We start from the raw sequence: 54,957 nt of genomic DNA on the forward strand, positions 1-54,957 counted from the left end.
GCGGTCTATTCGTTTGGGGTCAAGATCGGAAGACGAAGCGCCAATCTGGTGCTGATGGATTTCGTCGGCACGATCCGCCATGAGGTGCGTCGGACCTATCCTTATCCGATGCCCGGCCTCTTGCTGGATTTCATCGTCGGCGGCATTTCCGATATTGAGGGCAGGCTTTCCGTCGCGGAGCGGGCCCGAATTGCCGGTGTGGGTATCGCAGCCCCGTTCGAACTGTGGAGCTGGGCGGAAGAGACCGGCGCGCCATCAGAGGAAATGGATGTCTGGCGCGATACCGATCTGAAAGCCGATGTCGCGGCCCGGATTGGTTATCCGGTCTTCATCCAGAACGATGCGACCAGCGCCTGTGCTGCCGAACTGGTGTTCGGGGTCGGGCCGCACTATCCGGATTTCGTCTATTTCTTCCTCGGCTCCTTCGTGGGCGGCGGCATCGTGCTGAATTCCTCGCTGTTTTCCGGGCGCACCGGCACAGCTGGCGCGGTTGGGCCGTTGCCGGTGCAAAGGCGCGATGGCAAAACCGTTCAGCTTTTGAAGATCGCGTCGATTTTCGTGTTGGAAAACCTGTTGCGCGACTATGGACAGGACAGCCAGTCCCTGTGGTATTCGCCGAGCGACTGGGTGGACTATGGCGAGCCGCTGGAAATCTGGATCCGCGATACCGCCGCAGCGCTGGCCCAGGCGATTGTGGCGGCGGCATCGATCATCGACTTTTCCGCCGCCGTCATCGATGGCGGTTTTCCGCAATGGGTGCGCCAGCGTCTGGTCGTGGCCATCCAGGAGGCAGCGCGTGATCTCGACCTCCAGGGCGTATTGATGCCCGAGATCGTCGAAGGCGCTGTGGGCCACCAGGCACGGTCGGTTGGCGGTGCCAGCCTGCCGCTGTTTTCCCGTTATCTTTTGGATCAGAATGTGTTGTTCAAGGAGTTACTGTAAATGCTGAAGGGCCTCAACCCCATCCTTAGTCCCGAATTGTTGGCCACCCTGCGGGCCATGGGTCATGGCGATGAAATCGCCATTGTCGATGGCAATTATCCGGGTCTCGAACATGCAAAGCGGTTGGTGCGGCTGGATGGGCTCGGGCTTATTCCTGTGCTGGATGCCATTCTCTCGGTTCTGCCCATCGATGATTTCGTGCCGGAAGCGATTTTCCGCTCCACCGTCGGCAAGGATCGCGATGCACTTGACCCGGTCCATGCCGAAATCATCGCCTGCTGCGCCGCCCATGAGCCAAAACAGCCGGTCGTCCCGCTGCTGGGACCGGATTTCTATCCCCGCGTCAAGGCGGCCCATACAGTTGTGCAAACTGGCGAACCCCGCCTTTATGCCAATGTCATTCTTAAGAAAGGCGTGATATACCCACAATAACCTCTGATTGTGTTAGCCGCACTGGCGGACCTGCGGCTGCAAAGGGTGAAATGCCCTGGATGAGGTTTTGAGGTAGATGAGGCCGTGCGGGGCGTCCTGCACGGCCTTTTTCGTTTCGTGTTTTTTACAGAGACGGTTTCAGCTCACGGCTTCGACAGCCTTGCCCGGGTTGAGCGCGGCGTCGAGAGAATGAGGCTGGTTTCGCTATTGGTAATGCCGGGAACCAGTCGCACACGTCGCAAGACACTGTCGAAATCCGTTAGGGTTGCCGCGCCCAGCTCGACGATCAGGTCCCAGCGCCCATTGGTCGAATGTACGGCGGAAATCTCGGGAAAACCGCTCAGAGCGCGGATCACCTTGTCAGTGACATGACCCTGGATTTCGATCATCATGATGCCGCGCACGCCAAGATCGACCGTATCGGCCCGCAGGATCACGGTATAGCCAAGAATGGTACCGTCACGCTCCAGCCGTTCCAGCCGCGCCCGCACCGTGGCGCGCGAGGTGCCGGTTTCCAGCGCCAGATCGGAAATGCTGCGCCGGCCGTTATGGCGCAAAAGCGTGACCAGCTTTTCATCGAGATCGTCCACGGTCTTCTCGCTTTGAGCAATAAAACTGCCATAACGATAAGCCATATGCACATTATTGCCAATCTATATCGTTCAAATCGCCAGTTTCAAATGGTTGAATAGTGACAACAACAGGAGGTGCGTATGGAGTGCAGATTGATCGGAGTTCCCTTGCAGATCGGCGCGGGCCGTCTGGGCTGTGAAATGGGACCGAGTGCGCTGCGCATTGCCGGGCTCGGTCCGATGCTGGAAGAGCTTGGCCATCGTGTTACCGATCTCGGCAATGTCGCGCCTGCCGCCTTCAAAACCCTCAGTCATCCCAATCCGGCTGTGCATCACCTGCCCGAAACCGTTGCCTGGATCGAGACCTTGTCCGAGGTCGCTTACCGCGAAAGTGCGGATGCCATGCCGATTTTTCTGGGTGGTGACCACGCGCTTTCGGCAGGTACGGTGCCGGGGCTGGCGCGCCGGGCGGCGGAACAAGGCCGACCGCTTTTCGTGCTCTGGCTGGATGCCCATACCGATTTCCATACGCTGGAGACCACGGAAAGCGGCAATCTGCATGGTACCCCGGTCGCTTATTTCACCGGTCAGTCCGGTTTTACCGGCTATTTTCCTGAACTCGCCGAAGCGGTTGATCCGGCTCATGTGGCAATGATCGGCATTCGTAGCGTCGATCCAGCCGAACGGGCCGCTTTGCGCCGGACCGGCATCACCGTGCATGACATGCGTATGATCGATGAGCATGGCGTTGCCGTGCTGTTGCGGGCTTTTCTGGACAAGGTTCGGGCCGCGAATGGCTTGCTGCATGTCAGTTTCGATGTGGATTTTCTCGATCCGATGATTGCGCCCGCCGTGGGCACCACGGTGCCTGGTGGCGCGACGTTCCGCGAGGCGCATCTGGTGATGGAAATGCTGCATGACAGCGGCCTGGTCTCCAGCCTTGATCTGGTCGAACTCAACCCTTTCCTGGACGAGCGGGGCCGCACCGCAATCCTGATGGCGGATCTGACCGCCAGCCTGATGGGACGGCAGGTCATGGACCGTCCGACACGCGATTATGCCGGGAGCGTTTGATGAGTGCTATTGCCAATCTGAATATCGTCCCCTTCGTCAGCGTCGATCATATGATGAAACTGGTGCTGCGGATCGGGGTCGAGACCTTCCTGACTGAACTCGCCGAGGTGATCGAGGAGGACTTCCGTCGCTGGGAGATCTTCGACAAGACGCCGCGCATCGCCTCCCATTCCAGCGATGGGGTGATCGAATTGATGCCGACCAGTGATGGCACGCTCTACGGCTTCAAATATGTCAACGGCCATCCAAAGAACATGCGGCAAGGCCGCCAGACGGTGACGGCCTTCGGCGTATTGTCGGATGTCGGCAATGGCTATCCGATGCTGCTGTCCGAAATGACCATTCTGACGGCCTTGCGCACAGCGGCGACCTCGGCTGTCGCGGCCAAATACCTCGCCCGGCCCGATGCCCGCTGCATGGCGGTGATCGGCAATGGCGCGCAAGCCGAGTTTCAGGCGCTGGCCTTCAAGGCAATCTGTGGCATCACGCATCTTCGGCTCTATGATATCGATCGCAGCGCCAGCGACAAATGCCTGCGCAATCTTGAGGCAAGCGGATTGGCGATAACGCTGTGCCATTCCTCGCAGGAGGCGGTCGAGGGCGCGGATATCATCACCACCGTCACCGCCGACAAGCAATGCGCCACCATTCTCACCGACAACATGGTCGGCCCCGGTGTTCATATCAACGCCGTGGGTGGGGATTGCCCCGGCAAAACCGAATTGCACCGCGATATCCTCCATCGCGCCGATATTTTCGTCGAATATCCTCCTCAGACCCGGATCGAGGGGGAGATCCAGCAAATGGCTCCCGATCATCCCGTCACAGAACTGTGGCAGGTCATGACCGGCACGGCCAAGGGACGTAGCGATTCGCGCCAGATCACCTTGTTCGATTCGGTCGGCTTTGCCATCGAGGATTTTTCGGCCCTGCGCTATGTGCGCAGCAAGCTGGCCGAAACCGGGCTTTTCACCGAATTGGACTTGCTGGCCGACCCCGATGAGCCCCGCGATCTCTATGGCATGGTGCTGCGCAGCAAGGCTTCCGTCGATTGATGACTAAAATTTCATGATCGACGGTATGGATCCTTTTGCCTTGATCCCCATTTCTGCATGGAGTCAAGTTTTACAAAGGATCTATCATGGACGTCGTTCGCATTCTGTTTGCCATTCTTCTGCCCCCGGTCGGCGTTTTTCTCCAGGTCGGTATCGGTCTGCAATTCTGGTTGAATATTCTTCTGACATTGTGCGGCTATATCCCCGGCATCATCCATGCCATCTGGGTGATTCTGCGCAGGTAGCATCCTGAAGTGACGCATTGACGGTTACCGGCTGGCGACATGGCGATTGACAATGGGGCCAAGCCGGATGACCTTGGCGCCCGAGGCAACGGTTGGAGGACCGAAGCCTGTATCGCTTGGGAGGCCTGCCGTATGAATGTCGATCTGGTCGAGTATTTCGACGCCTATGCTCGTGATTATCAGCCTTATAAGGGCGGTAGCTGGTGCTATGAGGACGGTTGTCTCTATGCCGGGCTGATCGCCCTTCACGAGGCGACCGGTGATACGAGATGGTCGGCGCATCTGAAGCGGCTGGTCGATGGCCAGTTGGATGATCAGGGCCAGATGCGTGATTACGTGCTGACCGAGTATAATATCGACAATATCCTGCCGGGTCGGGCGCTGATTTTCCTGCTGAAAACGACCGGTGACAATCGTTACCGGGTTGCGGCAGACCGGCTTGCCCGGCAATTGCAAAGCCATCCGCGTCTTGGCGCCGGACCTTATTGGCACAAGCTGCGCTATCCCCATCAAGTCTGGTTGGATGGGCTCTATATGGGCCTCGCCTTCAAGGCCGAATACGGAAAGTTGGCTGGCGAAGAGTCTATGGTCCGCGATGCGCTCGAGGAATTGCTGGTGACGCTCGAGCTGACCTCGGATTGTGTGAGCGGGCTTTATCGCCACGGCTACGACGAGGAACGGCTGCAAGCCTGGGCCGATCCGCACACCGGCCTTTCGCCCGCCCATTGGGCACGGGCGATCGGCTGGCTGGCGATGGCCATGGTCGATCTCTATGGCCTGGTGCCAGAGGGCGCGGATAAGTCGATCCTGGCCGAAAAGCTTGGTGAACTTCTCACCCGGCTTTCACACTTGCGCACCGCGGATGGCCGCTGGTTGCAGGTTATCGATCAACCCGATCTTACCGGCAATTATCCTGAAAGCTCTGCTACGGCGATGTTCGCCTATGCCTCTCTGAAGGCAGCCCGGCTCGGGATCGCGGCGGCAAAGGCGGAGATTGGCGCGGAGGCATTGGAGAGCCTTCGCCGTCATGCGTTTGGTCCCAACGTCTCTGGCCGGATGGTAATGAAGCAGATTTGCTGTGTGGCCGGACTGGGCGGGTTTGGCGGCGTCTACCGGGATGGAACGCCTGCCTATTACCTATCCGAAGCGTTGAACGACGACGACATCAAGGGTGTCGGTCCATTGATGATGGCTGAAGCGGAGCGTCTGCGTTGCGCGACACACTCCGCATCTCCCGCACTGGTCTGACGGGAAGTGCCTTTTTCCGGTTGTTATTTGAGATTGAAGCGAAACGGTACCGTAATCGTCTTGCTGACACCTGGCGGAGGTGCTGGCACCGGCGACGAACGTTTTATGGCATCGACCGTTGCCTGATCCAGATTCGGAAACCCTGAAGAACGGGAAATCGACACCGAGAGAACATTGCCGCTGTCATCGATCTGGAAGCGGGCATAGGCAGTGCCTTCCTCCTTGTTGGCGCGGGCTTCGCTTGGATAGCGCTTGCGTCGCTCAAGATAGGCCGCCAACCGTGCCTGCCATTTTTGTGGGCTGACGCTCGATGAAAACAGGCCAGAACTGGTGGTGGAGGCTGCCGTCCTGTCCGATTGCGTCACCTCTGCCTGGGCCTCGCGCTGGGCTTTCTGGGCCTGTGGCTGCGGGGCGGCTTTCGGTTGCTTCTTTTTAACCGGCGTCGTGTCTGCGGTCTCCACCGGCTTTTGCACTGGGCGAGTTACGGGCAGCGGGACTTCCACATTTTCCAGTTCCTTGGTTACCTGTTCCTCGACCGTCGGTTCTTCCACCGGTTTTGGCTCGGGTTCCGGTGGTGGTTCGGGCTGTACTTCCGCGACTTCGGGTGGCGGTGGTGGTGTCTCCTCGACTTTTTCAGGCGGTGTCGGTTCCGGTGGCTGCACCTCGGGCGGCTGTGGCACGGGTGGCGGTTCGACCGGCTGGGGCGGCTTCTGCACCGCTTCGGATTTTACCTCTTCCGCATCCTGTTGATCGGGCGTGATCTGGTTTTCCTCGACCTTGGAAGCGACCGGTTCGGGAGCCAGCTCAATCATGATCGCAGCGGGCGGAGCACCGTCGGCCAACGGCTCTTCCGGCTGTTGCAGCATCAGCGCCACGGCACCGGCATGGGCGGCAAACACCAGGGTTCCGGCTGTACACCAGAGCAGCCAATCGAGGGCGGAACTGCGCCGCCCTGTCGGGTCCGCTTGCCTGCTCATTGGCCGTTGGTATCCTCTGCGGGCGGCGTAATGCTGGTCGCCTGCGGCAATGTTTCCACCCCAACCAGGGCGATCTTCAGATAGCCTGCGTCGCGCAGCAGGTTCATCACCGTCATGAATTCGCCGTAGCCGACATTCTTATCGGCGCGCAGGAAAATCCGCGTGTCTTTATTGCCCTTGGAGACCTGTTCCAGCACGGTCGGCAGCCTGTCGCGGCTGACCGTGTCATTGCCAAGCGCCAGGCTGAGATCCTGTTTCAGGGTGAGATAGACCGGTTCATCCGGCCGTTTCGCCGGTGCGGCGCTGGACGCGGGGAGATCGACATTGACATCGACCGTCGCCAGCGGCGCCGCCACCATGAAGATGATCAGCAGAACCAGCATGACATCGATGAAGGGCGTGACATTGATCTCGTGGTTTTCAACCAGATCGTCGCTCGAATTTTCGCGGATACCTCCAGCCATCGGATTACTCCGTCACCACCTTGAGGCGGGCGGCGCGCACATCGGCCGGCACCTTGCGGAAATCGAGATCCCGGCTGACCAGCCGCTCCACCGCTGTTGCCGCATCCAGCAATTGCTGGCGATAGCCGGTCACCGCGCGGGCAAACACGTTATAGATCACCACGGCGGGAATGGCGGCAACCAAGCCGATGGCCGTGGCCAGCAGCGCTTCGGCGATACCAGGCGCGACGACGGCAAGATTGGTGGTCTGCGACTGCGAAATGCCAATGAAGGAATTCATGATGCCCCAGACGGTGCCGAACAGACCGACAAAGGGACCGATCGAGCCGATGGTGGCAAGAATGCCGGTTCCGGCGGTCATCCGGCGTCCGGCGCGCGATTCGATCCGCGACAGAGCCGAGCTCACTCGTTCCTTGACGCCGTCATTGCCAGCATAATCGAGCGCTGGCTCTGATAGTTTCAACTCGCGTGCAGCGATCAGCAGCATGTCCGGCACGGTGCCGCGCCGCTTCTGCAATGCGCCTGCCGCTTGCGAGAGGGATCGCGCCTCTTGCAACACAGCCAGACCGCGCCGCAGCCTCGCCTTTGAGCCGGAGAGTTGAAGGGTTTTGACAAGCAGGATGGTCCAGGTTGCAACGGAGGCAAGGCCAAGGGCAATCATCACTGACTTCACGACCCAATCGGCGGCCATGAACATGCCAACAGGAGAAAGATCGTGGGGAATGTCGGAGCGCTGCACTGCGGCGGGAGCCTCCACTGCGACGCCTTCCGTGGGGGAGGGTGCCGGATCTGGCGTGCCGTTTTCCGCTGGTGGGGCTGTTAAATTGGTGGGTGCCGCAGGCGCCTCTTGTACCGGCGTTTGCGCAGGCATGGCTGGGGCTGGTTCGCTTGTGGTTTGGGCGGGTGCCGTCCCTTGCTGGGCCAAGGCGGCGGACGAACTCATCAGCGTGCCGGTTATCAGCAGACCCGAGCCAATAACCACGGTCATGCTCACGCGAGCGAGCGAAGAGGAGCGACGATACGCCATCAAACAACCTTCCGATCAAAATCCATTGCCAGCATGTCTCGCGCATGGCGGGGCCGTGCCTTTAATTGTTTGTCGATATTAAAGTTGAGTGATGTTTTCAAGTATAATCTTGCCAAGGATGCATTTTCCCTGAGCTTGCCAGGGAAAAGTGGCTCCCGGTTTTCCCGATCAGCGGGCATGGAGCATGGCGGATTGTTGCCTGCGAAGACCGTGGAAAATTGCCTTGCCCGGTGTCGCCCATTGCCAATGAAGGAACATTTTCAGTTGCTTGCCGTTCTCCTGCCGATAATTCTTTCAAGGAGCCTGTCATGCTGCACTGGATTTTGATTTTTCTGCTGATTGCTGCCGTTGCCAGCCTTCTGGGCTTTCGGGGCGTGGCGGGCGCCTCTGCCGGTATTGCGAAAATCCTGATCTTTATCGTGTTGGTAATCTTCATCATCGCCTTGGTCAGCGGCATTGTCATCGTCGCATAAAATACAGGTATTACAATAGACTTGCCTTATCCTGCGTCCTTCGGCGTGGGAGAAGATGCCCGTTCCTTGCCCCCCAAGGCGGGCGAAGCCGAAGTCCGCCGGATCTCCAGCTGACGGACTTCGGTTTCTTTATGAGAAACGGCAGATAGTGTATCGATTGATCTCAACAAAAATGCCGCTCATATAAATGGACGGCGCATGACGCCATCGGGCGTCCAGTTTGCGGCAGCCTGAAGACCGGCGCTGTCGAGGATCTCGCACCCACGGTCCAGCCAGCGGATCAGGCCACGGGCGGTCAGCTTTTTCAATGTCTTGTTGGTGTGAACGATCGAAAGGCCGAGCGTGTCGGCAACATGGACCTGGGTGATTGGCAAATAGGGTTTCTCCGCGTCGATGAGCCCAGCCACCCGGCCGCGATCATCCAGGAAAGCCAGCAGATAGGCAGCGCGTTCCAGTGCGGTGCGCCGGCCAATGCTGATCAGATGATCGTCCAGCATGCTTTCTTCGCGTGACGCAATCCAGGTCAGGTCGTAGCCAAGGCCTGGATGTTTTTCGAAAAGAGAAAAAAGCCGCTCTCGCTCAAAGACGCAGAGCCGCATGGGTGTCAGCGCTTCGACGGAATGGGCCATTTCATCAAAAACCGCGCCCTGCAAACCGATCATATCACCCGGAACCACGTAATTCAGAATCTGCCTGCGACCATCCTCGAGGATTTTATAGCGAAATCCCCAGCCGGTCAGGGTTGTGTAAAGATGGGCGCTATGGCTGCCTTCAACAAGGATTGTCGTCCCCGCGTCAGCATGAAATTCACCCTTTCGGAACGCGCGAACGAACTCAAGTTCGCCGGGTGTAAACTCCCGGAAATGATCGTTGAGGCGGATGGGGCAGACCAGACAGGCCGTGTGAATTCCGTTCTTGAGCCGTTCTCCATGTCTTGCCGGTTCCTCTGGCATTCCGCCTCCTTATTTGCTTTTATTTTCAGTAAAGTATCAGGTGGAGCAAATGTTCCTGATTGAGGAGGGGTGACATGTCTTTTTTAAATGACCCGAAGCGATGAAGCACCGATAAGGGCTTTTAAGCAAAAAGGTTAATCAATGACTGAAAAACCGCTGCATGTACTCGTTGCTGAAAAGCAGGCCTTGATCGCGATCGAGATCGAGGTCGTGCTCACGGAAGTGGCAGGCGGCAAAATCACCGTTTGCCTCCCTCGCGATATGCCATTGAGATTGAGCGAAGCCCGCTATGATGTGGTGCTGATCGATGCGACCATCATGCCGGAGCAGAACCGTACGCGGTTCGATCTTATTCGAAGTCATAATGCCGGAGTGGTGTTTCTGACCTCCTTCGACGAGGTGCCTGGGTTTAGCCAGCCAGAACCTGGCTTTGCGCTCCTGACAAAGCCGTTTGACGAGCAACGGTTGCTGGCTGCGGTATTCGAAGCAGCAGCCAATCGAGATCCTATGGGTGCTGGTTTAGAGACAAAGATCGAGGGGAATGGCGCCGATCAGGGGCCAAGTACATGACAAGCAAATCTTCCGGTCGGCGCGACCCGCACGCTGACCGGAAGATGTCATTATACCGCGAATGCGCGTTTCGTTACCGCAGCGTCATGGGCGTCGGGTCCGAAATCACCTTCTCCGCTCACACCAAGAATCTCCTGCAGGCGGTTTCGCGCCCGGTTGATCCGGCTCTTGATGGTGCCGACGGCGCAACCGCAAATTTCCGCCGCTTCCTCATAGGCGAAACCGGAGGCACCCACCAGAATAATGGCTTCGCGCTGGTCGCTCGGCAGTTGATCGAGCGCCTTTTTGAAGTCCTGAAGGTCGAGCGAACCGTATTGCTGAGGATGAACAGCCAGCTGTGAGGTGAAAATGCCGTCAGGGTCCGAGACCTCGCGGCCGCGCTTGCGCATTTGCGAATAGAATTCGTTGCGCAGAATGGTGAACAACCAGGCTTTCATATTGGTGCCCGGTTCGAAATGATCCTGCTTTGCCCAGGCTTTCATGATCGTATCCTGGACAAGATCGTCCGCAACGTGGTGCCGCCCGGCCAGCGACACGGCAAACGCACGTAGATTGGGCAGGGCAGCCAGCATATCTCTCTTGAAGCCGCGATCATCCGATTGCTTTTCAAGGGTCATCGAGCAGTGTCCTTCCTGTCGCACTGTTTCCCCGCATTTTGTTCGGCGGCATCCAGACGCTCAAGCAAGTCCATGAAACGGTCCGGAATTCCCTCCTCCTGGACGGAATCATAGAATTGCCGGAGCTTGCTGCTGATCGTGCCGTGTGCCTCAGCCGGGATTCCCCCGGTTCCGTCCTCTCCTGCGTCACGATGATTATGCTGGTTGTTCATGATGTCTCTGACGGTTGATTTTAATGTCAGGCTTAACGGACCATATCTGAGAAGGTTCCGCTTCTCCCCGCATATTTTTTCTCCGGGTTCGTCTCTAGCGTCAGACATGAGGCAAGGAGGAAATTATGCTGAAAATATAACGTGTTAAATTGAAATGTCGCATATCGAGAACAAGATGTCGAGTGACAGCATTTCATCAAATTAAGGTGAAATGATAACGGTCCTCAATTGCCGGCTGTCGACGACAGCGATCTATGCACCCAGCTCGGTGTGCTGCGCTTTGGGCGGGCAAGACATTATCGAGAAGATCCAGACTGTCGCTAACCGGTTTGCGACAAAAAGTAACGTCTTGACGAGGTGGATGGAACTTTGGCCCCAGATTTTCGTTTCTAAATCAGTTGATAACGGAGTTCAAATCCATGCTGTATTATTCTCTCGTCTTTCTCGTCGTCGCTCTTATCGCCGCCGCATTGGGTTTTGGTGGTATTGCTGGCGCTTCGGCCGGTATTGCAAAGATCCTGTTCTTTGTCTTCATCGTGCTCTTCCTGATTTCGCTGGTGAGCCGTCTGTTCAGGCGCGCCTGATCCCTGCAAACTGGTAACAACGATAGGGCCCGGCAAATTGCCGGGCCCTATCGCGTTTTATCACCGGCCGGACGCACAGTGAGTGTGAAAAAGCTCACAATGCCCTCGGGTGTCCAGGGGCTTATGGATATCTGGAAGACTTTAGAAGCGGTTATTGTCCAAGGCCACAGCCTGCACTTGTCTTTGAGAACCGCCCTGGCTTTTCAACGCTTGCAGTTCGCGCGCCCCCATGATGGAGCGAATGCCGGTTTTTCCTGCAAGCAGGCTGGGTGCGACGGGAACACAATCCCCATACATCTTCAGGGCATAACCTTCCAGACGACGCAATTTCTCCGGCAGATCTGCCCGGCACAGGTTTGCATCGGCATAGTCGATCACGGCGACAGGCCGGTCTATGCAATCCGTTCGTTCGGGATGACAAGCAACAATCACCATTATTGCCGCAAAGCTCATCATGGCCAATCTCCTTACCCTCAAAAGGGTAACGGCCTTGCTATTCGCTTGTTCCTGATGGGGCTGGCGGGAGAAGGGCAACATGGGCATGCTGTCGCCAAAATATCACAGTGATCAGCTGCGCATACCCGGGGAACCCGATGGTTCCCCGGTGCAGGTCGATTTCAGAAGCCGGCGTTATGCGTGGCCCCATGAATGAGGTCGTGGATATATTGAAGTTTCACCAAGACGGGTTCCGACAGCACGAAGGGATAGAGATCCGGCTGGCCCATGCTGCGGTTGATACTGTTGACGGCGACAGTCAGCGGGACCCATGCATCGATCAGGGCTCTGACGCCATCCACTCTATAGGGGTCGAAATCGACTTTCACGGTGAGGTTTTGTTCATCGATGATCGGACGGGTGCGCAGGCCGAACGCGTAGGCCGTTTCCAGGGCATCGACAATATGGATGTAGTGAGCCCAGGTTTCGGCGAAATCTTCCCAGGGGTGGCTGGCGGCATAGGCGCTGATGAAGCTGCCCTCCCAACCCGGAACCGGTCCATTGGCATAATGCCGTTGCAGGGCTTCGCCATAATCTTCTTCGTCATTGCCGAAAATTACCCGGCATTGCTCGAGTTGGTTGCCGTCGCGCACCAGGACATTCCAGTAGTAATGACCCACTTCGTGGCGGAAATGGCCGATCAGGGTTCGAAACGGTTCGCCCAGCGCGACACGCCTTGCTTCGCGCTCCGCATCGGAACCCTCGGCGATATTCAGGGTGATCAGGCCGGAATCATGGCCGGTCATGACGGGCTGGCCGCCGGTGCGGGCTGAATCGTCTTCCAGGAACTCGAAGGCCAGTCCGTCCGGGGTCGCTTCGGTGCGCGTGACCAAAGGCAGGCCGAAGCGCTGGAGCGAATAAAACAGCACGTGTTTGGCATTTTCGATTTTGCGCCAGTTTTCGAGATTGTCGTTGCTGGAGAGATCAGGAATAACCAGATTATGGCGGCAGGCGAGGCAAAATTCCTCACCGTCCTCGACCAGCCAGTTGCAAGCGTCATGGCGCGCATTGGCGCAGAGCCGGATAAAGCCCTGCTGCGGCACGCCATCGATCAGCGCGGCATTGCTGGAATCAATGGCGATAAACCCGTTATCGGATGGGCGAAAACCCAACAGGGAATGGCATGACAAGCATTGGGTGTTATCGAAGAACACCATGTTTCTGCAATTGGAACAATTAAAGAGGCGCATCAGGGCTCCATGGCTCGCTCCTGCACAGTCGCTCGCAAACCGGAATAGTGTTGCGACAGGATTATGCAGCAGGTTTGAATTGTCTCGCAAGTGGACTTGCATCGTTTCCGACGCACCGTATTGCGGCGGGGTGCAGTGTCGCGGCGTGTAAACGCATTCGCATACACAAAGTCCGCACTCACGAAAGCCCGCACCCACAAAAGATTGGCGAGAGGAATAGGTTCCCTGCTCAGGGATTGTAGCGTGAAATACAGTTATTCATGCAGTTCGACTGGAAATGTCAGCTCATAATAGACGCTTTCCTTATCGAACCGGTGGACGACATGGCCGTTGACGGAAGCGGGCACAACACGTTCGAGCACCGTGCTGCCAAATCGTCCCCTGGCGCGTTCCAGATCCTCGCCAGACAGTGTTTCAATCGGCTCGTTCCAGGTCACCCGGATTTCCTCGCCATTGCGTGTCCATTGCTGATGACAGGCGACCTCGATTTTCTTGCGTTGGCTGATGAAATCGCCGTGGCTGACCGCGTTGACGATCAGCTCATGAAGGGCAAGCCCGATATGCAGGGAAGCATTGGGCGACAGCAGAACATTGTCACCGGACACCTGAACGAGATTTGCCGTTTCCGGCACGTATTTTTCCAATTGCTGGCGGACCAGATCCTGAAAATAAGCGCCGCGCCAACTGGAATCGGTAATCAGGTCCTGCGACATCGACAGTGCATGCAGCCTGCCGCGAAACTTGCCCAGAAACTGGTCTAGCGTCCCGGAATAACGGGCTGTCTGAAAAGCGATGCTTTGAATGATCGCCAGCAGGTTTTTCGAACGGTGGCTGACCTCACGCAAAAGCGCGCGTAATAGGCGTTCGCGGCGCTTTTCTTCGGTCCGGTCCACCAGGATCGTCATCATGCAGACCTCTTCCGGGCTGATGCGGATCATCCGGCAGCGAAATTCAAACACTGTATCGTCGCCCGGTTCGACATTCAGTTCCGCACCCTGGTCCGCCTCCACCAGCCCGGCTTTCAATTCCCGCAACTGGGCGCCAATTTCGGGTCCGAAAATCGAATCGTCACTGGGTTCTTCGCCATGGGCAAGCGGCCAACGCTGGGGCAGGGATGTAATGCAGATATAGCGCCCGTCCATGTCCTGAAGGGTCAGGCTTGCGCCAATATCCAGCAGGGCCGTGATAAAGAACTCACGCAAGGGCCTGTCAGCACGCTGCGGTTCGAACCATGTCAACCGATTTACCAAGTGCTTCTCTCCAGCGGCGGTAGCCCTCTTTCAAGGGCGCGCGGCATCCATGCGCCTGCATAGTTTCACCAACATCGCAATGACGATCCGTTTTATCCGGCGCCTCGTGCTTCGACGCTATCTCTTCATTGACTGCGATGCCAAACCGAACCGGTCCACAATCGCATGGTCCAGCCGTCAGGCATCCTGTTTGGCATGTTCGTTGAAGAACAGTGCCTGGCTGATCAGTGCCTTGACCATATCGGGATTGAACGGCTTGGTGACGAGAAACGCAGGTTCCGGCCGCTCGCCGGTCAGCAAACGTTCCGGGAAGGCGGTAATGAAGATCACCGGTACGGTATCCACCTTCAGGATATCATTGATGGCGTCGATGCCGGAGCTTCCATCGGCTAGCTGGATGTCGGCAAGTACCATTTTCGGGTTGGTCCGGCCGTAAAGCTCAACGGCTTCCTTGTGGGTCCGGGCAATGCCGGTGACGCGATGACCGAGATCTTCCACCATCTGCTCAATATCGAGCGCGATCAGCGGTTCGTCTTCGATGATCATGATATCGGTTGCCACCTGGCGGGAGATTTCCACGGCGGCCTGGTTGAACAGACCCCGGAAGTCGCTGTCGCTGACGCCGAGCACTTCCGCAGCTTCCTCATAGGTAAAGCCTTCGACTGAGATCAGCAGGAAGGCGTGGCGCTCACGCGGAGGAACGGCCAACAGATTAGACGCGGCCCGTTTTTCCCAGGCAAAAGGCGAGGTCATTGGCCGGATTTCGACATGGGTCGAGCCAAAAATCGTGACAAACAGTTTATAAAGCGAAACCCGATCACTGCTGGCTTCGGGATAGACCGAAAGATCGGCGATCAGAGCCTCCAGAACAGCGGCGACATAGGCGTCGCCCGATGTCTGCGAGCCCGTGACAGCTCGGGCATATCGCCTCAAATAAGGAATATGAGCAGCGACGCGGGTGGTAAGGGACATTCAGCTTCTCCAGTTTGCACGAATGCAGCATAAACTCGCTAGCAAACGCGGGGATCCAAAAAAAGTTCCAAATTTCGTCCGGCTATTTGCCCGATCCGTGCGGGGTGCCGGTCGATATCGATCCATTCTATCCGCTTCATGCCCTGCACTTATATTATCGTGCAAAGAGACCGATGTGTCCCCGTCTCCAAGAGATCGCAATATATCAAATCTGTCAAAGGCTTGAGATATTTGCAAAGGGTATGACGAGCGATCTTCGATGATTTTCGTCTTTATGGGCAAGGCAAACCACTGTCGCGAGACTGGGAAAAGAATGGGCAGGCGTTAAAATCAGATGATGCTCACGAGCTTATGCCAGTGGACCGGTGAAGTTCAAGACGCAAATCCTGCGGCAATCCTTTCCTGCCAAAATCATTGAAGGCTTTTCGGTCACTAGGGATAAAAGGGTTTTGATTCGACCAACAACCCCTGGATTTCTAGAATTGCTATAGATATCCACAGTGGTTTAAACAAGCAGCGATATTCATTCTGATGTTCAGGGTCAATGCATCGGATGCAGTTGATTTATATGTTCGAATGTTCGGATCTCTATTTGACAAAGATCAAGAAAGTCATACCCGGCATTGTGCTATTATCTTGTTTGTAACCGTCTTGGATACAAAAAACCAGGATTGCTCTTGCTGCGATCTATTTCTTGATAGAATGCATATCATATAACAAGCTCCCTCTCCAGGCCGCAGGCATTGACATCATGTCCGAAAAAAAGTCCTCGAAATCCGTCAAAGCTCCGGCAAAGCAGAGCCAGGCCAATGCCATGATCGCGGCGCGTTTGAAAACCTATTACGATGAGCTTGTCGAGGAGGGGACCCCGGATCACTTTCTGGACCTGCTGGAGAGGCTCGATGCTGCCGAGCAGGCGGCGAAGTCCAAGTCGGATAAAGCCTGAAACCGGTGTTTACGACACACGAGGTGACGGGAAATATAGAAAAAGCGTCATGTGTTTTGCAAATCACATGACGCTTTTGTTGTTCAAACCGGTCTTTTCGGTGAAACTGGCTCCGGCATTTTTCTGAAAATGCTCTTATGAAGCGATAATCGCCCGCAGCATCCACAATGCTTTTTCGTGGAAGGTCAGTCGCGCTGTCAGCATGTCTGATGTAACCAGATCGCCAGCTTCGTCGGCAGCCTCGCCGACCTCGCGCATCTGGCGCACGGCAGCCTCGTGGTCTGCGATCAGATCTTTGACCATGTCGATGGCGGCGTGATGCTGGGTCTCGCCAGTCTTTGGCGCGAAATTGCTGCTGCTTTGCAGGTTGACTGGGGCAAGATGCCCGAGGGCACGAATACGCTCGGCAATAATGTCGACGGCGGCAAACAGCGTGTTGTAATGCTCTTCCGTCAGTTCGTGGATCGGCTTGAACAGCGGACCAACCACATTCCAGTGATAGACCTGGGTCTTGATTGTCAGCGCATAAGTGGCTGCCAGGATTTTGGAGAGATCCTTGGACGCCTGCTCGCGGTATTTGTCTTCGAGACCGATGCTGATTTTTTCGTCGCGGGCTCTGGGCTTCAATACTTCTGCAACTTTGGCCATGGATTTGGTCCTTTCGGTTAAAAACAAGGCGACAAAGAACACCGCCGAAACAGGGCTCCGTCGTCGGTTGAGGTTATGACTGCACTTAACAACTGTTATTGGATTTGCCGTTACTTACGGCCGATCCCTTGGCTGCGCGCAAACAGATAGGCCAGCATGCCGACCGCCGCGACCCCGACGATCGGGTTGACCTTCAGCATTCCGGGCAAGCGTCCCATCAGGCCCATGGTCAGTGGATCGGTCGCTGCCAGCGTCGCGGTTTGAAGAAATGCCCGCCTGCGCGCCTCACGGCGATTGATGATGGAGACGACCGCTAGCGTGATCAGACCGATCAACACCGCGACGCCTGCAATCACCAGCCCGGCCGGACCTGCACCGATTTCAGCTGCCAGGAAGATCCAGCCGGACACGATGGCTGCGACGATGGCAATCAGAAAACAAAATCCGGCGATAGCGCCAGCGATGGCGTTGCGCCGAGCCTTGTCGATCCTGGGTTTCACGCCTTCTGCGGCCACCAGTGTCAGACGTGTGAGCAAACCGAACATTGATTAGCGCCGCGACAGCAGAGCGAAAATGAAGCCCAGACCAGCGGCAACCGCGACCGACTGCAAAGGCTTTGCCCGAATTTTATCTTCCAGATCCTGTTCAAGCGCGGAAACGCTGCTGCGTGCGGAGCTGATCGCATCCGATGCCTTGTCGCCGACCTGATGCAAGGTTGCACTGCCGAGGGAGGCGAGCGTGCTCGTCAGCGAGGCAACGTCCTGCTTGAGCTGCTCGATCTGTGCTTCGAGTTCCTTGGACCGTGCTTCTGCTTCCACATCGTTGACGGCTTCATTGATATCGACCATGGACGAACTCCTTCTGGATTTTAAGGCTGCGCAAACCGTTATCCCGTCTGCGGCGCGAACTCTATCAACAAACGTTGCTCAGGCCCAAGGGTTCCATTTTTCAACTATTTTCGGATCGCCTATCTTGCATGGGATGATTGTGTTGACCCCTGTGCAGCCGCGCCCGATCACCATAATTGGAACCTTCCAGATTGCATGGCGTTAATCTCATGCTACCATGCTCGCACCGCTGATATTTGATGGCGGCACGGGCTTCTTGAAATCGCCAATCGGAAGAGGAGACCGCGATGAACTGGAACCGTGTTGAAGGCAATTGGGAACAATTCAAAGGCAAGGCCCAGGCGCAATGGGGCAAGCTGACCGGCGATGACCTGGATGTTATTGCTGGTAATCGCAAACAATTGAGCGGCAAATTGCAGGAACTCTATGGAAAAGGCCAGGATGAGGCCGACCGAGAGATCGACGATTGGGTCAAACGCCACTAATATACCCTAACCGCAGTCTGGCGACATGATGTCGTCTTGCGGGTGCGGCGCTGGAAACCATGATGGTTCTGGCGCCGCTTTTTTATGACGTTATGGTCATGCTGGCAGCATATGCAGCAGCGTTTCCAGGCGGTCAGCATGACGCGGAAGTTTGTCGCTCCGTAACCGCGAAATCCGGGGAAAGCGCATGGCGACGCCGGATTTGTGCCGGGTGGACCGGTTCAGCCCTTCAAACGCCACCTCCACCACGAAGCCATGATCCGGCTCGGCGCGGATCGAGCGGACTGGTCCGAACCGGTCGATGGTGTTGTTGCGCACATATTTATCGAGAATCTCCAGCTCCTGATCGGTAAAGCCGAAATAGGCCTTACCCACCGGCACCAGCTGGTCGCCACCATCAGGCATCTGCATCCAGACCCCGAAGGTAAAATCGGAATAATAGCTGGAGCGCTTGCCATGGCCGCGCTGCGCATACATCAGCACCGCATCCACATTCAGCGGCTGCTTTTTCCACTTGAACCACGGCCCTTTGGCGCGTCCCGCCTGGTAGATGCTGTCGCGGCGCTTGATCATCACCCCTTCGATGACCGGATCGGGCGGGGCGTGTCGCAGCGCGTCCAGCTCGTCCCAGCTGGAAAAAGCAATCAGCGGCGAGAGATCGAAGCGCGTGGCCGGGGCTTTTTCGACAATCTCTGCAAGCAACCCCCGGCGTGCCTCATAGCCGAGGTTTCGCACATCCTGATCGCCGGTAAACAACAGATCATAGGCACGGATAAAGGCCGGGTAATCGCTGAGCATTTTCGTCGTGACGCTCTTGCGGTTCAACCGTTGCTGAAGATCGGAAAAGCTGCGGGTCGACTGGTTGGAGCGGGCGGTGCCGCCGACCAGCAATTCGCCATCAATCACCCCATCGAAATTCGCTGCGGCAACAATATCGGGAAAAGCTCCCGAAATATCGTCGCCGGAGCGGGAATAGAGCCGACAGGTGTCCCCATGGCGCGAAAGCTGCACCCGGATACCGTCCCATTTCCACTCGGCGGCATAATCGGCGGGATCGAGACCATCCAGATCACCATTGCCGACCGGATTGGACAGCATGACCGAATGAAAGATTGCCGGTGTCGCCAGCACAGGCTTGTCGGCTCCGTCCTGGAGCCAGGCAAACAGGCTCTCATAGGGTGGCTCCAGCCCATGCCAGAGCGTCTCGATCTCCCCGACATCCTTGCCCGACATGTCGGAAAGCGCCTGTTTGGCAAGCCTTGCCGAAACCCCGATCCGCAAGCCGCCGGTCGCAAGTTTGAGAAAGGCGAACCGGCCTGACGTGTCGAGTTGGTCGAGCAGATCGCGCACGGCGCCTCGCACCTGGGTACGACTGAGCGATTGCATGAGGGCCACGACCTCGCCAAGGCTCGGTTCGGCAATCTCGGCCTTTTCGCCGCGGTCCTGGTCCCAGACCAGCGAAATGGTTTCGGCGAGGTCGCCGACATAATCATAGGAATAACCGAAGAGAACCGGGTCCATCCGCTCCAGCACCAGGTCTTTCAGGAGGGCTGGCTTGACTGTTTTCAGATCAAGCGTTCCGGCCAGAACGCCCAGCGCATAGCCCCGGTCCGGGTCCGGCACGCTTGAAAAATAATCGGCCAGTAGCTTGAGCTTGCCATTGCGGCTCGGGGTCAGGACGAGGCGGTCGAGAAGGGTGGCAAAGGCACGCATCAATCGCCCTCGTCTTCATAGCCAACCAGATGCAGCGGCTTGGCGGCAATACCGTTCAACTCGCACCAGCGCACCAGCGCCTCTTCGCGCCCATGCGTGACCCAGACGGCACCGGGTTGCAATTCGCTAATCGTCTCGATCAGTTCCGGCCAGTCGCAATGGTCGGATATGACCAGCGGCAATTCGACTCCGCGCTGCTTGGCCCTTTGGCGCACCATCATCCAGCCAGAAGCGAAAATCGGCAATGGGTCGTGAAAACGCCGCGCCCAGCGATCGGCAAAAGCTGAAGGCGGTCCAATGACGATGGCACCCTCGAAATGGCTGGAACCACCGTTTTCCACCGTTGCGGGGCGCAATTCGCCCAGCTCTATGCCCTGGCTCTGGTAATAGTCGCAGAGCTTGGCGAGCGCACCATGAATATAGATCGGTTTGTCATAGCCCGCCTGGCGGATCAGCGAGATCACCCTCTGCGCCTTGCCCAGCGCATAGGCTCCGACCAGATGGCTGCGCTGCGGAAACTGTTCCAGCGACCGTAAAAGCTTGCCGATTTCCAGCGCCGGATCGGGATGGTGAAAGACCGGCAGCGCAAAGGTTGCCTCAGTGATGAACACATCGCAAGGCACCGGCACGAAGGCCGCACAGGTGGCATCTGGCCGGCGTTTGTAGTCGCCGGAAACAACGATACGTGTTCCCCCGCACTCAATAGAAATCTGCGCCGAACCCAGAACATGACCTGCCGGATGAAAGCCGACGGCAACGCCGTCCAGCGTGACGGTTTCCCCAAAATCGACCGCCTGCGAAGATCCGGCAAAGTCCGCGCCGTAGCGCAACGCCATGATGTCAAGCGTTTGCCGTGTGGCCAATACTTTATCATGACCGGCACGAGCATGGTCGGAATGGCCATGGGTGATCAGCGCCCGCGCCACCGGCCTTACCGGATCGACATAGAAATCGCCGATCGGGCAATAGAGACCGGCAGGAGTGGGATAAAGCAGGGCCTCGGGCTTGATCATGATGCTAAAATAGGGCGGGAGGTGCAAGAAGTGTAGGGGATTGCAGGATGACACCCCACTTGCATTTGCGGTATCGAATAGAAAAAGTGTAGGCACTACCTGCGCGGCCTACAGATCTTTTGACCACTATATCAGGACCAATTTCCATGAAACCGATTTTCGTTCAGCTGCAATGTGTTCCCGGCAAGACCTATGAGGTGGCCGATGCGATCTATAAGGCGGAGATCGTCTCAGAACTTTATTCCACCTCGGGCGAATATGATCTGCTGATGAAGGTCTATATCGAGGATGGGCAGGACGTTGGCAAATTCGTCAACGAACAGATTTCGGCCGTACCCGGCGTGGTCCGTTCGCTGACGACAATGACGTTTACCGCTTTCTAAGCGTCATCAGGCGAAGCCTGTGCTACCAACCTTCGGTCAGGACCTTGTCCAGCATGGCGACGAAGAAGCTGGCGCTTTCATAGGTCAGGCAGAGCGGCGGCTTGATCTTCAGGACGTTGAGATGGTCGCCGGTCGGCTGCATGATGATGCCGAGGTCGAGCAGTCGTTCGCAGATCGCGGCGGTCTCTTGGGCTGCTGGTTCCAGCGTCTGGCGGTCGCGGACCAGTTCGAGGCCAAGATAAAGCCCCATGCCGTGTACGGCACCGGCCAGGGGATGGACGGCAACCAGATCCTCCAGTTTTTCACGCAGGAAATCGCCGACATCGCGGGCATTGTCCTGCAAGTTTTCGTCGCGCATGATGTCCAGCACCGTCATGCCGATCACTGAACTGACCGGGCTTCCACCGGAGGACGAGAAAAAGTAGCCGTCCTGCTCAAAGGCATCGGCAATCGCCTTTGTGGTGATAACGGCACCGAGCGGCTGACCATTGCCCATGCCCTTGGCGATGGTGATGATATCAGGGATGACGCCCTGCTGCTCGAAACCCCAGAAATGATGGCCGAGACGGCCATAGCCGACCTGAACTTCATCGGCGATGCACAGCCCGCCGCGCGCCCGGATCAAGGGGTAGACGCCCTGGAGATAGCCGGGCGGCAAGGCGATGCCTCCCGCATTGCCAAACAGGCTTTCGGCGATGAAACCGGCGAGGCCTGTACCTGCGGCATCGATGTCCTCCAGCGTTTTTTCCACCTCGGCGACATAGGCGGCAGCGCTATCCGGTCCTCTGTGCGGGCCGCGATAGCTGTTGGGGGCGGTGACGGGCCACACCCAGTCCGGGCGGGTTTCCAGCGCACGCGGATTATCGGCAATCGAGGTGGAGACCGCGTCGCTCGCCATGGTCCAGCCGTGATAGGCTTCCTTCAGGCTGACCAAGTTGCGTTTGCCGCTGGCTGCCCAGGCAAGCCGGATGGCGAGGTCCACGGCTTCCGAGCCGCTATTGACCAGAAAAACCGTGTCCAATCCTTCCGGCGCAAGGCGCGCCAACCGCTCAGAAAATTCGGCGACGGCGCGGTAATGAAAGCGGGAATTGGTGTTGAGACGCGACCACTGCGCCCAGGCGGCATGGGCAAGGCGCGGATGGCCATGGCCGACGGTGGCGACATTGTTGACCATATCCAGATAGGCGCGGCCCGCCATGTCGAACAGATGTTCGCCAAAACCACGCTCGATCTGTGGCGGATGAGCGTAATAGTGCTTTTGCGGGCTGGCAAAATGCTGGCTGCGGGTCGCAAGCAGGGCTTCGCTGCCTGGCAATGGCGCATCCAGATCGACGCCGAACAGGGCAGCCGGCGACAGGCAGACACGTCGCCAAGCATAGGCGTGATCGGGTCTGGCAAACAGCGGCGGCACGAGGTCAGGATCGCGGCAAAGCTGCAATCGCAGCCCGCCCACGGACCCTTCCGCGCCGGCAATCCGGCCAAGGGGCGTTCCTGCCTGCAATTCCGTGCCGTCTTCAAACTGGCATTCCAGCCCATGGATATGCAGGGCCAGATCCTGTGCCATCAAAATGAAGTGTTGGCTGGTGCGCTTTAGCACGCAATCGAAGGGAACCACGGCCTCGGTTCCGGCTGGCAGGCAAGCATCGACATGCAGCGCAAAGGTTGCTGGCATGCGCGGTGATAAAAGCCTTGTATAGGACAGGCGGCATTCACCGTAGCGGGTCGCGGCAACGCCGGTATCGGCGGCGGCCTTGGCCAGCAGCTTCCAGTCGATCTGGGCATCGGCCCAATCGTCCTCGATCAGCGCGGGGCTGAGAGTGGACAGGTCGGTCAGATGCACGCTGAGCGGATCGATACCGGGCAAAAGTCGGCCAAGCACCGGGCGCTCTTCAGGTGGTTCCTGGCCAAGCGTGGCAAAGATCGCTGCTTCCATGACCGAGAAGGGCAGTGAGGTGGCGAGGGTGAAAATTTCCCGTTCATGTTCCAGATTGCCGGAGACATAATCATTGTCGGGATCGATCGACAATTGTTGTTCGCTGCTGGCCACCAGCACGGCGGCGCGCGCGACGATAAGGGGCCAAAGGGCTTTGATCTCGGCTTCATTCAACGGATAAAGCGCGTGAAAAGCCTGGATAACCGGCAGCACGCCGAAGGGATCACCATCGGCCTGGTGCAAGAGTGCCGCACACGTCACGGCAAGGTCACCCACCAGCCAGCCTGTCACCAGATCACCGAAATCGATCACGGCTTGCGGCAGAAGCCGACCGGCGGCATCGGGCGCGCCCATGATGTTGTCGCCGGTCAAATCGTGATGCACAGCCTGAAGGCGCAGCTCGCCCAGCAACGGATTGATATGACGCATGGTGACGATCATCGCCTTGGCAACATCGTCACGGCGTTTTGGCTCGCTGACGGAGGCCAGCAGATGCAAGGTGACCGGTCCGGCCCGCCGCAGATCCCATTGCAGGTCACGGTCCAGGCCGGGATGGTCGAAATCGGCCAGCGCCAACGCCATGCGGGCGCAAAAGCTGCCGATGGCGCTCATGGTCGCAGGTGCAAGATAGCTTCGCTGGCTCAGGGATTCGCCGTCGATATAGGTCAGCAGGCGGGCGTAATAGCTTTCCTCACTGAGGGTGACGGCCACGATCTCTTCTCCGCTGAGCGAGGATACCGGTTCCGGGGCTATCGGGGCATCGGGGATTTGTGCCAGATGCCTCAAGGCCGCATTCTGGGCTTCCAGTTCGACGCTCGCATACTCCTGGCGGCAGATTTTCAGGACGAAGCGGCGGTCGCCGGTATCCACGCGGAAATTGCGGTCCTGTTGGGAACCCAGCTCCTTGACGGTGCCTTCAAGGCCATACTGCTCTTTCAGCAGGGTCACTGCCGCCTCAAGCGTCACGTGAGGCCGCGCAAGCCCGGTGCGCTGAAAGAGAAGGGTGTTTGGCATGGACTGCCTCCTGCAGAATCAATCGGCTGAGAGCTGGGCCTTTCCGGTCTGAACTCCGGTCCGACCTGCATCATGCAAGCTCATGTCTGTCTTCTTTTGGTTTCTCGCGTTGGAAAGCCGATAACCATGTTTCCTGACAAACTCTAGCAGAGAGAATCCGCGCGTCTATCGCCCATCTATAAAATAACATGGGGAACAAACGTTTGAGGTGTGGAAAGAGCCGGTTTCGCTTGTGAAGCGATCCTGCTCGATCCTTGATGGCTGGCCTTGATGCCTGACTATCCCATGCGTTCCGATGCATAGGAGCCGGGGCTGGCCGGAAAAACCACGCTCTTGTTGCCGTTGATGAAGGTGCGATGATGGATATGGGCATGGATGGCGCGGGCGAGAACCTGGCTTTCCACATCGCGGCCGATCGACACGTAATCCTCGGCGTTCTGGGCATGGGTGACGCGCGCGACATCCTGCTCGATGATCGGGCCTTCGTCGAGATCGGCGGTGACATAATGGGCGGTTGCCCCGATCAGCTTCACGCCGCGCTCAAAGGCCTGCTTGTAGGGATTGGCACCCTTGAAGCTCGGCAGGAAGGAATGGTGGATGTTGATGATCTTGCCCGACATCTTCTGGCACATCGCGTCGGAGAGGACCTGCATATAACGGGCCAGCACGATCAGTTCGGTACCGGTCTGCTGCACAAGCTCCATCAGCTGGGCTTCGGCCTGCGGCTTGTTGTCCTTCGTCACCTTGATGTGATGGAAGGGAATATCGTGATTGACCACGACCTTCTGGTAGTCGAAATGGTTGGAGACCACGCCGACGATATCGATCGGCAGGGCGCCGATTTTCCAGCGATACAGCAGGTCGTTCAGGCAATGGCCGAAGCGTGACACCATCAGCAGAACCTTGACCCGCTCTGTCGAATCGTAAAGCCCGATCTCCATCTGGAAATTATCGACAATGGATGCAAGGCCTGCCTCGATCTTTTCGCGGCTTGCCCCCTGTTCGGAAATAAAGCTGACGCGCATGAAAAAACGGTCGGTATCGAGATCGTCGAATTGCGAGCTGTCGACGATATTGCATCCCATTTCCGCCAGATACCCGGAAAGGGCCGCGACAATGCCGCGCTTGGATGGACACGATACCGTCAGAACATAACTCGTCATCTCGTCTTCCTCTGATGTGGCCGGTTTGTACGGCCTCTTTCCGTTAAAGCGTCTTCCGCCTGAAGAAGCGGGTTGTTAGCCTTCTGATTTATGATGCATAATCCATTGTCAATCCCGATCAATTCAGGGGGCTTGGCTCCGACCTAGTAAACTATTTTTCTTTTAAGGAAAAGTGTTGAAGAGCCATGAGAATGAAACTGCCGGGTTTGCGGGGCAAAAGGTGGTCCGATTGCGTCTTCATGCGCCGCATTGTGTCGCAACATTATGGTAGGACGCCGAATGACAGCGCAAATAAGTCCAGTCGCTGTTTGCCAGCACAATAGCTGCCTGCGTGACAGAACGAAAAACGAGGATAAGCAAATGGCAGTGATGACGACAGACAGATGTGAGAGCGTGTTGAAAAGGACCATAACCATGTCTGTGGCTCTCACGCTTTCGGTGGCACCGGTCATCAGCGGACAAGCGTGGGCCGGTCAGGCCTGCATGCGAGGGGTCAATCTTTCTGGAGCGGAATTCGGTGAGATTGGCGGCGCCCCGGACAGGGCCTATACCTATCCCAGTGCCAAGACCATTGGCTATTTTGCCGAGAAAGGCTTCAATTCTGTAAGGCTTCCCTTCAAGTGGGAACGCCTGCAACCCAAACTCAAGAGTGCTTTCGACGCTGACGAGCTGAAACGACTGGATACAGCCGTTGCACAGCTGAAGGAGGCGCATCTGCGGGTGGTGCTCGATCCGCATAATTTCGCGGTCTATCATCAAAAACAGATTAATGGCCCGGACGTGCCTGTCGATGCCTTCGCGGATTTGTGGATGCGGCTGGCCGCTCACTATGCCAATGACCAGACCATCGTTTTCGGCTTGATGAATGAGCCGTATGACATGCCCGCCAGCCAGTGGCTTCCGGCAGCCAATGCTGCCATTGCCGCCATTCGTCAAGTTGGGGCGAAAAACCTTATTCTCGTGCCTGGCGTGTCCTGGACAGGCGCCCATAGCTGGCAAAGCGACGGCTATGGCGGCGCCAATGGCGAGGTGATGCTGGGGGTGAAGGACCCCGGCAACAATTATGCCTATGAGGTCCACCAGTATTTCGACGCGGATTTTTCCGGCACCAAGGATGAATGCAGCCGGGCAGGCGACGCGGTGGCCGCCATAGAGACCTTCACGGATTGGCTGCGCAAGAATGACAAGCGTGGCTATCTCGGCGAATTCGGCGCGCCGGGCGGTGAGCCCTGCGTTAAGGGCATCAAGGACATGGTTGAAGTGGTGGAGAAGAACCCGGATCGCTGGGTCGGTTGGGCCTATTGGGTGGCCGGTGACTGGTGGCCGGAAACCGAAATGCTCAACATCCAGCCCGGCAAGTCCGGTGACAGGCCGCAACTGGCTGGTCTGACCCCTTATCTGCGCGATTTCTCTGCTGCGTCTGCGGATTGCCCATCCTTGCGGTCCCGGTAGGCCAGAATTTTACTCCAGTCCACCGCATCGGCAGTGCCGATCAGAAACCACATCAGGGCGGCGGTCTTGATCGAATAGAAGGAATTGCTGATCAACATCAGCAAGAGAAGATAGATCACAATCATGCCCCGGAAGGCCCAGGCTTTGGGGTCTTTCATCGGTGAGAGCACGAAAGCTGCCCAGAGCCCGACAAAGCCGAACAGGCCGAAATTGGTCAGCGTGTAGGAAATACCGGAATCGGCGGTAAAGGCATCGGTGGTCTTTGCGCCGAGCACCACCTGGAAATCCAGGCTGTTGAGAATGCCTGCCGTCACTTTCAACCGGCCTGACAGATCATTGGCACCGCCTTCGGCCCCGACGATCAACCCATAGGCGGCAATCACCGCCAGCAGCAGGAACGGGGCGACCAGCCAGACAGTTTTCGGAATGAACCTGTACAGCGGCCAAAGCAGGGTGATGGCAACGCAGGTGAAGAAGCCGAAGCGTGCATCGGCCAGAACAATGCTGGTCATGGCCAGTGCCATGACAATGAACCGCCACGGCATGGCGGGTCGAAACAGCGCCCAGGCATAGAGGATGACACCAAAATTGCCGGCCGAGACCGGTTCCAGAAATACCGAGGACACCCGATGCTGGCCAAGAAAGGGTAGGAGGGTGCGCGGCTCCGGTCGCAGCCCGGAAATGAACAGGCCCCGTGTCTGGCCGAAGCTTTCCTGAAGCGTCACGGTGCCGCGGGCGATGTAATAGCCGAGCACATTGAAATAATCGAGATAGCTTTCAAGCGCCAGATATTCGTAAAGCGCCACGGTGAGCACGATCAGGCCACAGGCGATCACTAGCCGGTCCGCCAGCCCGGCATGAGCAACCCTGCGGCCCATGAAATAGAACCCGACCGGGATGAAGATGTCACGCAGTGCTTTCAGGTCCAGCGCGCCGCGCAAGGCAAAGATCATCAGCATGTAGCTGACAAACAGCAGCAGGGTGAGGTAGAGGCCAGGCCGCCGGTCAACCGCCAATAGGAAGGCAGCGCCCAGCATGGTCATTTCCCCCAGCATGACATGGGTGTCACTGACAGGCATGATCCGGGTGTTGACGAAGCAGAGAAACAGATTGAGCACCAGCCCGCCGATGACAGCGAAGGAGGCAATCGCCGAGATCAGCCATTCGGGAAGAAACGCCTGATGTTGCGTCTCATCCTCCGTTAGGGACCGGTCGCCGGTGCCGGTCGGCCCGGTTTGTGCCGTCACCGTCATCCCGCGGTCTCGAGCACGATACGACCCACGACCCGTTCTGCGTCTTCGCCCAGCCGCGTCAGCAGTTCATCCAGGGCGGCGGCCTCGTCTTGCGCCGTGGTTAAAACCAGAATGACATCGGCCTCGGCGGCAAGGGCAGTAAGATGCTGCTCGCCACCAACACCGCTGGCGTTGGTTCCTGTGCTGTTGGCATTGACCCCGGCGCCGCAGGCATTGATCAAGGTGAAATCGGTTTCCGCCTGAAGGCTTTGCTCGACAAATCGCGAATAGGTAGGGCGGACGGAGGCGGCTGATGCTCCCGCTGCTGGCCGGGCTGGCTGGTTATGGGGCAGGGCAATACGCTCGTAGCGCAGGATATGCGAAAGAGGTGCGTCTTCAAGATCGGGCTGCTGCAATGCCTGGGCAAGGCTTGGTCGGGCATTGGTTTTTCTCTGTGAGCGGATCGCCACGCGATGGTCGCGTATGGCACCATTGGCCAGCAGCACGCCGCGATCCCGATCAACCAGCTTCTGCGCCACATCGCCAATAAAGGCGCTGGCCATCGGCCTGCCGGCTGCGACGAAGAGAACGGTCAGATCAGCATAGCCTTCCCCGCATTCGATCAGAAAACCGGCTGTGTTGGCAACCGCATGGGACCACGCACCGCCCGCAGCCGGTTGTTGTGTGTTTGCCGGGTTGGATGCTGGAACAAGAGGCGAGACCAGCCGACGGCCAAAGGCGGCGATAAAGCTGAACGGATTGCGGGACTTCTGTTTTTCAGGTTCCGTAGCGTCGGCAATCAGAGCGATATGTCTTGCTGACGCAATGGGCGGTGCTGGGGGTGGTTCGCCTTTGCCAGGAGGCGATGAGGTCGCCGTGGCAGGCGCGGCGATGCCTGCTTGCGGCGCGACATCCTTGCGCGACAGGAGTTCCAGCACCACCGCCAGCGTGCTGCCGAAGGCCAGACCAAACAGGATGGCGGCGGCAAGGATCATCACTTTGAGGGTCGTGACCGATTTCGCTGTCGCCACTGCCTCGGTGATAACGCGGGAATTGTTGATGGAGATCGTCTGTTCCTGGCTCAGCTCCTCGGCGCGGTTGAGGAAGGCCTTGTAAATGGTGCGGATGGCTTCAGCTTCGCTTTCCAGTTGGCGCAGGGTGATCTGGCGCGCGCCGCTGTCGAAACTGGTTTTTGTCAGGCTTTGCAGCTGGGTTTCCAGCGCCTTGCGGTTGGCAACCGCCCGGTCATAGCTGAGCTTCATCGACTGGCGTACGCGGTCCAACTCCTGCTGGATCGCCTGGCGCATGCTGGCCACCTGCGAATTGATCGCCTTCAACTGCGGGTGATTGCCGCCGAGATTGGCAGAGGCTTCGGCCTGGCGGTCCTGTAGCTGGACATAGCGGTCGCGCAGCAGCCCGACAGTGGTGGACTGCACCGCTTCTGGAATATTGCCGTTTTCAACGGCGGCAACGGTGAGATTGCGGGTCTGTTGGTAAATGGCCTGCTGCTGTTCTTCCGCGCCGCGCGCCGCGATCAACTGCTGGTTCAGTCCGGCCAATTGCTGGTCGATCACCAGCCCGGTGACGCCGGTGCTGGCCAGACCGTTGGCTGAGCGGAATTCCTCGACCGCCCTTTCGGCCTTCAGCACCCGGTCGCGCAATTCACTGGCCTGCGCCTGAAAGGCGGCGCTGGCCCGGCGCGCGGCATCGGAGCGGGCTTCGTCCACCTGTTTCAGGTAGACGGTGGCAATCATATTGGCAATGTCGGCTGCCGTTTTGGCGATGCGGTGCTCGACGGTGATCGACATGATGAAAGACTGGCCTTCGCGCTCGACTTTCACATGCCGGACCAGCCCGCCGATGGTGGCAGCCATGACCTCAGCGGGGGATACGGCGCTGCTTGGCTTTCCCGCATAGAGATAGGGGTCCTTCGTCAGGTCGAGCCGGTTGACCACTTCTCCCAGCACGGCGCTGGACAGGACGACATAGATCTGGCTGTCGAGGCTGGCCGGGTCGCTTTGTACGGCGGCTGTCGGCTGTCGGCTGTCGCTGCTGGTGGCAGACAGGCCGCGTGGATCGAGCAGGATCTGGGTGGAAGACACATAGACAGGCTTCAGGCTGAGCGCATAGAGAAGCGCCAGACCGGCAAACAGCGCGGCAAAAAACGCCAGGTAATACCAGCGCCGTCGCAAGATCCCGGGGATTTGAAAAATGTCGATGTCCATTTTCATGTCCAGGACCGGAAAACTCCAGCCGGTTGTCCTTCTGAGGGCATTGTCATACCGTTGCTCCGAGGCGGAAAGTCCGCTGGCGAACCGCTAAAATGGCAGGCCATGGTTAATGATACCTAACAATTTGGCCTGTTAATCACGATTCTTTACCGCGTTTGTGCAAGGATAGGACATTTATGCACAAGTTGCTTTACCAATGTTTCAAGGCATTCTAACCAAACGATCAGGAAATTGAGGTTCTTTCCGTTTAAACCCGGGGGTATTGGCATGATCATCGGCGCAAGGCGAGCGGTAAGGGAGGATAAATCCTCATCCGCACCTTTGATCGTCCAGGTGGTGCGGCAATATCCGCCGGGCCGGGGTGGATTGGAAGATGTGGTCTCCAGCCTGAGCCGGGAACTGTTGCAACGCGGGTTCCGGGTGCGGGTCGTGACACTTGACCGTCTGTTTTCCGATCCCGGCAAAACCCTGCCAGCCCGCGAAGTGATTGATGGCGTCGAAGTGGTGCGCGTGCCTTATCGCGGCAGCAGCCGTTATCCGCTGGCATTTTCTGCCTTTCGCCATATCCGCGATGCCGATCTTGTCCATGTCCATGGGGTGGATTTCTTTTTCGACGCTCTGGCGATCGGCCGCTTCCTGCATGGCGCTCCCATGGTAGCGACCACCCATGGCGGTTTTTTCCACACCCGTAAGTTTGCCACGATCAAGCAGATGTGGTTCAGCAGCCTGACCCGGTTGTCGGCGAGCGCTTATCGGTCGGTGGTCTGCTGTAGCGCCTCGGATCTGGCCTTGTTTAGGGTCATTCAGCCCAGGCACTCGGTGTTGATTGAAAATGGCGTCGACACCAGCAAGTTTTCCGGACTGGCCTCGCGCCAGCCGGTGAAACGGATCGTGACGATTGGCCGGTTTTCGGTCAACAAGCGGCTTGATCATTTGTTGCAGGCCATGGCCGTGCTGGTGAAGCGCGATCCGCAGTGGCGGCTCGATATTGCCGGTTCGCCATCGGATCTGTCCGCCCAGGATGTAAGCGCGCTCATCGACGCCAATGGTCTTACCGATCATGTCGGCCTGCATCTGCAACCCGATAACCGCCTTCTGGGCCAGTTGATGTCCAAGGCATCGATCTTTGCCTCGGCATCCGATTATGAAGGTTTCGGCCTGGTGGCCGTGGAGGCGATGAGCGCCGGTCTGGTGCCTGTCCTGCATGAAAACGATGCCTACCAGGCGCTGGCAGCCCAGCATTCCGGCATTGAGCTTGCCGATTTTGCCGATGCCGCCCGCGCAGCGACGTCGATTGAAACGGCGTTCGCCCGGCTGGAAGATGAGGGTGCCGATCTGCGTCACGCGCTTGCCGCTGATGTCAACCGCTATTCCTGGGAAGGCGTGGCGGAGCGCTACATTGCCCTTTACCGGCATGCCCTGCCTGCCATTCACCGTTGTGGGCACGAGGCTGCGGCATGAGCAATGCCCAGGTGATGACTGATGTTAAGACGCGCCGTCATGTTCTTGTTGTGACCGGGCAGCATTTCGCCGATGCGCCGCGCAAGGTCGATCTGCATTTCATGGCACACAGTCTGCTGTCGCGGGGCGACAGGGTGGATTTCCTGGTCTGGCGGCTCAGCCCGATCAGCCGGCTGCTGAAGGATGGGCGTTATGCCTTTGCCCGCACGCATCGCCTCAACCAATGGGAGGGTTTGAGCGAGGGACTGCGGCAATTCATCTGGTTTCAGCTGCTCCATCCCATGAACCTGAAATTTTCCTGGCTCAATCGCCTGGCCGATCCGCTGTTTTCGCGCGTCAGTGCGTTTTTGCCCAAAGCGGTCCGCGATGGGCTGTCTTCCTATACCCATATCCTGGTGGAAAGCGGTCCTTCGCCGCTGCTGGCCCCGGTGCTTCGCCAGCATGCGCCGAAGGCCCGGATCATCTACCATGCTGCCGACCGGCTTTCGACCATTGGCGTGCCGCCTGCCGTTTACCGGACGCTTGAAAAGACCATCGGCCTTTACGATAGCGTCCATGTGCTGGCGCAGGCGCTGCTGGCGGATTTTCCCAGCGATGCGCCGCTGCTTTACTTGCCGCATGGCATTGATAAGGCGGCTTTCGATGCGAGCGGTCAAAACCCCTATCAGAGCGGCGCTTACCAAGGCCGCAAGCATGCTGTCAGCGTTGGCGACATGCTGTTTGATGCCGATGCCATCGATGTCATGGCCGCCGCCAATCCGGACTGGACCTTTCATCTGTTCGGGGCCAAGGCATTGCCGCGCCGGGTGCTGCCCAATATCGTCGCCCATGGCGAACAGGCTTTCGAGCGGATCGTGCCGTTCATTAAATTCGCCGATCTCGGCATCGCGCCTTACCGGGATGGGGCAAGCGCGGATTATCTCAGCCAGTCGAGCCTGAAGATGATCCAGTATAGCTATTGCCGCTTGCCGATTGTCGCGCCGCATTTTGCTGCGATGGGGCGGGGCCACGTGATGGGCTATGACCCCGCCGATCCAGTCTCGATCCGCGCAGCGTTTTCAGCCGCAGGGGCGTTTGATCGTCAGACGATTGCAACGGATGGTGTTTTAAGCTGGGACGAGACAGTCGATGTCTTGTTTGCGGGGTGACGGAATGGATAGCAGCCTTGTGAATACGCAGAACACCAGGGTTATGGTGAGGCAATGAGCAATGGAATAGTCGCAAATTCCGCGTTCAATGCGGCGGCAGGGCTGACCCTGCTGGCGACGGGATTCATATGCTCGATCTTCACGGCACGGGTTCTTGGCCCGGAAGCCAATGGGATTATCGCCTTTTCCGTCTGGCTTGCCTCCACGGCGGCACTGGTGGCCGAACTTGGCACCGGCGTGTTATTGCTGCGTCTGCTGCCGCAGCTGAAAGGGCAGGGTTACGGCGAAAGTGACCGCAAAGGGTTCGCCGCCTATCTACTTTGGCCGGTGGTTGGCTCGACATTGCTGTTGCTAGCCTTCTATTTCCTGTTTTTCTGGGTGGCTGAAAGCAGGCATTGGGCAGAAACCGCGCCTGAAGTGCTGGTGGTGACGGCGCTGTTGTTTGCCACGCAGGCCATCGGGATGTTTGCCAAGAATTACCTGATTGGCGAACAGCGGGTGGATATTTTCTTCCGCATGACCTTGACGGCCGGGCTGCTGCAATTGGTTGGCGTTGTGGCGGGTACCTTGCTGTTCGGTGTTCCGGGCGCGCTGTTCGGCTATGTTCTGGCCTATATTTCCCAGTTTCTCTTTGCTGCGTCCCTGTTGCGCCACAAGGTGAAAAGCTGTGGCATCGGGCTTCGTTATCTGCTTGGCTCCTCCTTCGTGCTCTCGCTGGAATTCATGGTGGATTCGATCTTCCTGAACCGGATCGAGCTGTTTTTCCTGCAACGTTATCAGGGCATTGAGACGGTCGGCTATTATTCCGTGGCCTTCTCGCTGACCAATCTTGCTTTGCAGGTACCGATCCAGCTTTCCGGCAGTCTTGTGCCTTATTACGCCGAACATCTGCACCGCGCGCCGGGGGGACGGTTGCCTGTGGCGATGTTTGAAAGCGTGGTGCGCAGTCTCGCTTATTTCACGCTGCCGATGAGCCTGGGCCTGGCGGCGGTGTCGCATCGGCTGGTCACGCTGGTGTTTGGCGATGCCTTTGCCCCGAGCGCGCCGATGCTGACGCTGCTAGCGCTGTCTGTGCCGGTTGCCGTTGCCTGTCAGGTGGCGACACAATATCTGTTTGCCCTCGATAAAATCCGCCAAAGACTGTTTGTCGGGCTGGGCGGTGCGTTTATCATGCTGGTCGGGGATGTTTTGCTTGTGCCTTCCTACGGGGGAGAAGGTGCGGCTTTCGTGCGGATCGTGGTGTTTACCGCCATGAGCCTGGCGATGCTGCGCTGGATGCGGTTCGAAGGGTCATTGGCGCCGCTGGGGCTTAGTCTTTTCAAGGTTACCGTGGCCGCTGGCTGTTGTGCGGCGGCGGCTTTGGCGGTGCAGGATGTGGTGCCGGGTATCGGTGGCCTTGTCCTTGCCATTGTCGGCGCCGTCAGCGTCTATTGCCTGGCGCTGCGGCTGTTGCGGGCCGTGCCGGAGGCGGATGTATCGGTCATGGCAGGGCTGATCGCCCGTTTGCCAAAACGGCTGGCGGGGCCTTTGAATGTGGTTTTGATGTTGCTGACCGCGACACCCAAACGGAGCTGAGGGGGCTACAGCCTCCCTTGTCCTTCCGGTTGGAACAAGGTCTGCTGGCGTCCTTTATATATGCTCAATAATTTTCACCTTAAATCCATGGAGATTTAAGGGATTATGCAGTAGCCGTCTTTGAGAGAGTGCCGTGGGGCAAGGAAAGGGCAGGTTGATGGAAGCGATAACCGAGCGGGTTGGCCCGGCATCTGGCCAGCGGCTTCAGCCGCACCAGCATGCTGTGGCTCAGCCGGTCAGCTTTGCTGGCACCTTCGGGCTCTATCAGCCGGCGGAGGGCGCCAAGCAAGGTGTGGTGCGCAAATGCGCGGTGCTGTTTCTCCAGCCCTGGGGCTTTGAGGAAATGTGCACGCACAAGCTTTTCCGCATCATTGCGGAGGAACTGGCGTGTGAGGGCATTGCCAGTCTGCGCTTCGATTATCCCGGCACGGGCGATGCGCTGGACCCGCCGGACCGAACGCTTGGCCTGTCGCTCTGGCAAGATACGATCCGCGCGGCGCTTGAGGTGCTTGCCGAAAAGACCGGCGGCTTGCCGGTGATTTTGCTGGGGCATGGGCTGGGTGCATCGCTTGGCGTGGGCATGGCCGCAGAACTCGATGGCCTGGCGGGATTTGTCGCCATGGCTCCCGTGGCCTCGGGTCGTGCATATCTCAGGGAATTGCAGTTCTGGGCGCGGGTCATCGATGACGGATTGGGCCTGGCCGAACATTTGCGGCTCAGCGGGATGACGGCCATTGCCGGGCATGTGATGCCGGATGCAAAGGCCTCGGCCTTGAAGAAAACTGATTTTTCCGCCGTGCAGCCGCATCGCTCCATTCCGCATCTGTTCGTCAACCGGGCGGATCGGCCGGGTGACGGGCAAATGGCAAAGCAGTTGGAAGCAAAAGGCGCCCGCGTCGAGAGCATCGACTATCCGGGCTATGATGCGATGGTCGGCAATCCCGCCATGGCCCGCATGCCCATGGTGGCGGCTGAAAATGTCATAAGCTGGATCGTTCGCCGCGCAGCAGCGCTTGGCGAGCAAAAGCGTCCGTTGGCTGCCGATTCCTCACTGGCATCCGTACAAGGCGAAGATCAGGCGCACCTGGATGGCTTGGATTTTCGCGAGACGGCCCTTCGGTTTGGCCGGGGCAAACGGCTTTATGGTATTTTGTGCGAGCCGACCGGTCCCCGATGCGGCGCAAGCGTTCTGTTGCTCAACACTGCCTATGACCGCAGTGCGGGATGGGGACGCTCGGGTGTCGCCATGGCGCGCAAGCTTGCAGGCGACGGGATTGCCTCCCTGCGCTTCGATGTTGCCAATGTCGGCGATAGCCCGCCGGTGCCGGGCCTGCCGGATCAGGTGCTATACGCCGAAACCCAATATGACGATGTGGAAGCGGCGCTTGCCGTTCTCGAAGAGCGTTCACTGCTGCCCAGTGTGGTGGCCGGACGGTGCAGTGGCGGTTATCTCGGGTTTTCCTGCATGACCAAGGATCATCGCATTGCCGGAGCCTGCCTGGTTAATCCCTTCGTCTTCTATTGGGATAAGAGACGGCGGGTGGAAGACGGGCTAGCTGTGGTGCCGCGTTCGCTCGATACCTACAAGCATCGGCTGTTTCAGATGCAGACCTTGCGACGTCTCTGGCGGGGCAAGGTGGATGTGAAAAACGCGACCCGCAATTTCGCACTGGTTGGCGTGCGTCGTGTGTTGAGCCGCCTTGGCCTCGCCCAGGTCTTCAGCCGTGATGTCCGGCTGGAGCATCGGGCCGTGCGCGTCGCCTTTGCCGCTCTGGCAAAGCGAAAGACGCCGCTTGTGCTGCTCTATAGCGAGCAGGACGTGGGTCTTGACCATTTCTATCAGCATTTCGGTCCCCAGGGCCGCAAGTTGGAACGCTATCCCAATGTCCGCACCGACATTCTGGCGGAAACGGATCATAATTTCTCTCCCGCCGCTGCCCAGCAGCGCTATTTCGAGGAAATCAAGGCGCTGGCGATGACGGTTCAGGCGTCGAAATTGCCTGCCCAGCAGATCAAAGCCGGTGTATCCGCAGGCAAAGAACCCGTCTCAGAACCGGAAGCGTCGTAAGGCAGAGCCGCTGAGGATTTCGCCGCTGGGTTTCTCCGGTGTTAGAAGCCTGACCCGGCGGGCAAAACCCGGCGCCAGATGAAAGAAATCATCGGTGCTGCGGCCGTCTTCAAGGGCGATATGGACGGATTGGGCCAGCCGGTCGGTTTCCAGCATCAGCCACCAGCCATCCTTTTCCTGCGACAGCGTGGTACGGATCTCTGCGTCATGCATGGCCGGGGCGCGGCCTTGCGGGAAGTGAAAGGACTGACTGACGATCTCGCCGTTTTCCGCGTTGCTCAGGGTCGCCACAGTGACGTCATGGGCGGGCGGCCCGAAGCGGAAGGCATAGGTCGTGTCGAAAAACGCTCCAAACAGATCTGTGGCATGCAGTGTTATGCCGCTCTGCGGGGGCAAGATGACGGCGCGCCTTGCGGCTACGACCAGCGATTTACCGTCGCGCAGGCAGGTGAGATCCAGGGTCAGAGTATGTTGCCGCATCGTGTCATTGCAAAGATGCACATCTAGCCCATTGGTGCCTTCGTCGGTCATGGTGATGCGGATGGGGTTGAAGGCGCGCCGCGCTGCGTACCAGACGGGTTTCGGTGTGCCGGTCGCATCCACCAGTCCCCAGCCGGGACCGATGTTCAGGTCCTGAAAGATCCAGACCAGCGCGCCATTGCAGGATGAACCGGGCCGGCGCCATTCCGCATAGGTTTCCTCCAGCACCTCTCCACTGACCGCCCGCGACAGATGCAGGTAACGCGCCGGATTTTCCCGGCGCAACCGAGCCGGATCGACACCGTAGAGCAGGGCGAGATAATGGTCGCGAATATCCTCGAAATCCCAGGAGGCACCCCGGTCTCGCGGCACACGCGTCTTCCAGCGAGGATCATGAACCGGCGACACGGACAAATGGCTGTCGAGCGTCTGTTGCTGGGGGACATGGGCAAAGGCCAGGCATTCGGCGGCAAAACGGACTTGGGCGCGACGGGCGTCCTCAAGCGGGCGGCAATAGGCGCCGACGCCGTAATAATGGGTGACGCCGGTATCCGGGCTGAAGGGCATTGTGCCACCCATCGGTGAATTTTCCACATAAGGCAGATGTGGTGCAAAGCGCGCGCAGAGCTGCGGCAGAAGGCTGGTGAAGACAGGGCCTTTCCAGCTGGTTTCCGGCAGGCCCAGCATGGCGCCCTGCTGATAGACTTCGCTGCCGCCGCACAGGATCGCCAGCGAGGGAGAGGACTGTACGGCGCTTAACAGTTGCTCCACTTCCCGGCGGATATGGTCGGAAAATGCCTCGTCGGCAGCGGGATAGTCGAAATTGGCCAGCATGATATCCTGCCAGACCATTAGGCCCAGCTGATCACAGAGCCTGAAGAAATCGGCGCTTTCATAGGTCATGGTGCCGCCAATGCGGATCATGTTCATGCCAGCATCTGCGGCCATGCTCAGCCAGGACGCATAATCCTCGGCGGTGCTGGGCAGGCGGGTCAGGTTGGCATTGGTCCAGACGGCACCCCGGCAGAAGATTTTCACGCCATTGACGAAGATCGCGAAATCCTTGCCATCCGCGCCCCGGTCAACCCGGATGCGGCGAAATCCGGTGAGACCAAGCGAATGCGGCTTTCCATCCAGCGTCAGGTGAATGTCGTGCAGCACCGGCTCACCATGGGTGCGCGGCCACCAGGGCGCAACAGTGGGAAGACGAAGCTGGCCCGCGACATGGCCGTCGGCATCGGCTTTGAGATCGAGAGTCTCACCCGCACATGTCACGGATATGGCTGTCACACTGCCAGTCAGCTGGAATGCGATGTCGAGCAGCCCGGTGCCGTTTTCATCGAGATCGGCGTGCAGCGCGAGGTCGGTTATCGTGCTTGTGCCGGGGCGGATCAGGCTGATTGGCCGATACGGCCCGACTGCATGAATATCAGGGCACCAGCCTGGCATATGGCCAAGGGCGGTTGTGCGCACCAGCCGCAGGCCCTGGTCGCTCATCATCTGCGGTCGCCAGCGGGCTCTTGGGCCTCGTCTTTCCAGATGAGGCTTGAGCGCGCGAAAGCAGATCGACAGGTCGTCCGAGCCGGTCAGCATTACATCGACATCATGGGCCTCGAACATGCTCTGCGATGACAGGATCAGCCTGTCGTTCAAATAGACCTCGGCAATGGTCGCCAAGCCTTCGAAGCGCAGCACCGCAGGGCCGGGCTGTTCGCCGGTCAGGGGGCGGAGATACCAGATGTCCTTGCCATGCAGCGGGCTTGGATGATCAGGATCGAATAGGCCCGCCTTGGTCAGCGCCTGGGCAACGGTGCCGGGTACTGGTGCCTGAAGGCGGGCGCTGGCGCGGTGCAATGCCTTCGGGCTGTCATAGGTGCCTGGCTCGCAGACCAGCAAGGTCCAACCGGCTTCCAGTGGGCGGATGTCGGCATCGAGATAGGTGATCATCGGCTATGCGTCCCTTTAGAGCATTTCCAGGAAAAGTGTGAAGCGGTTTTACGTCCGGAAATGCGCAAAACAAAGACCTGGAGCATTTCCGCGATTCAACGAAGCGCTGAAATGCTCCAAAAGCAAGACGGTGCCTGAATGACCCGATCTGGTCTCAGCCGATCTTGCTGGCAAGCCCCGTCATCAGCCTGTCCCATGCGTCAATCGCGGGGTCAAGCGCTGCTTTCAGTGGTTCGAATTTCTTGCGGGTGACGGCGCGGGCCAGTTGGAACTGGACGGTTTTTGCCAGCTCGGAAATCCGCAATGCTTCGGCAATTTCGCTCGTATAGCGATCGTCTGCTGCAAGCCAATGCAAGTGACTGGCTAGAAGCTCGAAATTCGCCCCGAATTGCCGCAACGTGTTGAAGGCATAGGTATGAAAATAGCCGAAGGGCCGCTCCGCGATGGCCTCCACCTGGGCTGGAAAGACCACTGCAAACGCCGCAAAGGGATTGTCTTGCGGGCGGCGGGCAAAGTGAAAGGCGAAAAGCCGCTCAGCGACCTGGCGCAGATGCGTCTCGTCAGGCCGAGTTTCGGGGAATTTGGCAAATTCCGTATAGGGCAGGAATGGAAGTGCGGCCTCCGGTGCTGCTAATTGCCAGATTCCGTCGAAATCCTCGGCTTCGAGCCGGAAAAATCCGCCATTGTGGAAATAATCCATTGAGCGGCCTGCGAGATCCAGCCGGTTGATACCGACCGTGGTCTTGCCATGGTGCTGGCGATAACCGACGCCAGCGGTGTCAGGCATGAAATAGCTGTCCATTTCGACAAGGCACAACCGGCCACGGCTGATCTGCTGGGCCACATGCGTCTCGGCCCGATCGAAAATTGCCAGTTCTGTGACACGAATGCCGTAAAGCGCTTCAAGATCTTCCAGCGGTACCTTGAAGAAGGTGAACTGGTCGCCCTCGAAATCCTGGGTCAGGGTAAAACCCAGCATGGCCTCCGGCGGCAGGCCCAGCACGGACAGGACCTCGATCCACAGATCGACATAGCAATTGGTTTCCGGCCACATGCGCTCAGCCGAATGCAGTGCATGCGGCTGGTAGCGGGCCGGATCGAGCGGCAGGACCGTGGTCATCATCAGCCCCAGAGTGCGCTGCGCACCGATTGCGGCCAGGCCTTGACGTCCAGCCCGTGGTGATGGAACAGCGCCAGGGCGATCCGCTCCAGACCGAAGCCAACGCAAGCGGTATGGGCAACCGAACCGTCTTCCAGGTTCAGGCCCCATTTGCTGCCAAAGGCATCCTGATGATAGTTGAAGCTCATGCAGGCGGTGGGCTTGGCGACCGAGGTGATCGGGATCAGCAATTCGAATTTCAGGTTCTGGTCGCGCTGGTTATTGGCCAGCATCTTGCCAGCGCGTCCGAAGAACGGATCGTTGGCAATGTCGATTTCAACCGGCAATGCCACCTCTTCCATCATTTTCAGGCCGCGATCCATCCAGGTCTGGCGGAAATCGGTGACATGGCTCTCTGAACCCATGCAGACATATTCGCGCATGCGAAACAGCTGCTGGCGGGCCGGATCGGTCGAGGGTTCATGGCGGAAACAATAGGATTGCAAGTCAAACAGTGCGCCGGAGGCTGCAATCGGGCCACGCTTGGCAATGGTTGGATAGAGCGGATAGCAGGCGGCAGGCGTCAACACGATATCCGTCGCTTTCTGGTCCTTCGTCCAATCCTCGTCGGCATCCATGCATTTCAGCAGGCTGACATGGTCGAGTTCGTTGCCGCAGAAGCTGTGGACGGTGCCGGCCAGCTGCGGAAAGCTTTTCATATAGCCGCTGGTCTCGAAATAGGCGCGGTTCATGCCTGGCGGAAAGCGCAGAGCTTCTGCGCCATCCGCGCCACCGAACCGGTCGATCAACCGCTCGAAAGCGGCGATAACATCTTCAAACTGGCCGCTACGGCCATAAAGCCCGTCCACGCCAGTATCGATCAGCAGGCCGGCCTCGAACAGCCGGTCGAGAAAATTGGTTTGACTATCCATTTGCTTACCCCAGCAGACGTGTGTCGAGTTTATGAACCAGCAACATATTGGATGTGTTGGCGAGAATGCGGTCATTGGAAATCATCAGCCGGGCGGAATGCGCGTCGCGCAGATGGCGTCCGAGGCTGTAGGGCGTGCCATTCTTGTAACCCATGATGCCGCAGATCAGCATGGCCTGGTTGATGATGTCGATAATCGTCTCGGACGAGGCGATCTTGACATTGTTCATCGTCACCGAAAAGCCGAAGGACGACAGCTTGTCGCCATCGTATTTTGCCTCTTCATAGGCTTTCAGCGCGGCAACGACATTGGAGCGGACCAACTGCAACAGATTGGCGGCTTGCGCCAGATGCAAGGCACCAGGCGGCATCTGACCCTGGCTCTTGCGGGCGGCGGCACGCACGAAACTCTGCGCTCTCGCCACGGCATCGACAGCGATGCCGTACCAGACGCCGCTCCATAGAATATGGGAGGCGGCCAGCATCGACTGGGCGGCAATGTCGGCGAAGGGCTTCGGCAGGATCTGGACGGCCGGCGCTTCGCCCTTGAACAGGAAGCCATCGGACCGGGTGCCGCGCATGCCGAGCGTGTCCCAGTCCACGGTCTTGTCCAGGCTATATTGGCCCTTGAGAAATACCGTCATCACCTGGTCGGACGGTGCGGCATCCTTATGGGCGCGCGAGGTGATCAGGATCGCATCGGCCTCTGCTCCATAGGAAATCACCGTGGCGTCCTTTTCCAGTCGGCAGGTGTCGCCGTCGATCTCGATGGCGCAGATGGAATTGCGCATATTGCCGCCAATGCCGCCTTCAGTCGTGGCGGAGCCGAGCAGCAATTGTGCATCAGCGACCCGTGCCATGAAGCTGCGCTGCCAGGCATTGTCCTGGGCATGTTCCACGAGGCTGGAACATTTGATGTGATGCATGGCGAAAATCATCGCGCTGGAGGCGCAGGCCTGGCCAAGCGTGGTGCAGATCTCGGCAATTGCGGCAAATCCGGCATTTTCACCGCCAAGCTCCGCTGGGATCTGGATGCCGAGCAGTTGCTCCGCCTTCAATGCGTCCACGGTCTCGCGCGGAAACCGGCCCTGGCGATCGACATCCTCGGCATATTGCGCCGCAATCGCGGCAACGCGCGCCGCGCGGGCAGCAAGATCACCTTGGGGAGGCGATGTTTCAAGGGCGTGAGTGGCCGGAACGGTCATCAGGCGACCTTCCGATCCTCCAGGATCTGGCGCACCGTGCGTTCGATGGCCTCGATGCTGGCAAAGGATTTGCGATTGAGCAGATGGTCTGGAAATTCGATGTCGAAGGCTTCCTCGATACCGAGCATCAGTTGCACGGAAGCAAAGGAAGACAGTCCCAGTGCGTAAAGATCGGCATCAGCCGCAATCTCTGCAACGGCAACCTGCAAGCCGCCAACTCTGCCCAGAATAGTCCGAATGGTCTCGTTCATCTCAACCCCTCTTAGGAAATCTGTCTGATCAGGAGAATTGCAATAGACCAGAAATCGTAAGATTAGGCTAATATGAATATCTCAATTCTTTTGATCGTGTCTAAGATTCTAACAGGATCGTTGAAGTTTCAAATCTTTAAGGTTTAATATTCTCGGCTTTTTTTGGGTTTATCTGAATTTTCTAAAAGTTGTATATTTGAAAAATGTATACTTTTGATTGCGAAGGCTATTTCTACTGATCGCGATAGATATGGTGATGTCCATGGAAGTCCGTGACCCGATATTGATCGCCTTCCTTGCTGATCCGGCTCGCATCGATTGGCGCCTTGCCATGGCCGCCGGGAATATCCAGTACGTAAGTCGGCTGACAGAGACCGGACAGATGCCCATGCAGAGCCGAGACGATGGCCTGGCCTTCTTCTATACTGAGGCGGAAATGGCCGGTGCCGGGCGCCAGATCCGGGTGATGCAGGTAATAAGGCCGGATACGCATGTCGACGAAAGCGCGCATCAGCTCCGCCAACACGCCAGCATCGTCATTGACACCCCTCAGCAGCACCGTTTGACTTAAAAGTGCAAAGCCGGCTTGCAGAAGCTTTGCGCTCGCCGCCCTGGCTTGCGGCGTCAGCTCGCGCGGATGGTTGGCGTGAATGGCGATATAGGTGGTCTTGCCGCTTGCCTGCAAGGCGTCGATCAGATCCTTGTCGATACGGGCCGGATCGGCGACAGGAACGCGGCTGTGAAACCGGATGATCCGGACATGATCGATGGTGCCCAATTGCTGCAAGATTGACCGCAGCCGGCGTGGCGACAGAACCAGCGGATCGCCGCCGGTAAAGATCACTTCCCAAATATCCTTGTGGTCACGAATATAGGCTATGGCCGCGTCTAGCGCCGGGCCGGAGAGCAGGCCATCACCGTCCGGCCCGACCATTTCACGGCGAAAGCAGAAACGGCAATAGACCGGGCAGCTATGCACCACCTTCAACAGAACCCGGTCGGGATAGCGATGCACAATGCCCTCCACCGGGCTATGGGCATGGTCACCGATCGGATCGGCCCGCTCCACGGGTTGATGCACCAATTCGCCAGCCTGCGGCACGAATTGCGCGGCAATCGGGTCTTTGGGGTCTTTTGGGTCGATGAGCGCCAGCATTGCGGGGGTAATGGCAATGGCGTAGCGGGCAGCCACCGCGTCCAATTCCGGACCGGTTTCGGCAGCAACAAGTCCGGTCTCGACCAGCTCTCCGACTGTTTTCACGGTTCTGACGGGAGCGGTCACGGCTGCGGCTCCGCCACCGGCGTCCACAACACCTGATCGATCCGCTGCGCACCGGTCGCCAGCAGCACCAGCCGGTCGAAACCGAGCGCGATACCTGACGCTTCGGGCATGATGGCCAGCGCTTCCAGAAAATCCTCGTCCAGCGGATAAGTCTCGCCATAGACCCGCTGCTTTTCCGCCATTTCCAGCATGAAGCGACGGCGTTGCTCCTGCGGATCGGTCAGTTCGCCAAAGGCATTGGCCAGTTCGACACCGCAGGCATAAAGTTCAAACCGTTCGGCGACACGCGGGTCTTCGGCCGCAGGCCGGGCAAGGGCGGCTTCCGCCACTGGATAGCGATCGAGAATGGTGGGTCGGTCAAAGCCCAGATGCGGTTCGACTTTTTCAACGATCACCCGGCTGAATAGATCGGCCCAGCTATCATCTTCGGCGACGCGCATGCCCACCTGCCGTACCTGTGCGGCCAGATGGTCGCGGTCGGTTTCGCCACCGGCAAACACGCTGCCCAGAAGATCGATGCCCGCATGGCGCTCGAAAGCGTCCGCAACGCTAAGCCGCTCAAACGGTGCAAAGGGATCGCAAACGCCGCCACGGAAGGAAAATTGCCGGGTTCCGGTCGTTTCGGCGGCAAGGGCCAGGATGGCGGCGCAATCGTCCATCAGCCGCTCATAGGGTTCTCCGGCGCGATACCATTCCAGCATGGTGAATTCCGGGTGGTGCAGGGGACCGCGCTCCCGGTTGCGGTAAACATGGGCAAAGCAGGCGATACGAGGCTCACCGGCGGCCAGCAGTTTCTTGCAGGCAAATTCCGGTGATGTATGCAGGTAAAGAGGATGCGATTTCCCGTCATTGCCGATAGCGCGTGTTGCGAAGGCATGCAGATGCGCCTCATTGCCGGGCGACACCTGCAAGGTTGCCGTGTCGACCTCCAGGAAGTCGTGACGGCTGAAATAGAGCCGCAGGGCGGCCTGGATGGCATTGCGGCCAAGCAGGAAGGGGCGGCGGTCGGCATGGACCCGCGGTGTCCACCAGGGAGAGGCGGAGAGGCGCTTTTCGCTCATTCCAGTCATTGCACTCTTAATCTTTCGTCCTTGGCCGGTAATTCGGCTGCAACACGGGCTGGCTATTTCGGCAAATTTGGGTTAGGTGCGCCCCATGCAACGTCACAGCATGTCAAAGGGGCGCCGGGTCGTCCTTTACGATGTGTGTTTGAGAGATACAAGGAATTCCGAATGGTCAAGGTCATCGCCTCTTCGGTCCGCAAGGGCAATGTTCTCGAAGTCGACGGCAAGCTCTATGTCGTGCTTACCGCGCAAAACTTCCATCCCGGCAAAGGCACGCCGGTGACCCAGATCGACATGCGCCGCATTGTTGACGGCGTGAAAGTGTCGGAACGCTGGCGCACGACCGAGCAGGTGGAGCGCGCTTTCGTCGAAGACGTCAACCACCAGTTCCTCTACGAGGATGGTGAGGGCTTCCACTTCATGAACCCGGAAAACTACGACCAGATCGTCGTGGATGTCGAGACCATGGGCGACCAGAAGGCCTATCTCCAGGAAGGCATGACCTGCGTTATCTCCATGTATGAAGGTGTTGCGCTGGCGCTTGACCTGCCGCGCCATGTGACGCTGGAAATCATGGAAACCGAACCGGTCGTCAAAGGCCAGACGGCATCCTCGTCCTATAAGCCTGCGATGCTTTCCAATGGCATCCGCACCCTGGTACCGCCGCATATCAATGCCGGAACCCGCGTGGTGATTGCCACTGAAGACAACTCCTATGTTGAGCGTGCCAAGGACTGATGTCCGGCACTCCGGCGCCTTCATCTGTCGTTTCTGGCTGATGTTTGATTAAGGAAAAGCCCGGTTCGTTTTCGCGAGCCGGGCTTTTTGCTGTTATGCGGGAACTTTAAAGACGCTTATGTTCAGCGCTGTCGGCAATACGCAATGCAAACAAAGTGACCATCAATAAAAAACGCCCGGCGATCAGGATCGCCGGGCGTTTGCATGAGAAGTCTGGTGTTTACTTGGCTTTGGCAAGCGCTGGCGGGATATCCGCAGGCTTGACAGTGGCTTCAATAGCCTGGGCCTTGCCATTAAAATTATAACCGCCGCCAATGGCCACATTCAGTGTCACATAGTCATTGGCCATTTGCTGGATCGACTCGGCAAGGCTTGCCTGAGCGGTGGTCAACTCACGCTGCGCATCCAGGACATCGAGCAGGGACGACGCGCCGTCCTTATAGGATGCGGTCGAAAGTTCGAGCGCTTCCTTATAGGACTTTACATAGGCGCGATTGGCTGCAACGGCGCGAGCATCGCGGTTATAGGCAGCAAGCGCGCTTTCAACGTCTTCGACGCCGTTCAGCACAGTCTGCTTCCAGGCCAGGTATTTTTCACGAGCGACCGACTGGGCGTTCTTGACATTGGCACGCAGCGTGCCGCCATCGAAAATCGGCAGGTTGAGTGACGGGCCAAAGGACCAGGTATTGGCTGTGCCATGGGTGTTGGAATGCACATAGGACGGCGAAATCGAGCCGCTGAGCGTGATCGAAGGCAGCAACTGCGCCTGCGCATTGCCGATGTCGTAAACGGCGGCGGCCAGATCGCGTTCGGCCTTGCGAATGTCAGGACGGTTGCGGATCAGATCAGCCGGAATTCCCGACAGAACCACACGACGGGCAACCGGCTGAGGAGCATGCTTCTTCAGATCGTTGATGAGCGTCGAGGCCGGAAGGCCAAGAAGCGTCGAGATGTGATAGGCATTGCTATAGAAATTGGCTTCGAAACCGGGAATATCCGCCAGCTGCGAGTTGACCAGACCTTCGGACTGCACGACGTCGAGGCGCGAAGCTGCACCGGCCTCAAGCTGCAGCTTGGTCAGCGCAAGGGTTTCGCGGCGAGATTTGACGGCTTCGTTGGCGATTGCGATTCGAGCCTGATAGTAGCGGGCATCGATATAGGCTGTTGCCAGATCGGAAAGATAGGTCAGGCGAGAGGTATCGACGCTGGCATAGGCGGCATCAAGCGATGCAGTAGCGCTCTGCTTGGCGCGGCGATATTGACCCCAGAGATCGAGAAGCCAGGACGCGGAAAGCTCGCCTTTGGATTCCCAGGCCCGAGGCTGAGAATTATAGCCGCCATTGGTCTGGCTGCCGCTTTCGCTTGCCGTACCTGTCAGGCTAGGCAGGCCGCCGGCAGATGAGGTGACGACGGTCGCGCGCGCCTGCTCGATCCGCTCCAGTGCCTGCAGAACATCGAGATTCTGGTTGACGCCCTGGTTGATCAGCGTGTTGAGGCGCGCATCGTTGAACGCCGTCCACCACTGAACTGTGGTCGTGTCTTGCGCAGACTTCGTGCCGCCCTCAGTAAACTTGGCAGGAAGTGCGGTTTGTGGCGGGCTGTGCTCGGGCCCCATCACGCAACCTGACAGAAGCAGCATTGCAAAGGGCGCAGCTAAGCGTACGGAGACCATCTATTCTATCCCTGTTTCAATCCGAAGGCGCGCCGAGCAAGCAATGGGCCGCGACCGCCACAATCTCGAAAATGCCGCGCTTTTATTGGGCGCGGCAACTGTTTCTTAACCTATCGTTTCTGCTCAGCTTGTAACAGCTCTTCTTTGGCTTTTGCACGGTTTGAAGCACGTCTGACAATGACAAAAAAGGATGGAACAAAGAAAATTCCGAGCAGTGTTGCAGAAAGCATACCACCGAGTACGCCGATGCCGATTGCATTCTGCGCTGCAGAGCCCGCGCCAGTGGCAATTGCCAGCGGAACGACACCAAGAATGAAGGCGAGTGATGTCATGATGATCGGCCGAAGACGGAGTCTTGCCGCCTCCAGGGTCGCATCCATCAGGCTCAATCCGTGTTCCTGCCGCTCCTTGGCAAACTCGACAATCAGAATGGCGTTCTTTGCCGCCAGTCCGATTGTGGTGAGCAGCCCGACCTTGAAGTAGACATCGTTGTCCTGCCCCATCAAAGTTGCTGCCGCAACGGCGCCAAGAACACCGATCGGCACGGCCATGATCACCGAGAACGGGATCGACCAGCTTTCGTAGAGTGCCGACAGGCATAGGAAGACGATCAACACCGACAAGGCGTAGAGCAAGGGCGCCTGCGAGCCTGACAGTCTTTCCTGATAGGAGATGCCCTGCCAAGCGACGGTGTAGCCGCCTTCCATCTTGGAAACCAGACGTTCTACTTCATTCATTGCGTCGCCGGAGCTGACGCCGGGTGCCGCAGAACCGTCGAGCGAGAAGGCGGTGACAGCGTTGAAAGCCGAAATCGAAGGAAGCCCGTTGACCCATTTTGCGTCCGTGAACGATGAGAAGGGGACCATCTCATTGCTCGAATTGCGGGCATCCCAATATTTTATGTCCTCGGCCTGCATGCGGTAGGGTGCATCGGCCTGGACATAGACCTTCTTGATCTTGTTGTTCAGCGTGAAGTCATTGACATTGGTGCCGGCGAAAATGGTCGTCAGCATTGAGTTGGCGTCGGAAATCGTCACGCCCATGGCGCTCAGTTTTTCCTGGTCGAGAATAAGCTTGACCTGACTTTCCTCATCGCGGTCGTTCGGGCGCATGGCGGTGATAACGCCGCTGCTATTGGCCTGCGCCAGCAGTTGTTTCGCAGCGATAGACAGCGCTTCCGAGCCGTGGTTCCCGTTATCGACGAGATACAAGGAAAAACCGCTGGAATTGCCCATGCCCTGAATGGCCGGTGGCAGAATCGGAAAGACCTGCGCTTCACGAATGGTCATGAAATAACCCATCGCTCGCTGGACGATGGCACTTGCGGCCATATCCGGCTTCTTGCGCAGGTCGAAATCCTTCAGCTTGGCGAAAACCAGGCCATAGTTCTGGCCGCTTCCGTTGAAGCTGAAACCATTGACGGCGAAAACCGAATCGACAACGCTGCTTTCCTTGTCGAGCAGGTAATCTTCAACTTTTTTCATCACTTCGCCGGTCTGCGCCGAGGTCGAGCCATTTGGAAGCTGGACGATCGTCATCAGCACACCCTGGTCTTCCTGCGGAAGGAAGGAGGAGGGCAGGCGCAGGAACAGCCAGGCGCAACCGCCGACCAGTACCGCGAATATCAACAGAAGCCGGAGCGGGCGCCTCAGCAGATGACCAATGGACCAGACGTAGCCATTGGTCGTGCGGTCGAAATTGCGATTGAACCACGCGGCTGGACCGGTCGTCTTCCTATGACTCTTGTCTATCGGTTTCAGTATCGTCGCGCAAAGCGCAGGTGTCAGGACCAGTGCGACAACTGCTGAAAGCAGCATCGCCGAAATGATGGTGACCGAAAACTGACGATAGATAATGCCGGTCGAGCCACCGAAAAACGCCATGGGAACGAACACGGCCGTCAGCACCAGGGCGATGCCGACGATGGCGCCAGTGATTTCACCCATGGATTTCTGGGTCGCCTCCAGGGGGGCAGGCCCTCTTCGGTCATGATGCGTTCGACATTTTCCACCACGACGATGGCATCATCGACGAGAAGGCCGATGGCAAGCACCATGGCGAACATGGTCAGTGTGTTGATCGAATATCCCGTCAGCGCCAGAATGCCAAACGTACCAAGCAAAACGACAGGCACGGCGATCATCGGAATGAATGTCGCCCGCAGGTTCTGTAGGAAGATCAACAAGACAAAGAAGACGAGGACGATGGCTTCAATCAGCGTATGAACGACCTTTTCGATCGAAAGTGATACGAAAGGCGTTGTGTCGTAAGGATAGATGATGCTGACATTCTGAGGCAATGCCGGAGCGATCTGCGCCAGCTTGGCCTTCACACGCGACGCCGTATCGAGAGCATTCGCTCCCGTTGCAAGATTAACCGCGAAGCCGGATGCCGCCTGACGGTTCGACCGCGAGGTGGAGGTGTAGCTTTCCTGGCCGATTTCAACCCGGGCCACATCGCTCAAGCGGACATTGGCACCGCTGGTATCGACCTTCAGGATGATCCGCTCAAAGTCCGACACAGTGGTCAGCTGGCTCTGAGCTGTCATCGTGACGTTGATTTGCTGTCCTTCCACGGCAGGAAGACCGCCGACCGAGCCAACCGAAATCTGGGTATTCTGTGCTTCAATGGCTGAGGTGACATCCGCAGGTGTCAGCTGAAACTTGCGCAATTTGAACGGATCAAGCCAGACGCGCATGGCAAAGGCGGAGCCGAATGCATTGATATTGCCGACGCCTTCCAGGCGTTTCACCTGGTCTTCAATCTGGGCGGAAAAGATATCGCCGAGGTCCGCCGATGTGCGCTTGCCATCCGTGGAGACGAGGGCACCGACCAACAGAATACTGGAAGTCGATTTCGTCACTTCGATGCCGAGATTCTGCACCACGGACGGTAATTGCGATTCCACCAGTTGCAGCTTGTTCTGGACCTGGACCTGAGCCATGTCCGGATCGATGCTGTTGTCGAATGTCAACGTGATGGATGACGATCCAGACGTCGATGAAGAGGTCATATATGTCAGGCCATCCAGCCCTGTCATTCCGTCTTCAATGATCTGAGTAACGGTCTTCTTGACGGTATCGGCGCTGGCACCTGTATAAGTGGCGCTGATTTTTACGGATGGTGGTGCGATTTCCGGGTACTGCGAAATCGACAGGCTGGTGATAGCCAGCCCGCCGCCAAGCATGATCACGATCGCGATCACCCAGGCGAAAATCGGTCGCCGTATGAAGAATTTTGACATGAGTTAATTCCTGATCACGATGTTGCAGGAGATGTCCTTTGACATCATGATTTCGGTGCTTCCGTTGCAGTTTTGCCTGCTGCTGGCGCAATAACAAAGCCCTTAGAGTCGATTTCCGATGGGACCGGCTTGACCGTGGCGTTGTCGGTGATCGACTGGAAGCCATCGAGGATCAATTGGTCGCCTTCCTTGATGCCGTCATTGACCAGCCAGTTGTTGCCAGACAGCTTGCTGCTGCGGAATGTCCGGGTCTCAACTTTGTTGTCTGCGTTTACGAATTTGGCGGTCAGGTCGCCATTGGCATTGCGGCTGGCGGCGCGTTGAGGAATGAGATAACCGTCTTCTTCGCCAACGGTGATCGTAGCGCGGACATACATGCCGGGCAGGATGAGATTGTCAGGATTATCGAACAATGCACGAATGGTCACTGTTCCGGTTGAGGTGCTGACCGCCATTTCGGACATGTCGATCTTGCCGACATGCGGATAGTCAGTGCCGTCCTCCATCGTCAGCCGGATATCGGTCGTCTCGGCATCCGCCTTGTTGCCGTTGCGCTTGAGATTGCTGGCGGCGATGGCGGCGCGCAGGCGCAGAAGATTAACGCTGGATTCGTTCAAGGAGATATAGATCGGATTGATCTGCCGCAGAGTCATCAACGATTCTGTCTGGCTGGCCGTGACCACGTTGCCGATCGAATAATTGGTTGCCGACGTGACACCATCGAAAGGCGCCTTTACGGATGTCAGATCCAGATTGATCTGCGCGGTTTGAAGAGAAGCGCGCGATTCAGACACGGATGCCTTTGCCTGGAGCAGCGTCGTTTGGGCATCTTCATATTCTTTTTGCGATGCACCGGTATTGGCCAGACGCTCATAGCGCTGAAGATTTGCCTGGGCAGCTGGTACGCTCGCCTCAGACTTTTCCAAGGTCGCCTTGGCTTCATCCAATGAAGCCCTATAGGTATCCTCGTCGATCTTGTAGAGCAGATCGCCAGCCTTGACGAAGCTGCCTTCCTTGAAGGCGATTTCCTTGATCACGCCGCCGACCCGTGGACGAATGTCAGCGGATTGGAAAGCTTCTGCACGGCCCGACAATATGGTCGTCAGCGGTGCGGTGGATTTTTTAATCGCGAGAACGCTGACTGGGCTTGGTGGTCTTTCGCCTCCGGGACCCCCTGGTCCTCCCGGGCCGCCGGCTTGCTTTTTCCCGTCATCGCTGCATCCGCTCAGCGCAATCGCCGCCACGAGAATAATGGATGACAGGGTGAGATGTCTGGCCATGCGCAGATCCTAATTTCCGAGATAGTCTTGTTCTGACAGTTTCAGTAAAAGAAAATGATCACAAGACAATAACATTCCGTAACCGCTCTATCGACCGATGTTTTTTGCGCTATGGCATCAAGGACACGGCTCGCCTACAAACGGCTTATCTTGTGACGTAAATTAACAACCGTCACTTTGCAAGTGGATTTTGCAGTGCGGTAGTCACCAGGCCAATCAGATCCCGGCAGCGAATATGGAGAATCTCGGGCTTTTCCCGCGTGATTGAAAGTGGATGGATAACCCCTTCCAAAGCGGTGGCAATGACGGATGCAGTATGATGCGGATCGGTTACGAAAAAGTCGCCCGTCGCCACGCCTTCAAGGACGATTTTTTCGAAAATTGCGCAAATCTTTTCCCTGTAGAGGTCGGCGGCGGTGAGTTCCAGATCGGTGGTCAGCACGATCATTTTGAACAAGTGCGGATTGTCGCAAACGTCCTGCAGCAGTTTAGTCAGCAGCCGCTCGGCGATCTGCAGCAACTTCATCTGTGGTGAAGAAAGCATTTCCAGGTCAGCGAGCCCGGCCATTAGTTTTTCGAGATGGGCTGTCGCGATCGCATCGACCAGCGCGGTTTTGGAATGAAAATGCTTGAATACATTGGCCGGAGACATTTCCAGCTCTGCTGCGATATCCGCCATCGCCACCTGTTGGTACCCGCGCTGGCGAAACAGTTCCTCCGCCGCCCGCAGGATTTCCTGGCGCGTTTCGGCCGCCGGACGACGTGACCTGCGCGGGCGGCATGGTTCCCGCTTGCCAGCGCTTCGTCCGGTGGGCTTGCCTGTGGTTTTTGGCGCTGTCATGATCGTTAGCGCCGGTCGAGATAGGAGAAGAGATTTGCTTTCACGCGATCAAAGGGCGTTTCACCGGAATCATCAGCCTGGAACGTCAATCCTGTAATGGCCTCATAGGCCTGGATATACACTTTGGAGGTTGCCTCGACCAAGTCCTGTGGAATTTCTGGAATGTCGTCCTTATACGGATCGCATCGTTCCGCCACCCATGACCGTACGAAGTCCTTGTCGAAGCTTGCCGGCCGGGTTCCCTGGGCGAAGGCCTGTTCATAAGTCTCAGCAATCCAGTAACGGCTACTGTCTGGCGTGTGAATTTCATCAGCCAGAAGGATGTTCCCGGCCTCGTCTGTGCCGAATTCATATTTGGTATCGACGAGAATAAGGCCGCGCTCGGCCGCCTTCTGTTGGCCGCGAGCGAAAAGAGCCAGCGCGTATTGGGAAAGCTGCTGCCATTGATCAGGCGTCAACAGGCCGTTATCGATAATTTCTGCGGGTGTGAGCGGTGCATCGTGACCACCGTCGAATTCCTTGCTGGTCGGTGTAATGATCGCCTGCGGCAGTTTCTGATTGTCACGCATGCCGTCTGGCAATGTCATGCCATACATCGTTCGCTGCCCCTTCTTATAAAGCGTCAGGATCGACGTTCCGGTCGTGCCGGCCAGATAGCCGCGCACCACCACTTCCACGGGGAGGATCGTCAGGCGCTTGCCGATGACAATGGCAGGGTCGGGATAGGCAATGACATGGTTGGGGCAAATATCGGCGGTCTGTTCAAACCAGTAGCGCGCCGTCTGCGTCAGGACCTGACCTTTATAAGGGATGCAAGCCAGGATACGGTCGAAAGCGCTCAAACGATCTGTCGATATAATGATACGGCTGCCATCGGGCAGATCGTAATTTTCTCTGACCTTGCCGCGATAATAGTTGGGAAGCTCGGGAAAAAAAGCTTCTTTCAAAATGCGCATCGCTTGGCCCCTTTATGTCGCTGCCATCTCGCGTTGGTGATCTGGTTCAAGCGCGTAAGTCAATTTTATTGCTCAAACACGTCATAAACATTCCAACCGGCTGCTCTCTACATGATGCAGTCCTAGCGCGCCTAACCCATCGCGGTGGGATTTTCAAAGAAAAAAGCGCGCGGCCATCGCACGCGCGCTTCCCATTCTCTTAAACTGCGCTGATCTCAGGCAAAGGTCAAACGGTCGATCTCGGTGATCTGGCTGGTCACGCGAAGGTGCCGTATCCGCCGTACGGCGAGGACGATGATAAACGTGATGCATGCCTCAATGGCAAATACCGGTGCATAAGCAATGACCCAGCGTCCCCAATTGGCAAAGGCAAGCCCGTCGTTAGAAATAGCCAGCCAGAAACCGACCATGGCCGACACCCCGGCATAATAGGTGGCATCCAGCCCCAATACTCTGGCGAGATTGAAGCGCTTGCCGATTTCGCCGGAAAAAAGACGCTTCCCAAGGGTATAATGCACCACCATCATCGGCAGCATCAGCGACAGGGCATTGACGCCGAGATGAGGAATATCCCCCGGCTCGAATAGAAATGCCTGTAAGACGAGGCCAAGCGCAAAGCCCAGCATGGCGGGCGTAAAGCCGAAGAGAAGATAAATGGTGGTCGCACCGATCAGGTGCAATTCCGATGGCCCGACTGGCAGATGCCAGACCTGCATCATGATTGAGAAAGCAATGGCGGCAAGCGCCGTCTTCGGGAGCATCAGGGGATGACGCCAAAGTGCAGGGAGTTGAGAGGCAACCAGCGACAGCGCTGCGGCATTGGCAAGCGCCACCCTGGCCGGATCGATAATGCCGACTTCTATATGCATGTGACAAAGTCCTTTCTTCCGCGCCCTCCGCGCGGTGATGGTGAGAACCGCTTTCGCGGCATGCGTATCGGCAGGTCTCCTGGCTCACGGGTCTGGGCTTTGTCCGCCTTATCGGCCTTGAGGCCAATGGCATGATGGACATCGCTCGCCGTTCACAGTTGCGGGGGCAGCCACGGTTTCGGCCCTTACTTGGGTCGTCCTCACCGTATTCCCTTTTCATCCGCGCGGGTTTTTGACACTTGCAGAACCGATACAACGCCACTTTAGGGAGCAGGTGTTCCCCTGTCCATGAAAAGACATCTACAGGCAGCGTTTTACGTGGTGACTGTCCGAATTTCGCAGCTTGAACGACCCGCCAAACGGGAAAACCGAATTTCGTAATCAATATTTCATTTATTTATCAGTCGTTTATTGAAAAAATGACATCGCCATC

At 57.8% G+C, this 54,957-nt stretch carries 50 protein-coding genes, 1 pseudogene and 1 riboswitch (1 of these 52 cut by a window edge); of the genes and pseudogenes, 18 read left to right on the forward strand and 33 right to left on the reverse strand.

The window, feature by feature from the left end; genetic code table 11:
* Both IEI95_RS28590 and IEI95_RS28595 read left to right on the forward strand, forming a co-directional pair.
* Positions 1-942 carry the 3' portion of an ROK family transcriptional regulator gene (locus IEI95_RS28590; protein WP_071206039.1) on the forward strand. Its footprint begins 288 nt before the window's first position, so 942 of the gene's 1,230 nt are visible here — the last part of the coding sequence; the start codon falls outside the window, past its left edge; the stop codon is at positions 940-942.
* Positions 943-1,374, forward strand: coding sequence for an RbsD/FucU family protein (locus tag IEI95_RS28595; protein WP_070167064.1), 432 nt, complete (start codon positions 943-945; stop codon positions 1,372-1,374).
* Positions 1,375-1,517: 143 nt separating this feature from the next.
* Here the strand turns inward: IEI95_RS28595 and IEI95_RS28600 are convergent, their stop codons facing one another.
* Positions 1,518-1,964, reverse strand: a complete 447-nt coding sequence (locus IEI95_RS28600) for an Lrp/AsnC family transcriptional regulator (RefSeq protein ID WP_194417386.1) — start codon at positions 1,962-1,964, stop codon at positions 1,518-1,520.
* 123 nt (positions 1,965-2,087) lie between these two features.
* Here IEI95_RS28600 and rocF point away from each other — a divergent pair, with 123 nt between their 5' ends.
* The 4 genes from rocF to IEI95_RS28620 all read left to right on the forward strand — a co-directional run bounded on the left by rocF (position 2,088) and on the right by IEI95_RS28620 (position 5,568).
* A complete protein-coding gene (gene rocF / locus IEI95_RS28605; protein ID WP_156535732.1) occupies positions 2,088-3,020 on the forward strand; it encodes an arginase in 933 nt (310 codons plus the stop codon).
* Positions 3,020-4,075 (forward strand): ornithine cyclodeaminase, encoded by a 1,056-nt coding sequence (ocd, locus tag IEI95_RS28610; RefSeq protein WP_156535733.1) that lies wholly within the window; start codon positions 3,020-3,022, stop codon positions 4,073-4,075. Before rocF ends, ocd begins: the two co-directional genes overlap by 1 nt.
* An 86-nt stretch (positions 4,076-4,161) precedes the next feature.
* Complete coding sequence (locus IEI95_RS28615) at positions 4,162-4,320, forward strand: YqaE/Pmp3 family membrane protein (protein WP_012654247.1); 159 nt, start codon at positions 4,162-4,164, stop codon at positions 4,318-4,320.
* Positions 4,321-4,452: 132 nt separating this feature from the next.
* Positions 4,453-5,568, forward strand: a complete 1,116-nt coding sequence (locus IEI95_RS28620) for a glycoside hydrolase family 88/105 protein (protein WP_194417387.1) — start codon at positions 4,453-4,455, stop codon at positions 5,566-5,568.
* 23 nt (positions 5,569-5,591) lie between these two features.
* Here the strand turns inward: IEI95_RS28620 and IEI95_RS28625 are convergent, their stop codons facing one another.
* Genes IEI95_RS28625 through exbB form a run of 3 tightly spaced genes read right to left on the reverse strand, consistent with a single transcriptional unit; the run spans position 5,592 to position 8,036 of the window.
* Positions 5,592-6,545, reverse strand: a complete 954-nt coding sequence (locus IEI95_RS28625) for an energy transducer TonB (protein WP_194417265.1) — start codon at positions 6,543-6,545, stop codon at positions 5,592-5,594.
* Positions 6,542-7,009, reverse strand: coding sequence for a TonB system transport protein ExbD (gene exbD, locus IEI95_RS28630; RefSeq protein WP_012654250.1), 468 nt, complete (start codon positions 7,007-7,009; stop codon positions 6,542-6,544). Before exbD ends, IEI95_RS28625 begins: the two co-directional genes overlap by 4 nt.
* A gap of 4 nt (positions 7,010-7,013) precedes the next feature.
* Positions 7,014-8,036 carry a tonB-system energizer ExbB gene (gene exbB / locus IEI95_RS28635; RefSeq protein WP_156538586.1) on the reverse strand — a complete coding sequence of 341 codons (1,023 nt, stop codon included), beginning with the start codon at positions 8,034-8,036 and terminating at the stop codon, positions 7,014-7,016.
* 308 nt (positions 8,037-8,344) lie between these two features.
* Here exbB and IEI95_RS28640 point away from each other — a divergent pair, with 308 nt between their 5' ends.
* The gene (locus IEI95_RS28640; protein WP_041698999.1) at positions 8,345-8,509 is read left to right on the forward strand and encodes a DUF1328 domain-containing protein; all 165 of its coding nucleotides are present in this window, start codon (positions 8,345-8,347) and stop codon (positions 8,507-8,509) included.
* A gap of 179 nt (positions 8,510-8,688) precedes the next feature.
* Here IEI95_RS28640 and IEI95_RS28645 read toward each other — a convergent pair whose 3' ends face one another.
* A complete protein-coding gene (locus IEI95_RS28645) occupies positions 8,689-9,462 on the reverse strand; it encodes a Crp/Fnr family transcriptional regulator (RefSeq protein WP_012654253.1) in 774 nt (257 codons plus the stop codon).
* 141 nt (positions 9,463-9,603) lie between these two features.
* Here IEI95_RS28645 and IEI95_RS28650 point away from each other — a divergent pair, with 141 nt between their 5' ends.
* Positions 9,604-10,032 carry a response regulator gene (locus IEI95_RS28650; protein WP_194417266.1) on the forward strand — a complete coding sequence of 143 codons (429 nt, stop codon included), beginning with the start codon at positions 9,604-9,606 and terminating at the stop codon, positions 10,030-10,032.
* A gap of 50 nt (positions 10,033-10,082) precedes the next feature.
* Here IEI95_RS28650 and IEI95_RS28655 read toward each other — a convergent pair whose 3' ends face one another.
* Together IEI95_RS28655 and IEI95_RS28660 are read right to left on the reverse strand one after the other, a co-directional pair.
* Positions 10,083-10,649, reverse strand: a complete 567-nt coding sequence (locus IEI95_RS28655; protein ID WP_012654255.1) for an RNA polymerase sigma factor — start codon at positions 10,647-10,649, stop codon at positions 10,083-10,085.
* Positions 10,646-10,861 carry a NepR family anti-sigma factor gene (locus IEI95_RS28660; protein ID WP_070167055.1) on the reverse strand — a complete coding sequence of 72 codons (216 nt, stop codon included), beginning with the start codon at positions 10,859-10,861 and terminating at the stop codon, positions 10,646-10,648. Before IEI95_RS28660 ends, IEI95_RS28655 begins: the two co-directional genes overlap by 4 nt.
* Before the next feature lie 419 nt (positions 10,862-11,280).
* On the opposite strand from IEI95_RS28660, the gene IEI95_RS28665 reads away from it, so the two are divergent.
* On the forward strand, positions 11,281-11,445 hold the full coding sequence (locus IEI95_RS28665; RefSeq protein ID WP_012654256.1) for a DUF1328 domain-containing protein: 165 nt from the start codon (positions 11,281-11,283) through the stop codon (positions 11,443-11,445).
* Between the two features lie 141 nt (positions 11,446-11,586).
* Here IEI95_RS28665 and IEI95_RS28670 read toward each other — a convergent pair whose 3' ends face one another.
* From IEI95_RS28670 to IEI95_RS28685, 4 genes are all read right to left on the reverse strand, one after another.
* Positions 11,587-11,901: a hypothetical protein gene (locus IEI95_RS28670; protein ID WP_194417267.1), complete on the reverse strand. Its 315-nt coding sequence runs from the start codon at positions 11,899-11,901 to the stop codon at positions 11,587-11,589.
* A gap of 161 nt (positions 11,902-12,062) precedes the next feature.
* A complete protein-coding gene (locus tag IEI95_RS28675) occupies positions 12,063-13,130 on the reverse strand; it encodes a putative zinc-binding metallopeptidase (protein ID WP_194417268.1) in 1,068 nt (355 codons plus the stop codon).
* A 254-nt stretch (positions 13,131-13,384) separates the two neighbouring features.
* Positions 13,385-14,380: a sensor histidine kinase gene (locus tag IEI95_RS28680; RefSeq protein ID WP_071203295.1), complete on the reverse strand. Its 996-nt coding sequence runs from the start codon at positions 14,378-14,380 to the stop codon at positions 13,385-13,387.
* Between the two features lie 177 nt (positions 14,381-14,557).
* The gene (locus IEI95_RS28685; protein ID WP_012654260.1) at positions 14,558-15,352 is read right to left on the reverse strand and encodes a response regulator; all 795 of its coding nucleotides are present in this window, start codon (positions 15,350-15,352) and stop codon (positions 14,558-14,560) included.
* A 751-nt stretch (positions 15,353-16,103) separates the two neighbouring features.
* Between IEI95_RS28685 and IEI95_RS28690 the strand changes: the two genes are divergently transcribed.
* Positions 16,104-16,298, forward strand: a complete 195-nt coding sequence (locus tag IEI95_RS28690; RefSeq protein ID WP_049777363.1) for a NepR family anti-sigma factor — start codon at positions 16,104-16,106, stop codon at positions 16,296-16,298.
* 135 nt (positions 16,299-16,433) lie between these two features.
* Here IEI95_RS28690 and IEI95_RS28695 read toward each other — a convergent pair whose 3' ends face one another.
* From IEI95_RS28695 to IEI95_RS28705, 3 genes are all read right to left on the reverse strand, one after another.
* On the reverse strand, positions 16,434-16,946 hold the full coding sequence (locus tag IEI95_RS28695; RefSeq protein ID WP_012654262.1) for a Dps family protein: 513 nt from the start codon (positions 16,944-16,946) through the stop codon (positions 16,434-16,436).
* A 110-nt stretch (positions 16,947-17,056) separates the two neighbouring features.
* Positions 17,057-17,491: a hypothetical protein gene (locus IEI95_RS28700; protein WP_156535740.1), complete on the reverse strand. Its 435-nt coding sequence runs from the start codon at positions 17,489-17,491 to the stop codon at positions 17,057-17,059.
* Between the two features lie 3 nt (positions 17,492-17,494).
* Positions 17,495-17,794 carry an ElaB/YgaM/YqjD family protein gene (locus IEI95_RS28705; RefSeq protein ID WP_156535741.1) on the reverse strand — a complete coding sequence of 100 codons (300 nt, stop codon included), beginning with the start codon at positions 17,792-17,794 and terminating at the stop codon, positions 17,495-17,497.
* Positions 17,795-18,081: 287 nt separating this feature from the next.
* Here IEI95_RS28705 and IEI95_RS28710 point away from each other — a divergent pair, with 287 nt between their 5' ends.
* On the forward strand, positions 18,082-18,279 hold the full coding sequence (locus tag IEI95_RS28710; protein WP_060716888.1) for a CsbD family protein: 198 nt from the start codon (positions 18,082-18,084) through the stop codon (positions 18,277-18,279).
* Between the two features lie 96 nt (positions 18,280-18,375).
* Here the strand turns inward: IEI95_RS28710 and IEI95_RS28715 are convergent, their stop codons facing one another.
* Together IEI95_RS28715 and IEI95_RS28720 are read right to left on the reverse strand one after the other, a co-directional pair.
* Positions 18,376-19,992 carry a cisplatin damage response ATP-dependent DNA ligase gene (locus IEI95_RS28715; RefSeq protein ID WP_156538581.1) on the reverse strand — a complete coding sequence of 539 codons (1,617 nt, stop codon included), beginning with the start codon at positions 19,990-19,992 and terminating at the stop codon, positions 18,376-18,378.
* Positions 19,992-21,002: a ligase-associated DNA damage response exonuclease gene (locus IEI95_RS28720; protein ID WP_194417388.1), complete on the reverse strand. Its 1,011-nt coding sequence runs from the start codon at positions 21,000-21,002 to the stop codon at positions 19,992-19,994. The genes IEI95_RS28715 and IEI95_RS28720 overlap by 1 nt, the downstream gene beginning before the upstream one ends.
* A gap of 149 nt (positions 21,003-21,151) precedes the next feature.
* On the opposite strand from IEI95_RS28720, the gene IEI95_RS28725 reads away from it, so the two are divergent.
* Positions 21,152-21,388, forward strand: coding sequence for an Lrp/AsnC ligand binding domain-containing protein (locus IEI95_RS28725; protein WP_012654268.1), 237 nt, complete (start codon positions 21,152-21,154; stop codon positions 21,386-21,388).
* A gap of 22 nt (positions 21,389-21,410) precedes the next feature.
* On the opposite strand, the gene IEI95_RS28730 is transcribed toward IEI95_RS28725, so the two are convergent.
* Entirely contained in the window at positions 21,411-24,335 is a 2,925-nt protein-coding gene (locus IEI95_RS28730) for an aminotransferase (RefSeq protein ID WP_156535744.1), read from the reverse strand.
* Positions 24,336-24,613: 278 nt separating this feature from the next.
* Positions 24,614-25,498, reverse strand: a complete 885-nt coding sequence (gene purU / locus IEI95_RS28735; RefSeq protein WP_156535745.1) for a formyltetrahydrofolate deformylase — start codon at positions 25,496-25,498, stop codon at positions 24,614-24,616.
* 414 nt (positions 25,499-25,912) lie between these two features.
* Between purU and IEI95_RS28740 the strand changes: the two genes are divergently transcribed.
* Positions 25,913-26,950, forward strand: a complete 1,038-nt coding sequence (locus IEI95_RS28740) for a glycoside hydrolase family 5 protein (RefSeq protein ID WP_234891126.1) — start codon at positions 25,913-25,915, stop codon at positions 26,948-26,950.
* On the opposite strand, the gene IEI95_RS28745 is transcribed toward IEI95_RS28740, so the two are convergent.
* Positions 26,893-28,203, reverse strand: a complete 1,311-nt coding sequence (locus IEI95_RS28745; protein WP_156535747.1) for a UDP-phosphate alpha N-acetylglucosaminyltransferase — start codon at positions 28,201-28,203, stop codon at positions 26,893-26,895. The genes IEI95_RS28740 and IEI95_RS28745 overlap by 58 nt on opposite strands.
* The gene (locus tag IEI95_RS28750) at positions 28,200-30,407 is read right to left on the reverse strand and encodes a GumC family protein (RefSeq protein ID WP_194417269.1); all 2,208 of its coding nucleotides are present in this window, start codon (positions 30,405-30,407) and stop codon (positions 28,200-28,202) included. The genes IEI95_RS28745 and IEI95_RS28750 overlap by 4 nt, the downstream gene beginning before the upstream one ends.
* Before the next feature lie 273 nt (positions 30,408-30,680).
* On the opposite strand from IEI95_RS28750, the gene IEI95_RS28755 reads away from it, so the two are divergent.
* From IEI95_RS28755 to IEI95_RS28770, 4 genes are all read left to right on the forward strand, one after another.
* The gene (locus IEI95_RS28755) at positions 30,681-31,874 is read left to right on the forward strand and encodes a glycosyltransferase family 4 protein (RefSeq protein WP_194417270.1); all 1,194 of its coding nucleotides are present in this window, start codon (positions 30,681-30,683) and stop codon (positions 31,872-31,874) included.
* Positions 31,871-33,022 carry a GumK N-terminal domain-containing glycosyltransferase gene (locus IEI95_RS28760; RefSeq protein ID WP_194417271.1) on the forward strand — a complete coding sequence of 384 codons (1,152 nt, stop codon included), beginning with the start codon at positions 31,871-31,873 and terminating at the stop codon, positions 33,020-33,022. Before IEI95_RS28755 ends, IEI95_RS28760 begins: the two co-directional genes overlap by 4 nt.
* 54 nt (positions 33,023-33,076) lie before the next feature.
* Positions 33,077-34,597, forward strand: a complete 1,521-nt coding sequence (locus IEI95_RS28765; RefSeq protein WP_194417272.1) for a lipopolysaccharide biosynthesis protein — start codon at positions 33,077-33,079, stop codon at positions 34,595-34,597.
* A gap of 157 nt (positions 34,598-34,754) precedes the next feature.
* A complete protein-coding gene (locus IEI95_RS28770) occupies positions 34,755-36,665 on the forward strand; it encodes an alpha/beta fold hydrolase (RefSeq protein WP_194417273.1) in 1,911 nt (636 codons plus the stop codon).
* Here the strand turns inward: IEI95_RS28770 and IEI95_RS28775 are convergent.
* The 7 genes from IEI95_RS28775 to epmA form a co-directional block, all read right to left on the reverse strand.
* The gene (locus IEI95_RS28775) at positions 36,645-39,092 is read right to left on the reverse strand and encodes a glycosyl hydrolase 2 galactose-binding domain-containing protein (protein ID WP_194417274.1); all 2,448 of its coding nucleotides are present in this window, start codon (positions 39,090-39,092) and stop codon (positions 36,645-36,647) included. The genes IEI95_RS28770 and IEI95_RS28775 overlap by 21 nt on opposite strands.
* Positions 39,093-39,246: 154 nt before the next feature.
* Positions 39,247-40,212: a DUF1839 family protein gene (locus IEI95_RS28780; RefSeq protein ID WP_194417275.1), complete on the reverse strand. Its 966-nt coding sequence runs from the start codon at positions 40,210-40,212 to the stop codon at positions 39,247-39,249.
* 2 nt (positions 40,213-40,214) lie between these two features.
* Positions 40,215-41,123, reverse strand: coding sequence for an amino acid--[acyl-carrier-protein] ligase (locus IEI95_RS28785; RefSeq protein ID WP_156535754.1), 909 nt, complete (start codon positions 41,121-41,123; stop codon positions 40,215-40,217).
* A gap of 4 nt (positions 41,124-41,127) precedes the next feature.
* On the reverse strand, positions 41,128-42,327 hold the full coding sequence (locus tag IEI95_RS28790; RefSeq protein ID WP_194417276.1) for an acyl-CoA dehydrogenase family protein: 1,200 nt from the start codon (positions 42,325-42,327) through the stop codon (positions 41,128-41,130).
* Positions 42,327-42,578, reverse strand: a complete 252-nt coding sequence (locus IEI95_RS28795) for an acyl carrier protein (RefSeq protein WP_194417277.1) — start codon at positions 42,576-42,578, stop codon at positions 42,327-42,329. The genes IEI95_RS28790 and IEI95_RS28795 overlap by 1 nt, the downstream gene beginning before the upstream one ends.
* A 232-nt stretch (positions 42,579-42,810) precedes the next feature.
* Positions 42,811-43,860, reverse strand: a complete 1,050-nt coding sequence (locus IEI95_RS28800) for a lysine-2,3-aminomutase-like protein (protein WP_194417278.1) — start codon at positions 43,858-43,860, stop codon at positions 42,811-42,813.
* Positions 43,857-44,930, reverse strand: a complete 1,074-nt coding sequence (epmA, locus tag IEI95_RS28805; protein WP_194417279.1) for an EF-P lysine aminoacylase EpmA — start codon at positions 44,928-44,930, stop codon at positions 43,857-43,859. The genes IEI95_RS28800 and epmA overlap by 4 nt, the downstream gene beginning before the upstream one ends.
* Positions 44,931-45,092: 162 nt before the next feature.
* Here epmA and efp point away from each other — a divergent pair, with 162 nt between their 5' ends.
* Entirely contained in the window at positions 45,093-45,662 is a 570-nt protein-coding gene (efp, locus tag IEI95_RS28810; protein ID WP_012654285.1) for an elongation factor P, read from the forward strand.
* 220 nt (positions 45,663-45,882) lie between these two features.
* On the opposite strand, the gene IEI95_RS28815 is transcribed toward efp, so the two are convergent.
* From IEI95_RS28815 to IEI95_RS28840, 6 genes and pseudogenes are all read right to left on the reverse strand, one after another.
* The gene (locus IEI95_RS28815) at positions 45,883-47,334 is read right to left on the reverse strand and encodes an efflux transporter outer membrane subunit (protein WP_156538578.1); all 1,452 of its coding nucleotides are present in this window, start codon (positions 47,332-47,334) and stop codon (positions 45,883-45,885) included.
* 110 nt (positions 47,335-47,444) lie between these two features.
* Positions 47,445-50,578: pseudogene (locus tag IEI95_RS28820) on the reverse strand (efflux RND transporter permease subunit).
* Between the two features lie 44 nt (positions 50,579-50,622).
* The gene (locus tag IEI95_RS28825) at positions 50,623-51,858 is read right to left on the reverse strand and encodes an efflux RND transporter periplasmic adaptor subunit (RefSeq protein ID WP_156535760.1); all 1,236 of its coding nucleotides are present in this window, start codon (positions 51,856-51,858) and stop codon (positions 50,623-50,625) included.
* A gap of 172 nt (positions 51,859-52,030) precedes the next feature.
* Complete coding sequence (locus tag IEI95_RS28830) at positions 52,031-52,699, reverse strand: TetR/AcrR family transcriptional regulator (protein ID WP_156535761.1); 669 nt, start codon at positions 52,697-52,699, stop codon at positions 52,031-52,033.
* Positions 52,700-52,704: 5 nt separating this feature from the next.
* Positions 52,705-53,655 carry a phosphoribosylaminoimidazolesuccinocarboxamide synthase gene (locus tag IEI95_RS28835; RefSeq protein ID WP_012654290.1) on the reverse strand — a complete coding sequence of 317 codons (951 nt, stop codon included), beginning with the start codon at positions 53,653-53,655 and terminating at the stop codon, positions 52,705-52,707.
* Positions 53,656-53,870: 215 nt separating this feature from the next.
* Positions 53,871-54,524, reverse strand: coding sequence for an energy-coupling factor ABC transporter permease (locus tag IEI95_RS28840; RefSeq protein ID WP_156535762.1), 654 nt, complete (start codon positions 54,522-54,524; stop codon positions 53,871-53,873).
* Positions 54,525-54,576: 52 nt separating this feature from the next.
* Positions 54,577-54,791: riboswitch (cobalamin riboswitch) on the reverse strand.
* Positions 54,792-54,957: the final 166 nt, after the last annotated feature.

Source organism: Agrobacterium vitis, from assembly GCF_014926405.1.
GTDB lineage: Bacteria > Pseudomonadota > Alphaproteobacteria > Rhizobiales > Rhizobiaceae > Allorhizobium > Allorhizobium vitis_H.

What these genes read in the sequence shown, in the direction of transcription:
- IEI95_RS28645 (WP_012654253.1), bottom strand. Translation starts at nt 9,462, where the DNA reads ATGCCAGAGGAACCGGCAAGACATGGAGAACGGCTCAAGAACGGAATT.
- IEI95_RS28775 (WP_194417274.1), bottom strand. Translation starts at nt 39,092, where the DNA reads ATGATCACCTATCTCGATGCCGACATCCGCCCACTGGAAGCCGGTTGG.
- IEI95_RS28705 (WP_156535741.1), bottom strand. Translation starts at nt 17,794, where the DNA reads ATGGTCGATATCAATGAAGCCGTCAACGATGTGGAAGCAGAAGCACGG.
- IEI95_RS28670 (WP_194417267.1), bottom strand. Translation starts at nt 11,901, where the DNA reads ATGATGAGCTTTGCGGCAATAATGGTGATTGTTGCTTGTCATCCCGAA.
- IEI95_RS28655 (WP_012654255.1), bottom strand. Translation starts at nt 10,649, where the DNA reads ATGACCCTTGAAAAGCAATCGGATGATCGCGGCTTCAAGAGAGATATG.
- IEI95_RS28830 (WP_156535761.1), bottom strand. Translation starts at nt 52,699, where the DNA reads ATGACAGCGCCAAAAACCACAGGCAAGCCCACCGGACGAAGCGCTGGC.
- IEI95_RS28695 (WP_012654262.1), bottom strand. Translation starts at nt 16,946, where the DNA reads ATGGCCAAAGTTGCAGAAGTATTGAAGCCCAGAGCCCGCGACGAAAAA.
- IEI95_RS28595 (WP_070167064.1), top strand. Translation starts at nt 943, where the DNA reads ATGCTGAAGGGCCTCAACCCCATCCTTAGTCCCGAATTGTTGGCCACC.
- IEI95_RS28725 (WP_012654268.1), top strand. Translation starts at nt 21,152, where the DNA reads ATGAAACCGATTTTCGTTCAGCTGCAATGTGTTCCCGGCAAGACCTAT.
- IEI95_RS28665 (WP_012654256.1), top strand. Translation starts at nt 11,281, where the DNA reads ATGCTGTATTATTCTCTCGTCTTTCTCGTCGTCGCTCTTATCGCCGCC.
- IEI95_RS28685 (WP_012654260.1), bottom strand. Translation starts at nt 15,352, where the DNA reads ATGTCCCTTACCACCCGCGTCGCTGCTCATATTCCTTATTTGAGGCGA.
- IEI95_RS28785 (WP_156535754.1), bottom strand. Translation starts at nt 41,123, where the DNA reads ATGGATAGTCAAACCAATTTTCTCGACCGGCTGTTCGAGGCCGGCCTG.
- IEI95_RS28770 (WP_194417273.1), top strand. Translation starts at nt 34,755, where the DNA reads ATGGAAGCGATAACCGAGCGGGTTGGCCCGGCATCTGGCCAGCGGCTT.
- IEI95_RS28765 (WP_194417272.1), top strand. Translation starts at nt 33,077, where the DNA reads ATGAGCAATGGAATAGTCGCAAATTCCGCGTTCAATGCGGCGGCAGGG.
- IEI95_RS28790 (WP_194417276.1), bottom strand. Translation starts at nt 42,327, where the DNA reads ATGACCGTTCCGGCCACTCACGCCCTTGAAACATCGCCTCCCCAAGGT.
- IEI95_RS28615 (WP_012654247.1), top strand. Translation starts at nt 4,162, where the DNA reads ATGGACGTCGTTCGCATTCTGTTTGCCATTCTTCTGCCCCCGGTCGGC.
- IEI95_RS28825 (WP_156535760.1), bottom strand. Translation starts at nt 51,858, where the DNA reads ATGGCCAGACATCTCACCCTGTCATCCATTATTCTCGTGGCGGCGATT.
- IEI95_RS28700 (WP_156535740.1), bottom strand. Translation starts at nt 17,491, where the DNA reads ATGTTCGGTTTGCTCACACGTCTGACACTGGTGGCCGCAGAAGGCGTG.
- IEI95_RS28780 (WP_194417275.1), bottom strand. Translation starts at nt 40,212, where the DNA reads ATGACCACGGTCCTGCCGCTCGATCCGGCCCGCTACCAGCCGCATGCA.
- IEI95_RS28740 (WP_234891126.1), top strand. Translation starts at nt 25,913, where the DNA reads ATGTCTGTGGCTCTCACGCTTTCGGTGGCACCGGTCATCAGCGGACAA.
- IEI95_RS28730 (WP_156535744.1), bottom strand. Translation starts at nt 24,335, where the DNA reads ATGCCAAACACCCTTCTCTTTCAGCGCACCGGGCTTGCGCGGCCTCAC.
- IEI95_RS28750 (WP_194417269.1), bottom strand. Translation starts at nt 30,407, where the DNA reads ATGGACATCGACATTTTTCAAATCCCCGGGATCTTGCGACGGCGCTGG.
- IEI95_RS28815 (WP_156538578.1), bottom strand. Translation starts at nt 47,334, where the DNA reads ATGGTCTCCGTACGCTTAGCTGCGCCCTTTGCAATGCTGCTTCTGTCA.
- IEI95_RS28755 (WP_194417270.1), top strand. Translation starts at nt 30,681, where the DNA reads ATGATCATCGGCGCAAGGCGAGCGGTAAGGGAGGATAAATCCTCATCC.
- IEI95_RS28625 (WP_194417265.1), bottom strand. Translation starts at nt 6,545, where the DNA reads ATGAGCAGGCAAGCGGACCCGACAGGGCGGCGCAGTTCCGCCCTCGAT.
- ocd (WP_156535733.1), top strand. Translation starts at nt 3,020, where the DNA reads ATGAGTGCTATTGCCAATCTGAATATCGTCCCCTTCGTCAGCGTCGAT.
- IEI95_RS28640 (WP_041698999.1), top strand. Translation starts at nt 8,345, where the DNA reads ATGCTGCACTGGATTTTGATTTTTCTGCTGATTGCTGCCGTTGCCAGC.
- IEI95_RS28760 (WP_194417271.1), top strand. Translation starts at nt 31,871, where the DNA reads ATGAGCAATGCCCAGGTGATGACTGATGTTAAGACGCGCCGTCATGTT.
- IEI95_RS28675 (WP_194417268.1), bottom strand. Translation starts at nt 13,130, where the DNA reads ATGCGCCTCTTTAATTGTTCCAATTGCAGAAACATGGTGTTCTTCGAT.
- IEI95_RS28840 (WP_156535762.1), bottom strand. Translation starts at nt 54,524, where the DNA reads ATGCATATAGAAGTCGGCATTATCGATCCGGCCAGGGTGGCGCTTGCC.
- IEI95_RS28690 (WP_049777363.1), top strand. Translation starts at nt 16,104, where the DNA reads ATGTCCGAAAAAAAGTCCTCGAAATCCGTCAAAGCTCCGGCAAAGCAG.
- IEI95_RS28620 (WP_194417387.1), top strand. Translation starts at nt 4,453, where the DNA reads ATGAATGTCGATCTGGTCGAGTATTTCGACGCCTATGCTCGTGATTAT.
- rocF (WP_156535732.1), top strand. Translation starts at nt 2,088, where the DNA reads ATGGAGTGCAGATTGATCGGAGTTCCCTTGCAGATCGGCGCGGGCCGT.
- exbB (WP_156538586.1), bottom strand. Translation starts at nt 8,036, where the DNA reads ATGGCGTATCGTCGCTCCTCTTCGCTCGCTCGCGTGAGCATGACCGTG.
- IEI95_RS28715 (WP_156538581.1), bottom strand. Translation starts at nt 19,992, where the DNA reads ATGCGTGCCTTTGCCACCCTTCTCGACCGCCTCGTCCTGACCCCGAGC.
- IEI95_RS28710 (WP_060716888.1), top strand. Translation starts at nt 18,082, where the DNA reads ATGAACTGGAACCGTGTTGAAGGCAATTGGGAACAATTCAAAGGCAAG.
- IEI95_RS28660 (WP_070167055.1), bottom strand. Translation starts at nt 10,861, where the DNA reads ATGAACAACCAGCATAATCATCGTGACGCAGGAGAGGACGGAACCGGG.
- IEI95_RS28795 (WP_194417277.1), bottom strand. Translation starts at nt 42,578, where the DNA reads ATGAACGAGACCATTCGGACTATTCTGGGCAGAGTTGGCGGCTTGCAG.
- purU (WP_156535745.1), bottom strand. Translation starts at nt 25,498, where the DNA reads ATGACGAGTTATGTTCTGACGGTATCGTGTCCATCCAAGCGCGGCATT.
- IEI95_RS28745 (WP_156535747.1), bottom strand. Translation starts at nt 28,203, where the DNA reads ATGACGGTGACGGCACAAACCGGGCCGACCGGCACCGGCGACCGGTCC.
- exbD (WP_012654250.1), bottom strand. Translation starts at nt 7,009, where the DNA reads ATGGCTGGAGGTATCCGCGAAAATTCGAGCGACGATCTGGTTGAAAAC.
- IEI95_RS28835 (WP_012654290.1), bottom strand. Translation starts at nt 53,655, where the DNA reads ATGCGCATTTTGAAAGAAGCTTTTTTTCCCGAGCTTCCCAACTATTAT.
- epmA (WP_194417279.1), bottom strand. Translation starts at nt 44,930, where the DNA reads ATGACTGGAATGAGCGAAAAGCGCCTCTCCGCCTCTCCCTGGTGGACA.
- efp (WP_012654285.1), top strand. Translation starts at nt 45,093, where the DNA reads ATGGTCAAGGTCATCGCCTCTTCGGTCCGCAAGGGCAATGTTCTCGAA.
- IEI95_RS28650 (WP_194417266.1), top strand. Translation starts at nt 9,604, where the DNA reads ATGACTGAAAAACCGCTGCATGTACTCGTTGCTGAAAAGCAGGCCTTG.